The organism is Glutamicibacter sp. BW78 (assembly GCF_002332245.1).
In the GTDB taxonomy this organism is placed as follows: Bacteria; Actinomycetota; Actinomycetes; order Actinomycetales; family Micrococcaceae; genus Arthrobacter_H; species Arthrobacter_H rhombi_A.
Genome location: NZ_NRGU01000038.1, coordinates 490,113 through 544,364, shown reverse-complemented (window position 1 = coordinate 544,364; position 54,252 = coordinate 490,113). Strand labels below are relative to the sequence as shown.

Here is a 54,252-nt window from a genome sequence, read left to right as displayed (position 1 = left end):
AAGAGTTCCAGCGGTTCGGCCTCGACCTACACGGTCAAGTCGGGCGACACCCTTTCCGGGATCGCCCAGAACGCAGGCATGGGCCTGTCCAAGCTCCTGGCAGCGAACAACATGACCATGTCCACCGTCATCTACCCGGGGAAGAAGCTCAAGCTCTCCGGCGGGTCGACCTCCTCCAAATCCAGCTCGAGTTCCTCCGGATCTTCGAGCTCTTCGAAGAAGACGACCACGAGCACCTATACGGTCAAGTCAGGAGACACCCTTTCGGGTATCGCCGGCAAGGCAGGTATGGGCTTGTCCAAGCTGCTGGCCGCCAACAACATGAGCAACTCCTCGGTCATCTACCCCGGGCAGAAGCTCAAACTCTCCGGCGGATCCACGGTTTCCTCGACGTCGTCGCCCCGCAAGCAGCTGGTTCCCGATACCTTCCTGCACTATAAGTACCCGGCCAGCACGGTGAAGTCAGCGAACGACAACAAGTACACGTTGCTATCGCGCAACCTTCCCTCGCGTTCGGAAATGCAGTCAATCATCGCCAGTACGGCACGCAAGATGGGCGTCGACCCCTCGCTGGCTCTGGCACATGCTTACCAGGAGTCCGGATTCAACATGGGAGCGGTCTCCCCCGCCAACGCCATCGGTGCCATGCAGGTCATTCCGACCTCGGGTGACTGGGCCTCCCAGTTGGTCGGCCGGAAGCTGGACCTGTTGAACCCCTACGACAACGCCACTGCTGGCGTGGCGATCATTCGTTCGCTGCAGCGCACCAGCCGGAGCGTCGAAGAAGGCATCGCCTCGTACTACCAGGGGCAGGGCTCGGTGAAACGCAATGGCATGTACAGCGACACCAAGACCTATGTGAAGTCCGTCAAGGCACACCAGAAGAAGTTCAACTGATCAACGGCTGAGCCACCACAACGCAGGCCGGTCCCTTCGGGGGCCGGCCTGCGTTATGTGATCCTGTCTTCTTTGGTCCCTCAGCTACGCAGCGGAAGATCCAGAATGACATCGGTGCCGCTATGGGCTCCGGGCTCCCATTCGATGGTTCCGGCCAGTTCGCTGGTCACCAAGGTGCGCACGATCTGCAGTCCAAGCCCGTCTTTGCGGGGTTCGGAACCCAGACCACGGCCGTCGTCGGAGACCACCACGCGCAACCGTTCGCTGCCGTCGGCGATCGTTCGACGCACTGCATGGAGGCTGACCGTACCGTCTCGCTCCCCCAAACCGTGTTCGACGGCGTTGGAAACCAGTTCGTTGACGACGAGTGACAGCGGGGTTGCCAACTCGCTGGGCAGTCCGCCGAAGGATCCCGAACGTTCTGTATGAACCACCTGACCCGGTGAGGCGACTTCGGCAGCCAACCTGAACTGGCGGTCAATCAGTTCATCGAAGTCAACGTTCTGACTCAGCCCCTGGGATAGGGTCTCGTGCACCAACGCGATCGTTGCCACCCTGCGCATGGCTTGTTCTAGTCCCTGCTTTCCATCTTCACTGACCATGCGGCGTGACTGCATGCGCAAGAGGGCCGCTACGGTCTGCAAGTTGTTCTTCACCCGATGGTGAATCTCACGGATGGTGGCGTCCTTCGACACCAGTTCCATCTCCCGACGCCGTAGCTCCGTGACATCACGGCAGAGCACCAGGGCCCCGTATCTCTTCTTGCCGTCACGCAAGGGGATGGCGCGCAGGGACAAACTGACCCCGTTGGACTCGACTTCGGTACGCCACGGCATTTTGCCGGTGACCACCAATGCCAAGGATTCGTCCACGAGACGGTGGTCTCTGAGGAGCCCCGTCGTCACTTCAGCCAGTGAACGGCTCTCCAAGGAATCCACGCCACCCAGACGACGGTAAGCAGAGACCCCGTTGGGACTGGCGTATTGCACGATGCCTTCGGCATCAAGACGAATCAGCCCGTCACCGACGCGAGGAGCGCCACGCCGGGACCCTGTAGGGGTGGCAAAGTCCGGCCACAAGCCCTGCATGCCCATGCGCAACAGATCAGTTGCACACTGCTTATAGGTCTGTTCCAACCGGGAGGCCATCCGCGAATTGGACAGGTCCTGATGACTCGTGACTACTGCCAGCGTCCTACCGTTGCGCACCATCGGGAAGGCCTCGATACGCATGGCCGATTCCTGTGTCCAGTGCTCCTCGCCGGCGCGCTGGGATTCGCCACTGGTCCAGGCTTGCTGGACCAGTGGGCGCAGGTCCTTGCGGATCCGCTCACCGACGAAGTCACTATGGAAGACGGTGTGGCTGGTGGAGGGACGTACATGCGCCAAGGCCACATACGTCCCTCCTGCCGAGGGATGCCACAGAACCAAGTCAGCGAAGGCCAGGTCCGCGACCATCTGCCAATCCCCCACCAGCAGGTGGAGCCATTCCTCGTCCCCAGGCCTAAAGTCGGCTTCGGCCCGGATCGGATCGGTGAACGTCGCCAAGAGCTACCGCCGGACGATCGAACGCAGGAGACGCAGTGCCACCGACAGTGAAGCCATATCGTCGCGTTCGAGGCTATTGACCTCATCGAACATGCTCTTCGCTCGTGCCAGGTTGTCGGCATTCTGCTCTTCCCATGCAACGACTCGCGCCTCGGGGGCGAGCACCTCCGGTGCGGCTTTCAGTGCCGCCTCGGTGATATCCACCGCCGTGGAATACAAATCGTCGCGCAGCGCCGCGCGGGCCAACGCCTGCCACCGGTCTCCGCGTGGGAGCCGCGTAATGCGTTCGAGCAATCCGTCGATACCGAAGCGTTCGAAGACCACGTAGTAGACGGCGGCGACCTCTCGGGCCGGCAGTCCCTGCACGTGGGCAGCCTGGGCGATATCCAGCAAGGCAAAACCCTCGAACTGCAGAGCCCACCGGGAAGCCAATCCCTCGGGCAGTCCCCACCGGAGGCCGTTGGCCTTCCATTCGGCGACGCGCTCGGCGTCGGCTCCGCGCAGCAGGTCCCCGAGCTCGGCCTGCAAGGCGGTGACCGTCGGTTCGAAGGCGTCGATGTCCTGCTGGACGCTCGTACCGGATCCCACATGGGAGATGAACCAACGCGTCGCCCGGTCCAGCAGCCGGCGCATATCCAGCTGGATACGGCACCAATGTTCGACGGGAACGCTTGCCGGCAAATCGGTCACTGCGTCAACGAACTCATCCAGCGCATAGATTTCGCGCAGCGCCACGAACGAGCGAGCCACCGACTCCTCGGTAGCGCTGGTCTCTTCCAGAACGCGGAAGGCATAGGTGATGCCACCCATATTGACGATGTCGTTGGCCACGACAGTACTGACGATTTCCCGACGCAACGGGTGGGTCAGGACGTCCTGGGGGAACTTCTCGGATAGCTGTACCGGGAAGTACTCGCGCATGGTCTGATCGAAATATGGGTCGTCGGCGAGTTTGGTCTGCGCCAACGCGGTGGCCAGCTGAATCTTGGAATAGGCCACCAAGACAGCTAGCTCGGGAGCGGTCAGCGATTTACCTCCGGCTAGTCGTTCCTCCAGTTCTTCGGTACTGGGCAGGAACTCGAGCTCGCGGTCGAGGTCCGCGTTCTCCTCCAGCCAGTCCATGAGGCGTTCGAAGCTCGGGCTCCATTCGGAAAGGTGCTGCTTGTCGTTGACCAACAGGATGTTCTGGTCGACGTTCGTGCGCAGGACCAGCCGGGCGACCTCGTCGGTCATCGAATGCAGGAACTCTGCCCGCTCGTCCTCGGGCAGTTTTCCTGCGGTGACCATGCGGTCGATCAGGATCTTGATGTTGACCTCGTGGTCGGAGCAGTCCACTCCGGCGGAATTGTCGATGGCGTCGGTGTTGAGGATGACCCCGTTGAGCGCGGCTTCGATCCGTCCACGCTGGGTCATTCCCAGGTTTCCACCCTCGCCGACGACGCGAGCACGCAAATCGTTGCCATCGACCCGGATGGCGTCATTGGCACGATCCCCGACATCCGCGTGGGATTCCGAGGAAGACTTCACGTAGGTGCCGATGCCCCCGTTGTAGACCAGGTCCACGGGAGCCGACAGTACGGCCCGCAGCAGATCCGGAGGAGACATCGACGTCGTCCCGTCCGGCAAGCCGAGAACCTCTCTGACTTGGTCGGAGACCGGGATGGACTTGGACTGACGGGGATAGACGCCACCGCCTTCGCTGATCAGCGACGTGTCGTAGTCTCCCCAGCTGGAGCGGGGTAGTTCATACAGACGTTGGCGCTCTGCGTAGGCCGGCTTCGGATCGGGGTTCGGGTCCAGGAAGATATGCCGGTGGTCGAAGGCGGCCACCAATTTGGCGTGTTCGGAACGCTGGAGCCCGTTGCCGAAGACGTCTCCGCTCATATCCCCGATCCCGGCCACGGTGAATTCTTCGGTCTGGGTGTCGACACCCAGCTCGAAGAAGTGCCGTTTGACCGATTCCCACGCCCCGCGCGCGGTGATACCCATGGCCTTGTGGTCGTAGCCCACCGAACCACCGGAGGCGAAGGCGTCACCGAGCCAGTGACCACGGGCCAACGAGATCTCGTTGGCGGTATCGGAGAAACTGGCCGTCCCCTTATCGGCGGCAACGACCAGGTAGGTGTCGTCGTCGTCCAGACGGACCACACGATCCGGCACGACCACCTTCTCCGTGTCGCCGTCCCTCACCAGGTTGTCGGTGATGTCCAGCAAGGCCGAAATGAAGATGCGGTAAGCGGCCTTGCCTTCCTCGATCCAGGCATTGCGATCAACCGTCGGGTCCGGCAGGTTCTTGGCAAAGAACCCACCCTTGGCCCCGGTGGGGACGATCACGGCGTTCTTCACCATTTGTGCCTTGACCAGCCCCAGGACTTCGGTTCTGAAGTCCTCGCGGCGATCCGACCAGCGCAGACCACCGCGGGCGACCTTGCCGTAGCGCAGGTGCACTCCTTCGACCCGTGGCGAATAGACCCAGATTTCGTATTGCGGGCGGGGGAAGGGAGCGCTGTCGATCCGGCCCGGTTCGAGCTTGAACGAGAGGTGGATGGTGTCTTGGTAGTAGTTCGTGCGTGTGGTGGCGTCGATGACGTTGACGAAGCGGCGCAGGAGTCGGTCAGCGTCAAGGGTGGCCACATGTTCGAGGCCAGCATCCAAAGCGGCGCGGGCCGTTTCGGTGCGGACCTTCCGTTGGCCTTCGTCGAGATCCGGATCGAAGGTGCCCTCGAACAGGTCGACCAGCGCCTCGGTGACTTCCGGGTTGGCCAGCATCGTGTCGGCAATGAAGCCGTAGGAGTTCGAGGCGCCGAGCTGGCCCAGGTACTTCGCGTAGGCCCGCAGAACAGCGGTCTCCCGCCAGGAAAGTCCCTGGGTCAGGATCAGACGGTCGAAGGCATCGGACTCGGCCCGTCCGACGAAGACCGCACGGTAGGCCTCGGTCAGCAGGTCGCTGGTTTCCAGCGGATCGATGCCCTCCGGGTATTTCAGACCCAGGTCGTAGAGGTAGAACTTCTTGCCGTCACGTCGTTCGATGGCGAAAGGCTTCTCATCAACGACTTCCAGTCCCTGATGGGAAAGCACCGGAAGAATCCGGCTCAACGACAGCGGTTCGGTCAAATACAGGTTCAGCCGCGCGTCGACACCCTGCTGGTCCTCGACATTTGAGGGGACATAGACTTGCAGCACGGGGCCTTCATGTTCCGGATCATCGTAGGTGGAGAAGCGTTCGATATCCTCGAGGGCGTCCTCGACTTCGAAGTTCACCCGGTATGCCTGCGGGAACGCATCGGCCCAAAGCCGGGACAATTCAGTGGCTTCGGAGCGTTCGAAGCGGCTGCGCACCTCTTCGTCCACACCTTCGGCCCAGGATCTGACGGCCCGCACCAACCGCTGTTCCAGCTCCTCGCGGGAGACCGTGGGCGTCTGCTCGCCCAGGGGTAGCCGAACTCGGTAAAACAGGCGGACGAGGGCAGATTCGTTCATCTGCACCTCGAATTCGGTGGAATCCGAGCAGTAGGCCTTCTTCAGTTCATTCTCGATGCGCAACCGGACGGCAGTGGTGTACCGGTCGCGGGGAAGGAAGACCAGTGCCGACATAAACCGACCGTAAATATCGGGCCTGAGGAACAGACTCGTGCGACGGCGCTCCTGCAACCGGAGAATTCCGGTGACGATACGCAGGAGGTCCTCAGGTTCGATCTGGAACAGCTCATCCCGCGGGTAGCTCTCCAGGATCGTCAGCAGGTCCTTGCCTGAATGCGAGTCCGGGGCGAAACCCGAGGCCTTGAGCACGCGTTCAACGTTTTCGCGGGCCACCGGGACGGACCGGACCGGACGGGTATAGGCGCTCGTGGCGAAGAGGCCGATGAAGCGCTGTTCGCCCGTGACGTTGCCTTGGGCATCGAAGCTCTTGACCCCGATGTAGTCCAGATAGACCGCGCGGTGGACCGTGGACCGCGAGTTGGCCTTGGTGATCACCAGCGGACGTTTCTCACGGGCCTTGTCCCGCCCCAATTTGGTCAGTTCCTGCCGGAGCATGGTGGTGCCGGACCTGCGCATCAGGCCCAGCCCGCTCTCGGGGCGGACGTGCAGGACGTCCTGACCGTCTTCAACGGCCAGGTCGTATTCGCGATATCCCAGGAACGTGAAGTTGCCGTCGTCGAGCCAGCGCAATAGCTCGGCAGCGCTTTCCCTGTCGGGGATCTCGGAATTCACGTCAGCAAGTGAATCGGCGATCTCGTGGGCCTTGGCGCGCATCGGCGCCCAATCCTCCACAGCGTCACGCACATCGGAGAGGACCTGCTCCAGGCCCTCGACCAGTGCCGTGACCCGTTCCTGGTCCGGCGTCCCGGCGATTTCGATGGCGATCCAGGATTCGACGGTTGATGTCCCGACCTGATTCATGAAGCCGGCAAGATTCGGCAAGGCGGCGGTGTCCCCGGATGAGGTGGCCTCGGCGGTGTTCACCGGTTCAACGGTGGTCGCGATCCCCTGTTCGTCGCGACGGACCAGGCAAGTCGGGTGAACAACCAGAGTGATGCCTTGTTCCTGTCGGACGATCTCCGCGGTGACCGAGTCAACAAGGAAGGGCATGTCATCGGTGACGACATAGGCGACGGCACGATCTTCCTCCAGGTCGACCGCGACCTTCGCCCGGCCATGCTCGCGCTGGTGCCCGACGCCCAAATGCACCCCGATGCGGTGGCTGAGCTTCTCCGGTGGATACGTTGTCGCGTCCTCCGGTGAGAGATGCCCGTAGTAGGCCTCGGCGAACTGGGGGGTGTTGGTCTCGGCAATGAATCCTGTAGGACTGCCCGACTCCGACGACATCTATTAACGCCTCCGTAAAAGGATGAGGACCGCGCCTTTGCGGTCTCGAACACTTCAAGACTAACCCGAGGACCGGTTAGCTCCCAATGGGCCGTATCAACGGTTGAAGAACCCCGTACGACGGCGGATTTCCACCGAAACGAGGGCTGCGATCTTGCCCCGCAAAATACTGTCGGGGGCCGACTCGGCCAACACACTGCCCTGCAGCAAGGCCCGGTCCGCTGCGTCCGGGTCCCAGGGCAGCATCGCGTCGATCCCGCCCCCTGGCCCAAAGCGCTCCCAACTCTCCAGCAGCGCCCGTTCGGGCGAGGGCCCCACTGCCGAACGACGCACCCGGTTGAAGACCACGCGTGGTGTCGTCTCGGGCAGGATGTCCCGCAGTTCCTCGAGGCCTTTGATCATCCGGGGCACCCCGACGCTGTCGGCGGACCCGACGGCAATGACCTCTGCTGCGGCTTCCAAGACGGTGAGGGCGGCACCGTTGCGTTGCGGGGCAGACGTGTCGTAGGTCAGGTCTTCGTCGCGTTCAAGGAAGGAAGCGACGTCCACGACCACCACATCGGCGCGACGGCGGACGAAGTCCAGCACCCGGTTCAAGGCCCCGGCCCGTACTTCGGGCCAGCGTTGCGGCCTCGACAACCCTGTGGCCACCCGGATCGTCGTCCCACCGACGGCGACGGCGGCACAGGAACGTTCGAATCCGGACTGGTCGAGCATGCCCTGATCGGAGAGCCGACATAGTTGCGCCAGCCCCGCCGACTCGTCGAGCAGCCCCAGGTGGACGGCGACGCTGGCGCCGTAGGTGTCGGCATCGACCAGCAACACCCGCCGGCCGTCCATGGCAGCTTCGGCAGCCAGGTTCACGGCGATCAGGGTCTTCCCAGTCGAACCCACCGGACCCCAGACGGCCAGGACTGGGCAGGGTTCGGGCTGCGCGATGGGTTCTTCCCTCTCGGAGGCCTGCGCACGACGCGCACCGCGCGGTGGCGGTCGGTGGACGCCGGCAACCAACAGTTCGAGCAAGTCGGAGATCGATTGTTCTGTTGCGGTCGTGGGTTCCACGCCGAGGCCCAGCTCGGAGAGCCGAGCGGCATCCGAGGTTTCGTCGGTGATGACCACCGCAGGTACGCCGTGGAAGGACAATTCGTCGGCGAACTCCGCGTCGATGTCCATCGGCGGGCCCATCAGTAGCGCGGCATCGGCCAAACCGGATTCGGCCAAGGCAACGACTTCACTCAGTTCCTCACAGTGCCGCACGATGGTGACCATTCCGCGCAGCCGTTCAAGACGGTCCGCCAAATCTCCGCCCCAGCCCCAGACGACGACGGCGATACTCATTCGGTGGGCCCTCCAGCGGCGAAGACCACTGTCAATTGCGCTTCATTGGCCAGCGCAGAAATCATATCGGGCAGATCCTCATCGCTCACCAGAAGTTCAACCACCTGCCCTGAGGTTCCTCCGAAACCGGAATCAAGCTCATGGATGGCACTGACCTCCACGGTTTCCAGCAGCTTCTTCGGGTCCTCAAAGGTGGTGGAGTTCGCTCCCCGCTCGGCAGCCCACACATCAACTCTCGTGCCGACTGCCACTGCGACGGGCAAGTCTTTGGATAGCTCAACTGATAGAGGTTTACGTCCCTGCGGGTCGCTTCCCCCCAGGGAGGCCAAGGGCACCAGCTCACCACTGCGGATCAGCGTATTGGCCTGCAGACCTTCGGCAAGGGCCTCTTGGGCGGTGAGGTAGTGGTCTTGGACGGAATCTAGGCGTACGTCGACGATGTCCAGCCCGGTGGATTCCACCTTCTCCCCCATGCTGATGTCCTGGTTGGCTACGTAGACCGGAACCGTTTTGTTCTGCACCGACAGCAGGGTCAAGACCCCCGCCACCGCGACGACGACCAAAAGGATGCCAACAATCAGCCGCGGGTCCCTCCACCCGGGTTTGCGCAATCTGCGCGCCGGCTCACTGTGCTGCACATCGGTTGCCACGCTGCCTCAGCTTCCCGCCCACTGCGATGACACAGTCTGCGTTGGTAGGAGAAGTGCCGGTGGATGGTCCCTCCCTGAACGTCAACACTAATGACTCAACCCTTAACACCCAAGGGTCTGAGGCGATCTGTGGATATTCGGCGGTTTTCAGGCCTCATGCCGCAGGACAGCGATCGAGCCAAAGGGAAGCAAGACCACGGATTTCACGTCTGCGCTGCGGCGGTACCCGTCGGCAGGATGTCGGGCCAGACGAATATGGTCGGCTCCGGCATGGTCCAAGGTCCCGCTCCCCAGCAAAACACCATCGACGGCCCACACCGTCACCCGGGCCCGGTCGCGCACGAGCGAACGCAAGGCAGCGCCTTGGCTCACCCGGCGTCGAACGATGGCGTCCTCCACGACCGCGGCACGCTGAGCGGCCACCTCTATCGACCTGACCCCTGCGGCCAGCACCAGATATTCGGCAGTGCCCTCGAGCAGCGATAACCAATTCACCCCCACATGAACCAGTACGCCGCGCAACCGCTGACCGGAGAGCAGGTCAAGAGCTATGTGCCCTCCGGTTTGACCAGCCAGATGGTCCCAGAGCCGCAGCTGAGACCGTTCGATCCGGACCATCTCCTGGATCTCCACGGTGCGCTCCCGCGCCCGGGCAGCATTCAGTTGGGACTCCAGATCGGCGAATAAAGACTCCCAACGCATGGGCCCACCCTATTCCCATGGATAACTGAAGCCTCTGGACAGCAACGACGACAAGTGCAATGATCAACCTCAGACACCAACAAATGATATTAAATGACATCAAACAAGAGGGTGATGATCGTGAGTAGACAAGGGTTGGATGACCCTGAGCAGACGACGTCGGTCATCACCGGGGTGTTAATCGTGCTCTGTGGGATCCTGCTGGTGCTCTGTGGCGCCGTCTGGCTCCACCACGGCATTCCAGGAGGCGGGCCTTCGAGGTACTCCCCCGTCGGTTGGGACCGCAACGCGGCGCTCACCTGTGTCGTTCTGGGATTGGCGGTGATCATCGGATGGCTCTTCAGTTTCCTGGCCGCGCTCCTCAGTGAAATCCTGCGCCGCTGCGGACGGGCGGCAGCAGCCCAGCACACGGCCCGCCTTTCACCGGCCTTTATGCGCCGCTTGGCAGCAGCCCTGCTCGGCTCCCAGCTCCTGGTGGTGCCGACCGCCCACGCCCTCGCTCCCGTTCCCGCCCCAGCCATCTCGGCTGAAACTGTTCCCTTCAGCCTTCCCCGCCCCGATCTCACGGTCCCCGCACCGGAAGCGAGGGTACCTACTGCTTCCCTGGCCGAACCTCCGCTACCAACACCTCAATGGAATGCCGAGCAGCCGGCCGCGCCCATGGACCGACTGATGGGCCAACCAGGCGAAGCAGCCAGCCCGGGGAACACGGTAGTGGTCGGTACCGGAGATTCACTCTGGTTGATCGCCGCCCGGATGGCCGGGCCCGGGGCAAGTGATGCACAAATTGCCCACGACTGGCCTCGCTGGTACCAAGCCAACCGGGAAGCCATCGGCCCAGACCCGGATCTATTGCAGATCGGAACCGTCTTGACCCGGCCACGAGCCGAGCTGGACCAGAACGGAAAGTAGGAGCCATGAGCCACCCAGCACAACCCGATCCCCCGCCACCAAATAGTATTGCCGGTCCCGGGATCGGGTTTTCCGCAGGATCACCGGAGGCAATGATCCGCCCCCTGCCAGTGCGCAAATTCGCTGACCTACTCCCGGCTTCCACCTATCGGTATCCCGCCAAGACCACCGACAGGACCACGCCGGGCCGCCCGGCTTCGGGTGCGCGGCACGAAGCGGGGGAAGCAGCCCGGCGCGAAGAAGTCGCCCACGTGCAGACGATCGTGCGCCTGGTCGCCCTCGCCGCGTTCGAATCGATGTCGGGGGTCAGACCGGTCCACCAGCTGGCCCGTTGGCTTGAAGCCAGCCAGTACGAGAAACTTCGTTGCCGAGTCGCCCTGATCAATGCCACGCAACCCGACGACGGATCCCGATCCCACCGCAACACCAGCATCCGTCGCACCCGGCTCTGCCCGGTGGCGACCGGCGCTTACGAGGCCAGCCTGGTGGTCGCCGAAAACAACCGTGTCCGTGCCGCCGCTCTCCGGGTGGAGCGGCGACACGGACACTGGACCGTTGTCGACCTGCAGTTGGGTTAGCTGCGCTTGGACTTCTTGGAACGACGCTCGGCCCGGTTGGCCTTGCCCTTTGTTTTGTTTTCAGTCGAGGCGGAACGCTGCACATGGGATTCCGGATCGCCATCTTCACTGGGTGAGGTGTACTGCAACGTCGACGGACGGGCCGGCGCGTCCAGGCCAGGGGTGTTCAGTACCGGCGTCGTGGTGTTCGAACGCCCGTCGGTCACCCCGGGCAGGGATACCGGTGTCGGCGCGGCAACCTCGACCTCGAGGTTGAAGAGGAAACCGACGCTTTCCTCGCGGATGGCCTCCATCATCGTCTGGAACATCACGAAACCTTCGCGCTGGTATTCGACCAGCGGGTCACGCTGGGCCATCGCCCGCAGCCCGATGCCCTCCTTGAGGTAGTCCATCTCGTAGAGGTGTTCCTGCCATTTGCGTCCGATCACGCTCAAGACGACGCGGCGTTCGAGTTCACGCAGATTTTCCGACCCAATGGCCCGTTCGCGTTCTTCGTACTGAACGCGCGCGTCGGAGAGGATCTCCTCGTGGAGGAACTCCGGGGTGATGCGGCCGGGGCCACCACCTTCTTCCAGGACTTCGTCAATGGTCAACCCCATCGGGTACAACTGCCCCAGGTTGGTCCACAATTGCTTGAAGTCCCAGTCGTCACCGTGCCCCACGCTCGTCGTCTCGGCCACCATGGCCTTGATCGCGTCCTCCAAGAAATGCTGGACCTGCTCCTGCAGGTCGCCGCCTTCGAGGATACGACGGCGGTCGCCGTAGATGGCCTCACGCTGGCGGTTCATGACGTCGTCGTACTTCAGGACGTTCTTGCGCTGTTCGGCGTTGGTCGACTCGACCTGGCCCTGGGCGGTTTCGATGGCCCGCGAAACGATCTTCGATTCCAGTGCCATGTCCTCGGGCATCGAGGGGTTGTTCATGATCCGTTGGGCCGCGTTGGCGTTGAAGCGGCGCATCAGCTCATCGGTCATGGACAGGTAGAAACGGGACTCCCCCGGATCGCCCTGACGTCCGGAACGGCCACGGAGCTGGTTGTCGATACGGCGGGATTCGTGGCGTTCGGTACCCAGGACGTAGAGCCCGCCCAGCCCGCGGACCTCGTCGGCCTCGGCCTTCACGCTCTCCCGGGCCGCGGCGAAGACCTCATCCCAGACCCGCTCGTATTCCTCCGAATCGCGTTCGGGATCCAGCCCACGGCGTTCCATATCAGCAACCGCCAGGAACTCGGCGTTGCCGCCGAGCATGATGTCGGTACCGCGGCCAGCCATATTGGTTGCCACGGTGACAGCGCCCTTCTTGCCGGCCTGGGCGATCACGGCAGCCTCACGGGCGTGTTGCTTGGCGTTGAGCACCTCGTGGCGGACGCCCTCCTGGGCGAGCTTGCGGGAAAGGTATTCGCTCTTTTCGACGCTCGTGGTGCCGATCAAGACCGGTTGTCCGGCAGCGTGGCGTTCAACGATGTCCTGGGCAACGGCGTCGAATTTGGCGATCTCGTTCTTGTAGATCAGGTCCGACTGGTCCTTACGCACCATCGGTTTATTCGTGGGGATCTCCACGACACCGATGCTGTAGGTGCCCATGAACTCTGCTGCCTCGGTCTGCGCGGTGCCGGTCATGCCGGAAAGCTTCGCGTAGAGGCGGAAATAGTTCTGCAGGGTGACCGTGGCCATGGTCTGGTTCTCGGCCTTGATCTCGACGTTTTCCTTCGCCTCGATCGCCTGGTGCATGCCTTCGTTATAGCGGCGCCCGGCCAGGGTACGGCCGGTATGTTCGTCGACGATCATGACTTCGCCCTTGATCACGACGTAGTCCTTGTCCTTCTTGAACAATTCCTTGGCCTTGATGGCGTTGTTCAGGAAACCAATCAGCGGGGTATTGGCCTCTTCGTAGAGGTTGTGGATGCCCAGATGGTCTTCGACCTTCTCGATCCCTGCCTCCAGCACGCCCACGGTGCGCTTCTTTTCATCGACCTCATAGTCGGTGTCGATCTCCAGCCGGGTCACGAGTCGGGCGAATTCGCTGAACCAGCGGTTCACGTCGCCTTGGGCTTGACCCGAAATGATCAACGGGGTCCTGGCCTCATCGATGAGAATGGAGTCGACCTCATCGACGATGGCGAAGTTGTGGCCGCGCTGGACCAGCTCGTCCTTGCTCCAGGCCATGTTGTCGCGCAGATAGTCGAAACCGAACTCGTTATTCGTTCCGTAGGTGATATCTGCTTCGTACTGCTGGCGACGCACGGAAGGATCCTGGTTGGACAGGATGCAGCCCGTTGTCATGCCGAGGAACCGGAAGACGCGCCCCATCAGGTCCGATTGGTACTCGGCGAGGTAGTCGTTGGTCGTAATGACGTGGACGCCCTTGCCGGAGATGGCATTCAGGTAGGCGGGCCCGGTGGCGACCAGAGTCTTACCTTCACCGGTCTTCATCTCGGCAATATCACCCAAGTGCAAGGCGGCCCCGCCCATGAGCTGGACGTCGAAGTGACGCATGCCCAGGGTGCGGTCCGACGCCTCGCGTACTGCGGCAAAGGCCTCGGGTAGCAGCGAGTCCAGTGAAGCGCCTTCTTGGAAGCGCTTCTTGAAGCCCTCGGTTTCGGCCCGCAGATCCGCATCCGACATGGCCCGGAACTCGTCCTCAAGCAGGTTGATGGCCTCCGCGTATCCGCGCAGTCGCTTCAGGGTCTTCTTGTCGCCGGTCCGCAGGACGCGTTCTAGCAGTGATGCCACGTGGTAGCTCCAAATCTCAGGCACAGGAATTCTGGCTTGACCAGTCTACGGGAGACACGATCGACAGCCCGTTCAAGTTCCCGTGCTTCGCGTCCCCACCGTAGCGGCCAGTTCTAGGGAAAGGCTACCCTCCAGTTGGACCTGCACCGATTCCAAACCGAGCCATTCAGCCATCAGGAAAAGCTCTGACGCGAGTTCAGCGGCAGTTTCGGTGGGCGCTGCGGGTTCTGGGTGGCTGGATCTGACGATGAGCGCGCCTCGGGCACGATCGGCCTTGAGGTCGACCCGGGCCACGATCTGCTCACCCAGCAGGAACGGGAGCACGTAGTAGCCATAACGTCGTTTGGCTGCTGGGGTATAGATCTCGAGCCGGTAGTGGAACCCAAAGAGTTGCTCGAGCCGTCGGCGTTCGAAGACCAACGAATCGAAGGGGCTCAGCAGTGCTCGCGCCCGCGCCGTGCGGGGTTTGAGCGCGCTGTTGTGGAGGAATTGGCGTCCGGGCCACCCCAGGACGTCAACCGGCTCAAGTACCCCTTCCTCGACAAGCCGCTCCACGGCAACTGCCGCGACGCGAACAGGCAACCTGAAGTAATCGGCTAAGCAGCGCACCGTGCCGATGCCATGGGCCCTGGCTGCCGCTTCAACCAGTCGATGGGCCGAGGATTCACGTTCGGCCCCCGAACCTAACGGGACCGGCGCGAGGGGGCCCGCGTCCCGCGCGTGCGGGGGAAGAACCTGGGAGATCAGGGCATAGCGGCGTTCAAACTGGGCGTTTCGACTGGCAACGCCGACCTCTCCGACGGCGAAGAGCGCCTCCAACGCCTCCTTGACCGTGGACCGGTTCCATCCCCAGCCGGAGCGGTCGATCTTCTCGTGATGCCCCAACCGGGCGGCCACTTCACGGGCAGTCAGGGGGCGCGAGGAAGCCAGCAACTCCACAATCCGGTCGGCCAGTTCACGCAGCCACGGACGATCAGAGCTGAAGCTGCCCATCCAGGTCCGCCGTTGCCAGAGCAACAGGTCGGCATGGTGTTCGGGGCGAATAAAGCTGGCTTCATGAGCCCAGTACTCCACCATGCGGCGCGGTGACCGTGAGGACATCCGGTCCACCAGGGCCGGAGCGTAGGGCCCCAAACGAGCAAAAAGCGGAAGGTAGTGCGCCCGGGTCAGAACATTGACCGAATCAATCTGGAGCAGTTGCAGGCGTTCGAAGGTGCGGCCCACCTGCCGGGCGGTTGCCGGGCCGGTGGGCCGTTCCTGATGAAGTCCCTGGGCTGCCAGCGCAATGCGCCGGGCTTGGGCCAAGGTCATCGATCGGGTCATCGAGCCCTACCGGGCTCAGGCACCGTCATCAGACGGCGGCACCCTGTGAACCACGGTACTTCCGCGTTTCCACGGTCTCCTCGTCGGAGTGGTTGTCATCGAGGGTGATGACCCCGTAGTTCCATTGCCGCCGGCGGTATACCACCGAGCTGACACCGGTTTCGGCATCCACGAAGAGGTAGAACGGGTGACCGACGAGTTCCATGCGGTCCACGGCATCGTCCACGCTCATGGTCTCGGAAGGGAAGACCTTGCGGCGGATTTCGACGGGGCTTTCCGCGGCAGCTTCGGCTGCTTCTCGCTCCTGGTCTTGTTCCTGGCGGGTTTGTTCATGCAGGGGCATGGTGCTGCTGACCGGTTCCAGTGTCGACGTCGCCTGGAATACGGCCTTCGGTGTCTGGCGACCGTGGTGAACTTTCCTCCGATCGCGAGCCCGACGCAACCGCTCGAGCAATTTGGCGAAGGCGGTATCGAAGGCCGCGAACTTATCGGCGGCCTTGGCCTCGGCACGGATGGCCGGTCCGCTGCCCACGACACTGATTTCCACTGTCAGCTGGGCTTCGGCCTGCCGGGCGTTGGGTTCCTTGGTGACTTTCACATCGAGGCGCTGGACCTTGCTGGCCAACTGCTCGATCTTGTCCGTCTTCTCGTCCGCGTACTCGCGGAATCGGTCGGATACCGTCACGTTGCGCCCGGTGATGTTCATCTCCATGGTGTCCTCCTACTGACCTCGGGTGACACGACAGCGGCTGAAAGTCTCTCCTTTCAACCGCTGAAGATGGGTTCTTCTCCTCTTGGTGAGGTGCCCATACTCAACCGTAATCCAGGGCGCTGGTTAATCAAGCCTTCCCACCCTTCATTTCGTGATCCGTGTCACGCAAGTGGTGGGAAATCATGAAATGCCGGGTCTGCGGCTCGTCCACCGGCTGGCGTGTCGGCGCCTATGGGGCCAGGTTCATCGAGGTCGGAGCCTTCGTGGTGTCGCGGTGCCGCGGTGGCCGCCACGACGACGGCACCCTCCACCCGGACCCCTGCAGCCTGGAGTTGGTGATGCGCGCGGGCCAGCGTCGCACCGGTGGTGAGGACATCGTCCACCAGAAGCACCGGGCGGTCGGGGATTCGTGGATGCGGGAGCAGGACCATTTTCGCGGCACTGCCCGCGCGGGCCCTGCGTCCCTTACTCTTCTGTGCTGCCCCCGCCCACGGCGGCCCGGGGCGGACCCGCAGGAGCCGGGCGCTGGTGGTGGACGGCGGCAGCAGGGCCCGTCGCTGGATCCAGGCCAGCAGCACATCCACCGGAGCGTATCCACGGTGGGCTCGTGCGAGGCGGGTCGAGGGGATCGGGACGAGCAGAACGCTACTATCGAAACGATCTACTGCCAGCCGGAGGGCCCCTGCCAGGGCTGGCCCCAAAACCCCTGCCAGGGACACTCGTTGACGGTTCTTGAACGCCAGAACGGCGGCTGAGACTTCGCGAGAATAGATCCCGGCGGCCATCACGGGCAAAGGCTCTCCCCCCGGGTCCAGTGGCAAGGATTCGGCTCCTTCCTGCGCTTCAAAGGGGCGCACGGTCGCTGCGCGGAACGCCCCTCGGCAGGTTCGGCACATCACGGCGTCGGGGCTGCGGCAGTAAACGCAGTCGCTGGGCGCGGCCACCGAACCGAGCTCAGCCAACGCCGTCAGCGGCCCCTGGACCGTTGCGGAGAAGACCAGCGAGTCCAGTCCGCGGGCCCAGGATTCGGGTAGCTGCGGGTATTCCATGCCGCCATGCTCCCTGCGGAGCCACCGCGGGGGAAGTCCCGGCAGGTCGGTTGTGGACGGCCTCCGTGTTATCCCGGGTAGGCGAGCTGGCTGGCCTTGCCTTCACGCTTCTTCCAGGTGGAAAACACCTGCGAGTAGACCCCGTCGGGTGTCTCGGCGTAAACCGTTCGTTGATCCCCGGGGCCCGCGGAAATATTGGTCATCCCCAACAGCGGCTCCAATTCCTTGGTGGTTCCGTCCAAGGAGATCTCCTCGGCTTGGACTGCCTTGGTTTTGCTGGGTTTCATCACGACCACGGAATTCGAGGAGTTCCATACTCCCTGTTCTGCCGGGACCGAGGCGTCGAGCTCCAGCGGGTCGGTGAACCCGCGAGGCACCCCTTCGCTGTCGCGGATGATGCCGGTGATGTAGACCCCCGTCTTCCCCTTGATTTTAGCGATCACGAGCGCTCGGGCCCCATCGGGTGAAACCCGGAGGGAGGTCACATCGGCGTTGGACATCCACCCGGCGTTGACTTGGCGGGAAGGTCCGTCCTTTTTGGTATCCGACGGCGTCGCCCGCACCCGGGTTCGTCCGTCGTTGCCGACCGTCCAGGTCCAGCCGTGCACATCGATGCTCGGACGCAGGAGATTCTGGCCGCTCGTCGCCTCGTGGGCCACCCCTGATTCATCAACAGTGAAAAGTTGGGTGCGTTTGCCGTTCAGGAAGGCGAAGCGGTTATCCGCCGGGGACATGGCGGGGTCGCGGGGCTTATAGGCGGAGATGTCTTGGACCCCTCCCACCCGCACGACCCCGTTGCCCTGGTAGAAGACCAAGGATTTATTGGCGATCGCGATCTGGGTGTTCGGGACCGAAGCATCGACGATGGCTTTCGTGAACCCCTCGGCTACGCTGCCCAGGCTGACGGCCCGCTGGGCGACGGTCATCGTGACCGTGTTGACGTTCTGGATCTGGCTCAGTGTCAGCTGGATCTGCTGTTGCATCAGTTGGCGCTGCAGCTCGGTCGCGTCGGTGAACGTCGCCTCGTTCAGGTCCACCGTGGCTCGTTTGGATTCCACCGGGACCGAGGCGCGCGCCAGTTCGCTGCCTTCGGGGAAGGCACTGCCGACGGCATTGCGCAGGTACGGGGCAGGGCCAGCGAGCAGGGCTGCCGTCACGGTGGCGGACAGGCCCTGACGTGTGGCGAACCACCGGTAGTCGGCCACGGCATACGTATTGGTGGAATCATAGAAGTACAGCGGGTACGCCGAGAACACGATCGCGAAGCTTCCCTCCTCCATCATCGTGCCGTTGGGCACCTTGGAGAGCCTCCATTGGCCGTCTTCCTTGGTCAGCTCGAAATCCACGGACTTCGTGGTCTGTTTCTCCTTGCGGGTGAGCAGGCCGTATTCGTCGATACTTGAGGTTTCGGAGACCTCTACCGTGTAGCTACCCTTTTCGACGTTCTCCACGATATTGGGTTCCGAGGCGTAGACGGTTGTCTGGTCTGCGGCCCGCCACTCCCTCGAGAGTTCAGCGGCCAGGTATTCGCGGGCCACACTGTAGTCGTCTTGTGGGGCAATGCCTGCCCGCAGGAAACCTTCGATGATCTGCTGTGGGGAAGCATCCTCCGTTGGTCCTGGAGGGTCGAAGGCGTAGTCGAAGTCGGACTGTCCGGCAGCTTCGGGCGCGCTCGTTCCGACGGGCCCGGACGTAGGAATCGAGGCACATCCGGTGAGCACCAGCAGGACGGCGACGAGGGCGCCTAGCACCATCGAGGCCCGGGCCCGCCCGTCGTATCTGGTCCCGTGCCTACGCATGGGGTCCTCCCGGTCTTCCTGTGTCTGGTTCATCATCGGCAAGATCGTCCGAATCATCGTCCTCACGGCCCGCAGAAGAAACCCGGCCATCGGCCCGGGCGGCTTCCGGGGCAGGGGGTTCGTGTGTGGCCCGTTCGGAGGGCGGGACGGCCCGAAGGATGGAGCCGGGCAACGCAAGATTCCCCGTGGGAAGGGTGGGCAAGGACGCCGTATAGGGGGCTGACTCCCCCGTGCCCAGCGATTGGCCCAGCGCTAGTTGGGTATGGGGCATCAGTGGCAGCGGGGAGGATCCGAGCAGGTCACCCAGATGCCGGGGCAGGGTCAGCCGGAAGCAGGCTCCTTCACCCTTTTCGCCCCAGGCCTGCAACCAACCGCCGTGCAGTCGGGTGTCTTCGGTGGCGATGGATAGTCCCAGCCCGCTGCCTCCCGTGGTTCGGGCCCGGGCCGGATCACCCCGCCAGAACCTGTCGAACACCCGCGAGGCTTCCTCGGGGTCCATGCCGATGCCATGGTCGCGCACGGTGACGGCGACCGCGTATTCGTCCTGGCCTACCGTGATGTCGATGGGATTTCCTTCGCCGTGTTCGACGGCGTTCATCACCAGGTTGCGGATGATCCTTTCGATGCGGCGTGGGTCCATTTCCACGGCGCATCCCTCCTCGGGGAGGTGGACCCGTAATTCGGATCCGAGGTTCTCGGCATGCAGGCTCGCGGTATCCACGACCCGGCGAACCACCGGTACCAGGTCAAGGACCTCCGCATCCAGCAGTGCGGCACCGGCATCGAACCGGGAAATTTCCAAGAGATCGTTGAGCAGGGTCTGGAAGCGCTCGACTTGGTTGTACAGCAGTTCGGCGGAGCGCCGGTTGATCGGGTCGAAGTCCTCGCGGGCGTCGTGAAGTACTTCGGCGGCCATGCGGACCGTCGTCAGTGGGGTCCGCAATTCGTGGGAGACGTCCGAGACGAAGCGCTGTTGCATCTGCGACAGCGTGGCCAACTGGGTGATCTGGTCCTGCAGGTTGGTAGCCATCCGGTTGAAGGAGGTCCCCAGCCGGGCGATTTCATCTTCACCGTGGACCTCTAGACGTTCCTGCAGCTGACCGGCAGCCAGTTTCTCCGAAGCCAAGGCTGCTGTGGAGACCGGGCGAACGACCAGACGCGTGGTGTACCAGGCGATCCCGCCGGTGACGAAGAGCAGCAGAACCCCGCCGATGGCCAGCACCCGGTGGATGAAGTCCAGGGTCTGCTGGACCGAATCGAGGTCGTACACCAGATACAGGGCGTAGTCGCGTCCCGGCGGCAACTGGACCGTCGTCCCGAACGCCAGACCAGGGGTGTCGTAGCTGGCGTGCGGGAAACTAATCGATTCCCAATAAACCCCGGGGCTGTCCTTGACCGTCGAGGCCAGGGTGTCGGGAATGACGGCAGTGGTCAGTCCGCCACTGGCCGTATTGGTGACATAGATGTTTTCCGAACTGGGTAGCGGGGTCAGGATGAAGTCACGTTGGACGCTGGCACCATCACCTTCGACCAGTTTCAACGTGTCGTTGACGAAGGCGACGGTGCTGGACCGGTCGGTGGTGGCTGCGGATTCAAAATTGGATTTGACCTGGTTCAGGCCACGGACCGATTCTTCCTGGACCTGGTTGAAGCGTTCCTGGAACAGGCCGTCGGCGATCTGGTTCGACAGGAAAATGCCGGCCCCGAGCATGGCCAGGGCAGAGAGCAGCACGGTGGTGGCCACGGCCCGCAACTGCAGCGAACGTCGCCACGCGGTGACCATGCGTTTCCACCGGGAGCCTTCAAGGGTGGCCCGCGGGCGCCGGAAAAAAGCCTGGGAGACCGGCGGTTCCCCGTCGCCGGGTTCCGCCGCCGGGGTGTCCGCGGCGGAAGTGTCCATGCTCAGCCCTGTCCGGCCTTATATCCGACCCCGCGCACGGTCAGGACGACTTCCGGGTTCTCCGGATCGGTTTCGACCTTGGAACGCAAACGCTGTACATGGACATTGACCAACCGGGTATCGGCGGCATGCCGGTAGCCCCAGACCTGCTCGAGGAGCAGTTCACGGGTGAAGACCTGCCACGGCTTCCTCGCCAACGCCACCAGCAAATCAAATTCCAGCGGCGTCAAGGAGATCGGTTCCCCGGCCCGGGTCACCGAGTGGCCGGCCACGTCGATGACCAAGTCCGCGATTTTCAGTGTCTCCGGGGCGTGCTTCTCCCCCGGGCGCATCCGTGCCCGCACCCGGGCAATGAGCTCTGCCGGTTTGAAGGGTTTCGGGACGTAGTCGTCAGCCCCCGATTCCAGTCCACGGACAACGTCGGCCGTATCGGATTTCGCGGTCAGCATGACGATCGGGACATCGGCTTCGGCACGGATCAACCGGCAGACCTCGATGCCATCCATCCCGGGCAACATCAGATCCAGCAGGACCAGGTCCGGTTTGACCTCTCTGAACGTGTCCAATGCTTGCGCCCCGTCATAACAGAAGACCGGGTCGAAGTCGTCGTTGCGCAGCACAATACCGATCATCTCGGCCAGCGCCTCGTCATCGTCGACCACTAAAACTCGGGCCTTCATGGCACCCCTTTTCCGTCTGAACGTCTCACTGGTGTCTCTTTGAACCTGCCCCCCCACTATAGGGGTCAGCGGTGCGCCCCCTGCAGCGGCGCACCGCATCCCGTTAGGCTGGTCCCGACACTGACGCGATGCTAGGGGCACCAACGCCATGACTGAAAACCCACCCAATCCCGACGAGCGCCCCGGTTCCGAGACCGGTCGCGACGCGGGAGAACCGGATGCTGCCGCCCATCCCGCGGCCCCCGGGGGTTTCGAACCGCCGGTGGCTCCCAGCTGGCAGAACCCGCCACGACAGGGTTGGGGTGCCCCTCCAGGCCAGGGGTGGGGCGGATCGGCTGCCGGTTCCTGGGGAGGCCAAGCGGCCCCCGGTCCGGGGATGCCCCCGCCCGGACAAGGAATGCCTCCGGCGGGCCCGTACGGTTATGTCCCCCCGCCGAAACCGGGGGTCGTCCCGCTACGCCCGCTCGGCTTTGGGGACATGCTCGACGGCGCTTTCCAGGCCATCCGCCGTAATGCAGGATCCACCTTGGGCTTATCGGTGATCGTTCAACTCTTCGTCGGGACCATCAGCGCACTCGTGGCCATTCCGCTGTTCTCCGCCATCGCCGACCCCTCCTTCGTGGAAAGTGCCGAACCCGATTTCACCGCACTGACGGGGTCATTGGTCACCATGGTCGGCGGCAGTTTGGCGGCTGGACTCCTCTCGGTTTTCCTCGTGCTCATTGTCCAAGGTGCGATCACCATTCCCGTGCTGCGCGCAACGCTGAACCGCAAGACCCGGTTTGGTCAGGCCCTCAGGATCTTGCGCCCCTCCATCGGCAGGATCCTGCTCGTCGCCCTGCTGTTCCTGATCGCCGGAATCGCTGCCCTGGCCCTCTGCGCCGGCATCGTCGCCGTGGTGGCTTTCAATGCCAGCACGGCAGCCACCTTCACCACCGCCGCCATCGTTCTGGTCGTGGCCATCCCCACGGCGATCTGGGTGTCGATCAAGCTGACGTTCACCGTCCATGCCCTCGTGGCGGAGGATCTGCGGCCCCTGGCGGCCATGGCCAGATCCTTCAGCCTCGTGAAGTCCTCCTGGTGGAGGTGCTTGGGGATCCTGCTGCTGACCGGCATCATCGTGGGGATCATCGCCAGCCTCATCACCTCCCCGCTGAGCATGATCGCCGGGATGCTGGGAGGATTCCTGGCCCCCGACGATCCTGCGGCGGCTGTCGGCCTATTGGTGAAGATCAGCTTCGTCACCACGATTCTCACGGCCATCGCCACGGGGCTGGGCTTCGCCTACGAATGTTCGGTCACCACGCTGCTCTACACCGATCTGCGGATCCGTCGTCACGGCTTCGATATGACCTTGCTGCGGGAATTCGATAGCGGCGTCGATGCCCCGATCCCCGGGCTGCCGAGCGTCGCCACAACCGGATATAACCCCGGATACCCGGCGGGCAACTGAACCGATGTCCCCGCTACTCCCCAGCCACCTGCAGGCCCTGACCTATTTTCCTGATCGGGACGAAGCCACCGGCGACCTGGTCCAGGAGCTGGCCCGGCAGGAGTATGCCCGGGCGTTGCCGAACCCCATCGTGGTCTTCCTGAAACAGGTGTGGGGCGACTTCCTCCAATGGGTGGAGTCGTTGAATGCGCTGACCCCGAATCTGGGGTGGCTGGTGGTCCTGCTCGCCCTGGCGATCGTCATCACGCTGATCATCCTCTTCGCCCGTCCCCGCCTGCAACGCCGGGCCCGTCGGGCGCAAACGGCAGGTGCAGCCGTGGACCTGGATGCTTCGCTCAGCGCCCAGGACTACCGGCGTCGGGCAGATCGTGCCTTCCTCGCTGCCGACTATGCCACCGCCGTACTCGAACGCTTCCGCGCCCTGCTGGCCCGGGCCGAGGAGCGCACCCTGCTGGACCCCCAACCCGGACGCACCGCCAGCGAGGTCTCCACGTCACTCGGGCTGGCCTTCGGCGAGATGGCATCGGCGCTGCACGCGGCAGCGACGCTCTTCAACACGGTGCATTACGGCCATCATGAGCCCACCGCCGAAGACGTCCGCTGGCTGGCCGAACTCGAGGAGCAGCTCTCCACCGCCACCCCCGGTGCCGCCCCGACAACGCCGGGGTTGGTGGTGCCACGATGACGCGAATGAACGACGGCGAACGCCTCCTGACGGCCCCGCGCCCGGAGTCCGCCCGTTCGGTGTGGCTGGGCCGCTGGCGGACCTGGCGACTCTGGATCGTCATTGCCCTCCTCGCCGTGCTCGCGGCCATCTACTATGCCGTGGCCAATGGACCGAACGACACCCGTGTCCTGAGTCCGCAAAATGCAGCACCCGACGGCGGGAAGGCCGTGGCACGAGTCCTGGCGGACCATGACATCACCGTGGAACAACCCGAAGGATTCGATGACGCCCTGGCAGCCTTACGGGCAGGGGACGGGGCTTCCACGTTGTTACTCCACGACGCGGGCGGGTTCCTGAATCAGGAGCAGCTCACCGAACTGGATGAGGCCGCCGGGAAGGCGGTGCTGGTGGAACCGGGTTTCGCGGAAGTTCGTGTCTTTGCCCCGTCGGTCCGGCCCGCAGGGGTCGTCCCGACCGATACCGACTCTCCGGTGGCCGCGCACTGTGCCGTGCCGGCCGCCGCCGAAACCCGTGAGGCCGCCGCCGGCGGGAAAATGTACCGGGCCGCCCACGGGTGCTTCTCCTACGGGACCTCCGGCCAGGATGCTTATGGTTACGTCGTGGAGGGTACGACGACGGTTCTGGGGAATCCCGCTGTTCTGGACAACGGCCATGTGCTGGACTTCGGCCATGCCCCGCTGGCTTTGCGCACCCTGGGTGCCGAGCCGAACCTGATCTGGTATCAGCCCACAGCTGCCGATCAGGTGTTCACCGGTCCGGCAGCAAACCCCTTCGAACTACTGCCCGGTTGGGTCACCCCTGCCACCGGATGGCTGATGCTCGTGGGAGTCATCGCGATCCTCTGGAGGGCCCGCCGCGACGGGCCACTGGTGACCGAGCCGCTTCCCGTCGTCGTCCCTGCTTCGGAGACCGCCGAGGGCAGGGCGCGCCTCTACCGGGACGGGCAGGCCATCGACGCTGCCGTCGCCGCCCTGCGTTCCGCCTCCTTGGACCGTCTGGCCGGGTATCTACGGCTTGGACACGTCTCCAGCGCCGATGACATCGTCGCCACGGCCGCCAAGGAATCGGGGATCCCCGGCTCCCGCCTGCGCCGCCTCTACTTCCCCGATCGGATCACCGGCGACGCCGGCCTGGTCGAATGGGCCCAAGAATTGCATACCGTCGAAAAGGAGATCGGGATCCCGTGAGCGAACAAGTCAAAGAGGCAGATACGGTCCGCCAAGCACTATTGGACGTACGTCACGAGGTGTCCAAGGCCGTCGTGGGACAAGATGCCACGGTCACCGGGCTCCTCATCGCCCTGCTGGCCCAGGGCCATGTGCTCCTGGAAGGGGTTCCCGGCGTCGCGAAGACCCTGATGGTGCGCACCCTCTCGGCAGCACTTGACCTGGATACCAAACGGGTGCAGTTCACACCCGATTTGATGCCTGGCGATGTCACCGGTTCGCTGGTCTACGACGCGAACACCGCCGATTTCAGCTTCCGCGAAGGCCCGGTGTTCACCAACATCATGCTCGCGGACGAGATCAACAGGACCCCACCCAAGACGCAGGCCTCGTTGCTGGAGGCCATGGAAGAGCGTCAAGTCAGCGTGGACGGGATCAGCCGCCTGTTGCCCGAGCCGTTTATTGTGGCGGCGACGCAGAACCCCGTCGAATACGAGGGCACCTACCCGCTTCCCGAGGCCCAGTTGGACCGGTTCCTGCTCAAACTGACCATGGATCTTCCCGAACGCGAGGACGAAATTGAGATCATCCGCCGTCACGGCGCCGGTTTCGACCCCCGTGATCTGGCGGCAGCCGGGGTCCGTGCGGTGGCCAGTGCCGATGATCTGGCGGCAGCCCGCCGGGCCGTGGCGCAGGTGACGGTGTCACCGGAGGTCATCGGCTATATCGTCGATATCGCCCGGGCTACCCGCAATGCCCCCAGCTTCCAGCTGGGCGTCTCCCCGCGTGGGGCGACCGCCCTGTTGAACACCTCGCGGGCCTGGGCCTGGCTCTCCGGCCGTGATTTCGTGGCCCCCGACGACGTCAAGGTCCTCACCCTTCCCTGCCTGCGTCACCGGGTCTCCCTGCGGCCCGAGGCCCAGATGGACGGTGTCGGAGCGGATGATGTCCTGCAGTCCATCCTGGCCACCGTGCCGGTCCCCCGCTAGGGCACGGCATGGCCCTATACCGCCGTTTCGTGTGGCTGGCCCTGGCGGGGTTGGTGCCCATCGTCCTCTGGCCCGGAGTCCTGACGATCGTGGTGACCCTGTGCGTGCTGGTGGCACTGGCCGGACTCGATATCTCGCTGGCCGCCTCACCCCGGTCGGTGATCATTGAGCGGGCCATCCCGCGCAGTGTGCGCCTGGGTGAGCCGGCCACCGCCCAGCTCTTTCTGCGCAATGCCGGAGCACGCCGCTTGCGGGGTTCCGTCCGCGACGGCTGGCAGCCCTCCGCCGGGGCCAGGAACACCCGGCGTGTTGTTGATTTGCCGGCCGGCGAGCGCCGGGCCTTCGCGATCGGCCTGCAACCGGTACGCCGCGGCGATCTGTCGGTGCACCACACCACCGTCAGGTCCTCGGGGCCGATGGGTCTGGCGGCCCGTCAGCTCACCCATTCCAGCGAAGGCACCCTGCGGGTGTTGCCTCCCTTCCACGCCAAACGCCATTTGCCCTCCAAACTCCAGCGCCTGCGCGAATTGGATGGGCGAGCGGCCATCCAGGTCAGGGGTGCCGGCACCGAATTCGATTCGCTTCGCGACTACGTCCGCGGCGACGACGTGCGCTCCATCGACTGGCGGGCCACTGCGCGCCGGCAGAACGTCGTGGTGCGGACGTGGCGTCCCGAACGGGACCGTCGGGTGGTCATCGTTCTGGATACCTCCCGCACCTCGGCGGCCCGGGTGGCCGACGAGCCACGTCTGGACACCGGAATCGAGGCTTCCCTCCTGTTGGCAGTGCTGGCCGAACGCGGTGGGGACCGGGTCGACTTCCTGGCCTATGACCGCAGGCCACGGGCCAGGGTCGAATCGGCCTCCAAGGCCGTCATGCTCAACCAGTTGGTCGAGGCGATGGCCCCCTTGGAGCCAGAACTCATCGAAGCCGATTTTTCTGGTCTGCCGGCACAAGTTCGGGCCATCTCCACGCACCGCTCGCTGCTGGTGTTGCTGACCGCGTTGGACTCCGGGGCCGTGGAGGAGGGACTGCTGCCCGTTTTGCCGGCGCTCACCTCCCAACATGTGGTGGTGATCGCCGCCGTGCGCGACCCGGTGCTGGACGAACGTTCCGCCGATGTCTCGGATGCTGGTGCCGTCTACCGGGCGGCCGCCGCGGCCAGGACCCTGCAGCAGCGGGAGGCGTTGAAAACCCAGCTGCGTGCCGTGGGCGCCGAAATCGTTGACGCCACCCCGTGGGAACTCCCTCCCCTGCTGGCCGACACCTACATCCGGCTCAAGGCCACCGGGCGACTTTGAACCACCCGGCCGGTATCGGGTGGGCCGGTGGGGCCACAACAGCCTCCGGGGTCAGTGGGAGCCAAGGAACTGCAAGACCCGGGCCAGCAGCGTATCCGTCGCCCCGGCGTCGTACTCGGCGGTGGAGGAGTCGGTGAACAGGTGGCCACCTCCCGGGTAGAGAAACATCTCGGCTACCGGAGCGTGGGCGAGCAGGTCGCGGGCTGCTTCGAGATCGCCGCCGTCGATGAAATACGGGTCCTCTTCTGCGGCATGGATTTGTACCGGGACCGCTGCGGGCCAGCTGGGCGAGAACTCGGTGACGGGTACGCAGGAGGAGAAGAAGAGAGCCCCGGCCGCCCCGGGACGCGTCTGCGCTAGTTTCTGGGCCGGGAGGACACCCCAGGAGAATCCCGCGTAGACCAGTTCGGGTCCGAGCTCCTCCGCCGCCCGGGTACCGCGGCCCACCAGTTCCCCGAAGCCGATCTTCGAAGCGTGGGCCACTCCCTCGTCGATGGTGTCAAAGCTGTGTCCGTCAAAGAGGTCCGGGGTGTGTACTGTATGTCCCCCGGCCCGCAGGAGTTCGGCGAACCCCTCGATGCCGGGGGTCAGCCCCAGTGCGTGGTGGAATAGAACGACGTCGGCCATGGTGGTGCCTCCCGAAGCGGTATACGGTGTGGCGGCGGGCCCGTGGACCCGATCCCAGAATGGTGGAATGGATGCGCAATGACAAGGTTTCCGCCCCGGCAGCGGGGCTGGATTACACCTCTACGGCCCGCCGTCCCGGCTGGCTGGACCTTCCCGCTCCCGTCAGGGACTTGCTGAGCGACTGGGTCGGTGGACGCATCGATGCCGTTGAAATCGCTGGCGGTGGTTTCACCCACGGGTTTGCCGCCGTACTGCGTGGCCCGCGTCCGCTCTTCGCGAAGGCCATCCCGGTGGATGATCCGCACATCGCCCCGGCCTATGCCCGCGAGGTCGAGGTGCTGGCGGCACTCCCCCCGGGGGCCCCGATCCCGCAGCTCGTCGAAGATGATGTCCTGGCCGGGTGGCGGGTTTTCGCCACCACGGCTCTGGACGGGTGGATGCCCGGCGCACCGTGGACCCTCTCCGATGCCCGGGCCATCCATGACAGTTGTCTGCTCACCAACCGGCTGCTGGAGAACGCTGCCGGAGCGTTGCCCGCCCTTGAACTCCTCGAAGAGCAATGGGCCGCCGGAATCTCCGAACTAGACGGGGGTCATCTGGTCCTGGATATCGGCAGGCGCCCCGACTATCTGCCCTCCTGGTTCACTGGGCCCTCCGGTGACGAACTGGCCAGGTCCATCCTGCAGGCCGCCTCCCGCATCGAGACCGCACTGCACGGTCCCGTCCCGCTGAACAACGACCTGCGCGCCGATAACGTGCTCATCTCCAGTGCGCCGTCCTGCGGTTTCCCCGCGGGCACCGCGTGGATTTGTGATTGGAACTTCCTGGCCAGCGGCCCGGGCTGGGCCGATTGGGTGGTCCTCTGGCCCCAGATGCACGACGGCGGTATGGACCTTCAGGAGATCGCCTCCTGGGAGCTGACGTCCACAGCCGACGCCGCTGACCTCGACACGTGGTTATCCGCTCTGTTCATCTACTACGCGGCCGCGGGCACCCGTGAGCCACTGCCCACCAGCCCGAACCTGCGCAGCCACCAACAGCTCTGTGCCCTCCAGACGCTGGAACTGCTGGCCCTGAGGTTCGGCAGCCACGATCAGGCCTAGGACAGTCGGTATTTGAAACCGATATGCGAACCGACGAATCCCAACCGTTCATAGAACCGGTGGGCTTCGGCCCGGGAGGCGTCTGAGGTCAATTGGACCAGGGAGGCACCCAGGGCGGGAGCGGCCGTCTCGATGACCCAGTGCATCATCGCGGAACCGATACCCGCGGACCGATGCCCGCTGTCCACCCGCACCGCCTCCACGAGCAGCCGGGTGCTGCCGCGGCGGGCCAGGCCCGGGGTCCGGGTGAGCTGCATGGTTGCCACGGCACTGCCCTCCGGATCCTCGGCGAGGATGACGTCGTTGCCGGGGTCCTCCATGATGGCCTGCAACGCCACCCTGTAGGGCGTCGGGTCGTGGCCGCGGCCCCCATCACCCCGGGAGGCGCTGAGCCCGTCATCGGCCAGGAGTTCCATGAGAGCCGGTACATCTTCCATCTGCGCGCGGCGTAGGGTCCAGACGCCTCCGGGGGCCCGAAGAGTGCTCGGAAGGCTGAGGCTCGCTAGCATCCGGTGTCCACGCTTTCCTTCACCTGTGGGGCTCAACCGCCCAGCCGGACCTGGTCCAGGGCCTCGGCCGTCTGCGTGATCCGGCGCAGCACCCGCCGGGTGGTCTCGGGAGTGGTCGTTTCCAAGCCGGGCGCCGGCATGAGGGTCACCGCGCCGAGCAGGGCATCCGGCAGTCCCAGCATGCGGAAGCGTCGGTGGACCGCCTGCACTGCTGCCTTCACTCCCAGCAGTTCCTGCTCAGGGTTCAGGGTTTCGAGCCAGAGCTGGCCGCCCTGGTCCACGAGTTCCGCGCAGCGTTCCCAGGCGGCCAGCTCGGCGCGTTGCCCGTCGAGGCAGACGGTGTCAAAACCCGCGGCGAGGGAGTCGGTGATCAGTTCGGGCCAGGAGGGGCCTCCCGCGGGGAATCCGGTCCCCGGGGCCAGGACCACGGTTTCCGCCCCGGCCTCGCGCAGTCCTTGGACGAGGCCCTTCCAGTGTTTGGCTGCTTCCTGCCGGTCCACGGCCCGCAGGTTCCTATACCCGCTGGCGGTGGGGACCGCACCGCCGAGGACCGCGGCGGCTTCCGGCTCTTCCACGACCACGGTCAGCGGGGTGGCACCGGTGACCCGCTGGACGTCATGGACATGTTTTGCTGCCCCGTCGGCCAAGGAATCGGCCAGGTCTCGTCGGGCGCCGACGTCGGAAAGGATTTTTTCCCCGTGGTGCAAAGAGATTCCCACGGAGAGGGAGAGGGGACCCCGCAGCTGGACCTTCAGGGCGCCCGGAGCGTTTCCTGCGGTTCCAATGACATCGCCCAATACGCCCAGATCGGTGCTCAGGGCCGATACGGCGCGACGGTAGTCCCGGCCGGGCCGGTCGGTTAGACGCCAACCATGGGGTTGGACGTCGACGTACAGCTCGGTCAAAAGGCTGGCGGTGCGGCCCAGGGCATCTGATCCGACCCCCCGATCGGGCAACTGGATCAGATGCGGAAGATGGGGTGCGCCGAGCTCACCACGGATGATGCGGGTGGATTCGAGCGGGTCGGTCCCGGGCAACGGCCCCTGACCGGTAGCGCGGACACTGCTCAGCTCTCTTCGCCTCCCTCGGGGGCCCGCGAGGCCGAAATGGCCTGGTGATGGCGGATAACCTCGTCGATCACGAAATTCAGGAACTTTTCGGCAAAGGCAGGGTCCAGATGTGCTTCGGACGCCAACCTGCGTAACCGGGCGATCTGGGCGACCTCGCGGTTCGGATCCGCAGGAGGCAGCTGGTGCTCCGCCTTGAGATGACCGACCTTTTGCGTGGCCTTGAAACGCTCGGCCAGCAAATAGATCAAGGTGGCGTCGATATTGTCGATGCTTCCGCGCACGGACAATAATTCCTCCATGACTTCGGGGTCCACGCTCCCGGCCAGGGAGGAGGCGGTGGGGTCGTAGTCCTCACCCGTGGCGGGCTGGGCGTGCGGCTCATTGCTCATGGTTCCCATCCTAGTTGGGAGCGGGCCCGATACCCGGTGGTATTACGCGGTGCGCTGCCGCTTCACCGGCAGTTTCCACAGCAGCAGGCCGGCCAGGATCAGCGGGAGGATCCATCCGGTCCAGCCCAGCGGTGCAATGACGAGCATGTCAAGATCCGAGGTGGATGCGAAAACCAAAAACAGCCCGGCAGCAGCGTTGAGGGAACCATGGGCCAGGGCTGCCGGCCAGACGCTTCGGGATGCCAGGCGCAACCAGGCGAATACGGCACCGAAGCTGATCGTCATCCCGCACATGGCCAGCAAGCTCAACCAGCCAGGAACACCCGGATAGTTGTAGCCCAGCAGGATCAACGGGGCATGCCAGAGCCCCCAGATGATGCCGGAGATGAGCACGGTCGCCGTTTTTCCGCACGGTTCCAGCCGGGAAACCAGCCAGCCACGCCAACCGATCTCTTCGCCCAGTGCCGGAACCAGATTGATGATCGAACCGAGCAGGACGTTGAACAGCTGCGAGGCAATGAGCAGCGCGGCTGGCATGGACATGATCTGCTCGGCCGCTTGCGGGGCCTGCTGGGCCATCAGCCCCCGCAGCACCGGCAACTGGGCGAAATCTGCCGGGTAGAGGCCCAGAACGGCCCCCAGCAGCAGCCCTCCCATGACCAAGAGCATCGGCAGCAGCCATCCGGCGGCCACAAAGGCGAGCAATGGCCCCACGGGTTTGAGCGGCCACAGACCCAGGCTCCGGGCGATTCCGGGGCCACCGGGGCGCTGGTCCGTCGGTTCGGCGAAGCGGGTGACCACGAGGGCCGCCACGGTCGGGGTGAGCATCATGACCAAGGCGTAGAGCGTGAAAAGCGGGTCCCCCAGCCCCTGGCCCCCGAACCAGAGCGGCAGTGCCACGAGCCACGCCAACGCATAGGCGATCACGACATAGTAGACGATGGGTTTCAGTCTGATCGATCGCATGGGCGAGCACCTCGGAGGTCGATGGGAAGGCCGGTTCCACCCTAATGCCAGCGCGGGAGTCCGGGCGCCGATGGCCTAGAGTGGAAGGGCCATGATGACTAGACGAGACGCCGCGATTGCCCTGGACATCCCCCTCGAGATGGCCACCCGACATGGGATCCCCAGCCGGCTCGAAGAATCCCAGCTCGCCGCGCTGCAGGACGACCCGCCGCAATGGCTCATCCAGTCACGGCAGAACCGGCAGGGCAAGCGCCCCGTCTGGGTTCATCTGGTCTGCACGGTCTGCGGGCGTGCCGAGGCGGCCCGCCCGAAGAAGTGGTGGCCCGACTTTGATTTCGTGTTCTGTGACACCCATTCCCCCAGCGAACTGCCCGCGGTCCCTGCCGGACGCGTGCGCTGTGAGTACGAGCAGGTCGCTGGCCGGCTGACCGGGGTCGTCGACGAGGCCGCCAGCTAATTCCCTGCCGCACCCCGCCAGGATCTTCTACGAGGAAATGCTGGCAGGGTCCCAGGACAGGCTGCGTGCCGTGTCGATGGTCGCCTGACCGAGCACGCGTGTGCCCTGGTAGATCACCATGGTCTGTCCCGGTGAGACTCCCTGGAGCGGGTCGCTGACATCGACGACGAGTTCGCGAACCGATTCGCCGTCCTCCCCCGTTGCTTCCTCAAGCCAACCAATGGCTTCGACGGGGTCGGCGTGGGCACGCACCTGGACCATGCAGTCGAAGCGTTCCCCGGCCATCGCTTCCTTCAGCGGCAGGCCCGCCCAACTGACTTTGATTCCCCGCAGTCGATCGACCGAGAGCAGCTCCTTGGGGCCGACCACGACCTGGTTGTCCTTGGGGCGGATCTCCAACACGAAGCGCGGTTTCCCGTCGGAAGCGGGACGGCCGATCTTCAGCCCCTTGCGCTGGCCGACGGTGAAGGCGTTGGCTCCAGGATGGCTGCCCACGGAGTTGCCTTCATGATCCAGGATCTCCCCCTCCTTGAGTTCGATGCGTTCCTCGAGCCAGCCACGGGTGTCACCATCGGGGATGAAGCAAATGTCGTGGCTGTCCGGCTTTTTCGCGACCGATAGGCCACGCTGCTCGGCTTCGGCGCGCACCTCGGCCTTGGAGGGTGTGTCAGCCAACGGAAACAGTGAGTGGCCGAGCTGCTCATGGGTCAACACCCCGAGCACGTAGGACTGGTCCTTGGCCCAATCGGCTGCGCGGTGTAGTTCCGGGTTTCCCTCGGCATCGGTGATGACCTTGGCGTAATGGCCGGTGCACACGGCGTCGAAGCCCAGGGCGAGCGCCTTCTCGAGCAGGGCTGCGAACTTGATGCGTTCGTTGCAGCGCATGCACGGGTTGGGGGTGCGTCCTGCCGCGTATTCGGCGATGAAATCGTCGACGACGTCTTCCTTGAAGCGCTCAGAGAAGTCCCAGACATAGTAGGGGATGTCCAGCTTGTCACAAGCCCGCCAGGCGTCATTGGAATCCTCCACGGTGCAGCAGCCCCGGCTGCCGGTGCGCAGGGTTCCCGGCATACGGGACAGCGCCAGGTGCACGCCCACGACGTCGTGGCCGGCGTCCACGGCACGCGCCGCCGCCACTGCGGAGTCGACCCCGCCGCTCATTGCTGCCAATACCTTCATACTTTTAATCCTGTTCCTGCTGTTTGGATCCTGCTTTTCTTGGCAGCCATTCCTGCCTGTTTCGCCCGCTGATGCGCTTCGGGCAGGGCCGCGACCAGGGCTTGGACGTCGGCGACCGTGGTGGTGTGCCCGATCGTGAACCGTTGGGCCCCACGGGCCGCCTCCTCCGTGCGCCCCATGGCCAGCAACACGTGGCTGGGCCGTGGTACCCCTGCCGTGCAGGCAGAGCCGGTGGAGGATTGCACGCCGAGCATGTCCAGCACGAAGAGCAACGAGTCCCCTTCGCAGCCGGGAAAGGTGAAATGGGCGTTGCCCGGCAACCGGTCCCCGGTGGCGCCTTCAACGGCTGGCCCGGAGAGTTCGGCATCGGGTACCGCCTGGCGGACGCCGGCAATCAGGGAGTCCCGCAGTCCCGCCAGCCGTTGGGATTCGGCCGCGAGATGGCCGACTGCCTCGCTGGCTGCCGCGGCAAAGGAGGCCGCTGCGGCAGTGTTCAAGGTCCCCGAGCGCAAGGCTCTTTCGTGGCCGCCGCCGTGTTGTACTGCGGTGAGGACGACATCGCGACGGACCAGCAATGCCCCGATGCCGACGGGGCCGCCGATCTTATGGGCGCTGATGGCCATCGTGGCCAGGCCGGAGGCCCGGAAATTCACCTCGAGGGAAGTAAACGCCTGGACGGCGTCGGAGTGCAGCGGAATGCCGTAGGCCGCCGCGATGGAGGCCGCTTCGGCGACCGGCTGGACGGTACCGACTTCGTTGTTCGCCCACATCAGGGTCGCCAGCGCCACCGTGCCGGGGTCGCGGGCAATTTCGGCCTCGAATTCATCGAGCCGGATCCGCCCTGTCTCATCGACGCCGATCCAACGTATTTCTGCCCCTTCATGGGCGGCCAGCCATTCCACGGTGTCCAGCACGGCATGGTGTTCCACGGTGCTACACAGGATTCTCCGGCGTGCCGGTTCTGCCGCGGTACGGGCCCAGTAGAGCCCCTTGACCGCCAGGTTGTCCGATTCCGTACCACCGGAGGTAAAGATGACCTCCGAGGAATGTGCCCCGGCGGCCGCGGCAAGGCTCTCGCGGGCTTCCTCGACAACGGTATGGGCACGACGACCTGCACCGTGCAGGGAGGATGGGTTCCCTGTACGGCTCAATTCGTGGGTCAGCACGGCGAGCGCGGACGCCGTCATGGGCGTGGTCGCCGCGTGATCGAAATACACGGGCTGGGTGGCGGACACCGCTCGATTCTACCGCCGGAGCGGCGGATGTCAGTACCCGTCATGCTCCGGAGCAGGGTTGATCCGGTCACCATTGATCCCCAAATCGGTGTCGAGGGTGATGGCGCGGGCTTCGAGACGCTGGTCGTGGCAGAGCTCGTGGATGAGATCCGCTGGGCCACCGACGATGGTCGAGTCCTCGTAGAGCTCGGTGGAGAACATCCAGGAGCGGTCGGTCCCCCACGCCAGGTTTGGTGCCTGCCGTTCGGCAAAGCCCTGCCCCGCTTTCCACAGCGGGGAGGCCACATCCTCGAGGCTGCCGAAGAAGAGGTAATAGGAGCGGTAGCCCTCGGGCCCGATCTCGAGTTTCCCGCCCTCAAGCACGTCGGCGGAGAAGGCCGGGCGTTTGAGCTGTTCACGGAGCAGTGCCTCGCGCTGGGCTATGTCGGGGTCCGTCGGCGGCTCGTCGGTGCCGAGCACCTCGACAGCGTCCCCACCACGGATGAAGGCATAGCCGTCCCACAACCCCAGATAAGCCTCGGGGCCCGCATGACGGGAAATGAGCTCGGCCACCGCGGTCAGGTCGGCGACCGGCAGGCCGTCACCGGTGGGCGCTTCACCGTCCCAAGCGTCTTCGGTCCAGGCCATCCCGGTGTCGTCGATGCCGGAGACCGCGGAGAACTGGGCGCCCGCATGCAGAACGGTTCCGCGTTGGAGGGCGATATCGGACCAGCGCACAGGGTTTCCGTCCTCATCGGCAGCCGGGTGGAAGATCCGGGCATAGGCGTCGAATCCTGCGGGGATCTGCGCGGCTACCGTTGTCGCCGGCGGTCGGGTCGAGAGGACCTTTTGGAGTGCGTGGGCGATCCACTGTCCGGGCTCTGCCCCGGCGAACGTCATGGCCATGCCTCCACCCTACAAGTCCGGGGGCTGGTAGAACTGAGGGGACCCGTCCCGAGGAGCCTGACCCCCGTGAGCATGTATCTACCCCATCTCGTTCATCCAGTCCACGACTTCGCGCATCGTCGAATCGACTTTTCGCAGCAGGTCGCGGTGATGGCGATCATTAACCGGACCCCCGATAGTTTCTACGAGGGCGGGGCGACCTTTGCCCTCGACGCCGCTGTCGATGCGTCGCTGGCTGCCGTTCACACTGGAGCGCAGTGGCTGGATATCGGCGGGGTGCCGTTTGCTCCGGGGCCGGAACTTCACTGGCAGGAAGAGGCCGAACGGGTGGTCCCGGTCATCAGGTCCATCCGCGAGCGAACCGATGCGATCATCTCCGCCGACACTTTCCAACCGCGGGTCGCCGAGGCGGCCATTGCCGCCGGCGCCGACGTTATCAACGACACCACCGGGATCTCCAACCCGGATCTGGCCCGGGTGGTCGCCAACGCCGGGGTGCATCTGGTCATCACGCATTCACTGGCCAAACCGCGCACTGTCTACCCGCGCCCGCATTATGAGGACGTGGTCGGCGATATCACCGGTTTTTTGCAGCGCAAGGTCGAGTTGGCCCGGAGTTTGGGCGTCCCCGGGGAAAAGATCATCATCGATCCCGGACACGATCTGAATAAGAACACCCGACACACTTTGGAAGTGACCCGCAGGCTGGATGAGGTGGCGGCATTGGGCTATCCACTGCTGGCAGCGGTATCGAATAAGGACTTCATTGGTGAGACCTTGGACCAGCCCAAATCCGAACGACTGGCCGGATCCCTGAGCGCGGCAGTGATCTGCCTGATGAACGGCGCCCGGGTCCTGCGCATGCACAACATTCCCGAGGCCGTCTCGGCGGCCCGACTCTTCGAAGCCACTGCCGGTTGGCGCGAACCGGCCTATTTGCGACACAACATGGCAGACGTCAACGAGCCAGCACACCTGCCGGGACGATAGATTGGTCCCATGGTCCAGCAACTGATTCCTCCGCACCCCGGTGACGGCGCCTCCGATCTGACCGATGAGCAGCTTCTGGGGCTCTATGCGCCGGCAGCCGATGCCGTGGTGCGTTTCAACTTCGTAGCTTCCGCCGACGGGGCGGCCACCACCGCAGGCACCTCGGGCGGGCTGGGCACAGCCGCCGATCAGCGCATCTTCGCCCTACAACGTCGCCACGCCGACGTCGTCTTGGTCGGTGCAGGAACCATCCGCGCCGAGGGCTACGCCGGTGAACTCATTGACGCAGACGCCCAGTCCTGGCGTCGCGAGCGCGGCATGACGACCCATCCGGTTATCGCCGTCGTCTCGGGGTCCTTGAATTTGGACCCACAATCCGATTTCTTCACCACGGCCCCGGTGCCGGTTTTGGTGTTCACGACCAGCTCCGCGGATCCGGCCCGGCGGCAGGCTCTCGCCGCGGTGGCCGAGGTCATCAACGCGGGCCAGGACGACGCCGAACCCCGGCGGATCCTGTCGGAATTACGCGAGCGTGGTCACCAGATGGTGCATGCCGAGGGTGGCCCCACCCTCTTTGCTTCCTTCCAACGGGCCGACGCGGTCGACAGTCTCTGCCTGACCGTCTCTCCGGTGTTGGCCGGCGGCGAAGGCCAACGCATCGCCACCGGTCCCACCTCCGGAAACCAGCCGGTCGAACTGGCCCTTCTGCTGGAGGAAGCCGGAGCGTTGTTCACCGAATACCGGAGGGTTCCCGCTCACGGCAACGAGTGACCCGGCTGGTTCGTCCGGAACCAGCTCCAGCTGCCGTTCGTTCGGCACAACAGATACACCCATCAGGCAGCCAGTCGGCGCCCACGGAAAGGTCAGGCGTGTCCCCGGCAAGAACCCACTATGAGGTCCTGGGCATCAACCGCGATGCTTCATTGGCCGAGGTGAAGACCGCCTATCGTCGGGCGGCCCGCACGACGCACCCCGATCAGGGAGGAGACGCGGCATCCTTCCGGGTCGTCTCACTGGCCTACCAGACCCTACGTGACCCCGTCGCGCGTGCCGCCTACGATCGCAGCTACGGCACGACCTCGGCGTACCAGCCCTCCACCGCCGATGACCGGGCCGCCGGGCGAACCGCGACCAGAGCGGAACCTGCTGGTGGTCGCCGGCCGACCCCCACCGATCCCTTACGTTACGTTCCGCCGTTCTCAGCAACCTCCAACCCGGTCCTCACCGAGACCGTGGCCTCTCGGCAAATCCAGGGGGCACCACGTAAACGCGGTTTGTTCACCCCGCAATCACGGCTGGCCCGCGAAGCAGCGACCGTCAGATTGATCTCGAGCAAGATCCTGCCTCACCTTCCGGCGGCCCGGCTGGTCAACGGCCTGCATTCTCCGGCGGACCGAGGGTTCATCGACCACGTGGTGCTCTCCGGCTACCGATTAGCGCTCATCAATTCCATGGTGCTGCCACGCGGTGTCTACCGATGGGACGGCACGGCATTGCGCCATGCTGGGAAGGCGATCGACCCACCACGGATGGAACACCTGGTCCGTGGAATGCAGGAGGCCTTCCCGGAGCTGAACGTCACCGGCTGGACGGTGGTCCATTCCCCCGACGACAACCTCCACGAACCGGTCATCGACTACGCCCGCGGCACCGACCCTGCCTCCGCCTCGCTGACGCATATCGTCAATGCCGCGAACCTGGTCAGAGAACTCAAGATGTTCCTGGGCACTGGCCCCAGTCCGAATGTCGTCGATGTTCCGTTACTGGCCCGACTCATCGGCGGAATGTACTGACCTGTACTTCTCCACCCTCGACCGGGCATAGGATCTAACGGTGTTTCGCATACTCTTCGTCACCCCAGAAATCCCCGGCAATACCGGCAACGCCATCCGCCTGGCCGCCGTCACCGGCGCCGAGCTCCACCTGGTCGAACCCCTCGGTTTCGATCTTTCGGATGCAAAGCTTCGCCGGGCGGGCCTCGATTACCACGACCTCGCCGACGTCCATATCCACCCCGATCTCGACTCGGCGTGGGAGGCCTTGGCACCCGATCGGGTTTTCGCCTTCACGGCGGAAGGCGAGGTGACCTACACCGACCTTGAATTCCGTCCCTCAGACGTCCTGATGTTTGGTCGCGAATCCGTGGGGCTGCCCGCCGAGGTCAAGACCGACCCCCATGTCACGGCCCGGGTCCGGCTGCCCATGTTGGCGTCCCGACGCTCACTGAACCTCGCCAATTCGGCGTCAATCGTCCTGTATGAGGCGTGGCGCCAACAGGGCTTCGCAGGCTCCTGACGCGCCCTGCCAGCGTTGCCATCCCGGAGCCCGGCAAATACCTGCCCTAAGCTGGGAGGGGAGAAAACGTCAGACCATCCAGGGATGAGGATCATGCAGCACGAAGAGCCCGAGGATTTCCGTTATGGGAAGCCCGAAGACGCCACGGATGATCTTGGCCTGGGACTGGTCGACGACGCCTCGCAGGAGACGGTGCGTCCTCGGACGGCGCCGGTCAAGAAGTGGATGCTCGTCGTCGGAGCCGCCCTCGTGGTCATCATCGGCATCACCGCCCTGGTGATCGCCTTGATGCCCCGTAATGTTGCCGGCGAGGTCGCCGATGCCCCGGATGTCACCGAAAAAACGGTTGACGTCGACGGAGGCGGTCAGGCGGTCCTTCGCCTTTCGACGTCCCTGGATGCGGGTTCACTGGAGCTCAGTGATCTGCCCGGAGCGCCCGCCCAGCAGACCTACCAGGTCTGGGTGGAGTCCATCGGTGGCGAATCGGTGAGTTCCTTGGAGGTCTTGGACTCCGAAAAAACCAAGGCAACCGTCGGTTTCAAGTCCCTGGACGACATCGAATCCGTTCTGGTCACCACCGAACCCGTCGATGGTTCCAGCGAACCCAGTGATGCCAAGGTCCTCGAGATCGACCTGCCGCACTGATCTGACGAGCTGGTGGCCCGATGCGGGGCAGCAGGGTCAGAATCCGGCGATGGTATCTGCAGCGTTGACCTCCACCACGTGGAATCCCTCAGCGATCCGGCCTTCGCCGAGCCCGTGGCGTTCGGCTAACAACTCTCCGTTGGCCCGGACGAACCGCTCCATCTTCGACACGTCCGGATGCTGGCTCAGGTGGGCCCTCAGCGCCTGAAGTTTCGTTTCGAAGGTCTCGGTGATATCCACGGCATGATTTTCGCGGGCTTCGGGGCCCCCATAGAGCCACAGCCAGCGTAGCTTGAACGCTTCCAGCCCTGCTGCCTGTAATTCCGGGAAGGCATAGGGGTTCTCCACCGCCGGGTACATGGCACGGGTGACCGCTTCACCACAGGCCAGGTGATCGGGATGGGAGCGCTGTAGGCGCGTGAAATCCCGTTCGGGGTGTTGGGCCAGCACGACGTCCGGGCGGACGGTGCGCGTGATCTCGACGATCTTGCGTTGCACTGCGAAAGAGGGCTCGAGAAATCCGTCGGCTTCACCTAAAAAGTGCACGTCGTGGACGCCGACGCTGCGGGCAGCCTCTTGCTGTTCGGCATGACGCATGGCCACGATCTCCTCGCGGTGGGCCGGGTCGAAGCCTCCGGCATCGCCGTCGGTCATGATGCAGTAATGGACCTCGACGCCGGAGTTCGTCCAGGCCGCGACGGATCCGGACGCCCCGAAGTCGAGGTCGTCCGGATGCGCGCCGAAGCACAGGACTCGGCGGACGGTCTCACGTCCGGAGTCGAACATGGTGGTCTCAGCCCTTCCGACGCTGGATCTCGGCGGCAGCCTGTGGCAGGACGGTCGTTGCGTCGCCGACGATGCCGAAGTCGGCGATCTCGAAGATCGGCGCATCTTCGTCGCTGTTGATCGCGACAATGACCTGGGAGGTCTGCATCCCCGCCTTGTGCTGGATGGCTCCGGAGATGCCGGCACAGATGTAGAGCTGCGGGGAAATCGTCTTACCGGTCTGGCCGACCTGGTAGGAGTGCTCGATCCAGCCGGCGTCGGTGGCAGCACGGGAAGCACCTACCGCGGCTCCGAGGGCATCGGCCAGCTGTTCCACCGGGGTGAAGTCACCGTCGAGTCCGCGTCCTCCGGAGACCACGATGCGTGCATCTTGGAGCTCGGGCCGTGCCGAGACTGCTTTCTCGACGGTGTTCGTGACCCTGGCGGCAGGACCGGCGTCGGTTACCTCGAGGGTCGTGACTTCCGGGCTCGTCGGGATCGCTTCGGTGGGCTCGACGCTATTGGGTTTGACGGTGATGACCGGGGTGCCTTGGTTGGCGCGGGCAGTCACGGTGTAGCCGCCGGCCAGTACCGACTTGGTCACGGTCAGGTCGGCGGTGACGTCCACCGCGTCGGTGATAACGCCGGCGGAGAGCTTGATACCCACCCGAGCGGCGATTTCTTTGCCATCTGCCGAGTTGGGAAGCAGGACCGCAGCTGCCGAGCAGGCTTGGGATGCCTCAGCCACGAAAGCCGCTTCACCGGCGATGAGGGTGCCATCCAGTGCACCTGCTGGGGCGTAGACGGCCGTTGCTCCCAGGTGTGCGTACGCGGCGACGGTTTCGTCGCTGGCCGGTGCGCCGAGGGCAACCACCGGCTCACCGAGCCGATGGCCCAAGGTGAGCAGTTCGCGCTGGGCCTTGCCCGGCTGCGCTGTGGGTGTATCGATGAAAACGAGAATATTAGTCATCTGTTCGCCTCTGCTCCTAAAGAAGTTTCTTGTCTGCCAGGAAGTCGACCAGTTCAACGCCGGCGTTGCCGGAGTCGGTGATCATCGTTCCAGCTTCCCGCGGCGGACGCGGGCTGGCGTCGTCGACCTTCGTCCAGGACCCGGTGAAACCGACCTGTGAGGCTTCGAGCCCGAGATCGGAGAGGGACAGGGACACCGTCTTTTTCTTTTTGGCGCCCATAATCCCCTTGAAGTTCGGGTAGCGCGCTTCCTCGCCCTGGTCGGTCACCGAGACCAGTGCCGGGGCCGCGGCCTGCAGGGTCTTGGAAGTCGTGTCAGAATCTCGACGAGCGGTCAGCACGCCGTCTTCCCCCAGTTCCAACGAGGAGACCATCGTCAGTTGTGGCAGTCCGAGGCGTTCGGCCACCTGTGCCGGGACGATGGAGGTTTCACCGTCGGTGGAGGCCATGCCGGTGATGATGACGTCGAAGCCACCCAGATGGTTCACCGCTGAGGCCAGGACCAGTGAGGTGACAGCAGCATCGGAACCGGCCAGTGCCGGATCGTTGATGTGCACGCCGTCGGTGGCGCCCATCTGCAGGGATTTCTTCACGGCGCCCGACGCTCGCTCCGGCCCCATGGTCAGCGCCGTCACGGTGTGACCGGCCTTGACGCCTCCCCGGGCCTCCACCAACTGCAATGCTGATTCGATGGCGTATTCGTCCAGCTCGGACAGGATGCTCTCAGACCGGTCAATGACATGGTCGGAACCGGTCAGGTGGCGGTCGAACTGCGCGTCCGGGACGTGCTTGACCAGGACGAGCACCTTCAGTGGTGCCCCGCTTGTCACGCTCATGATTGCCTTTCGCTTGACTCGTCCGGCCGAAGGCGGCCGGTACCGTCGATTTCACGGGAACAACCCGCGAATTCCAGTTAATGGGTATTAACAAAGAGTATCGTCACAGGGGCCGTGCCGCCAGCAGGTGACGACTCGGCCCGGCTACCAGCGTAACCCTGCCCTCAACGACCAGTGCCGCCTCCGGCCCTTGTGAGAGGACCGCAGGCGGCAGTGACCGTTTTGGCTGCGATTATTCGGCGGGTAGTGCGCCGACGTTGGCGTCTACAGTTTTTTCGCTGTCGCCGCGGGAGAAGGAGATCTTCGCCGTGGTCCCCTTGGCGTATTCGCGGATGGCTGCTGTCAGGGATTGGCTATCGGAAATCTGGCGTTCGCCAACCCGGGTGATGACATCACCAGATTTCAGCCCGGCCTTTTCAGCGGGCGACCCGGAGGTGACCTCCTGGACTTCGGCTCCGACACTGAATTGGGTTCCCGAATCGGCTTGCTTGGCTTTGACGGTGACACCTAGCAGACCATGGGTGGCGCTGCCGTTGTCGATGATGTCGTTGGCGATCCGGTGGGCGTAGTCCATCGGGATGGCGAATCCGACACCGATCGACCCACTATCGTCACTTCCTGTGGTTCCCGAACCACCAGCCGAGGCGATCGCGACGTTCACGCCGACGATTTCTCCCTTGGTGTTCACCAGGGCGCCACCAGAGTTGCCATGGTTGATGGCCGCATCCGTTTGGATGACGTTGACGTAGATCGATCCGCTCCCCGAGCTCTGCTGCTGCTTTTCCCCGGGGAATTCGAAGTTGAACTGGTTCCCCTCATCGGAGGAGTCCTTCTGCTCGGAGTTATCGGGCACTGCCGACGACGCCACACTGATGGTCCGATTGAGTGTGGAGATGATGCCATCGGTGACCGTGCCACTCAAGCCCAGCGGGGCGCCGATGGCGATCGCCGAATCACCGACATTCAATTTCGAGGACTCGCCGAGCTTCGCCGGCTGCAGACCTTTGGCCTCGACCTTGATCACCGCAAGATCCGACATGGGATCGGTGCCAACCACGGTGGCCCGATGGACCTGACCGTCGCTGGTCCGGACAGTAATCTTAGGATCCGAAACGGTTCCGCCGAGCGTGACCACGTGGGTGTTGGTCAGGATATGCCCTTTGGTGTCCAAGATGATGCCCGATCCCGAGCCTCCCTGCTTCTGTCCATCTACCTCGATGGTGACGACGCTGGGTGAAGCCTTGGCCGCCGCGGCGCTGACGGCGGTGACGTTCTCCGGGTTGTTGATGACCACGGCGTCGCTCTTCTGCGAGGAGGAGGCCGCCGGTTGCTCCGAACCGTTGATGAGGTAGTTGGCGCCCACGGCGCTACCACCTCCGATGAGTGCGGCAATGACCATCCCGGAAATCAGGGTTGCGGTTCCGAAACGTTTTGGTTGCCGACGCGGCGCGGGGGAAAAGGCGGATCCCGGGGGGTAGTAGCCACCACCGGTGGGTGGAGGCGCAGCCCCGTTGGTTCCGGCTGCCGGGAACGTCGCGGTCCGGGGACCACCGTCCACTGGGCGGTGCTGCTCGGTGCTGGGCTCCCCCGCCACCTGAGGCGGGGTCTGCGGGCGAGGTGGGACAACTGGGTTGCCGCTGGACACTCCGGTTCCGTCCTCGGGCTCGCCTGCCGATCCTTGGGAGAAGGTGTTCCGTTCCTCGCTCATGACGTGGGGTCCTTTCTGGGGGTTCCTTGACTCCAACTATGACAACGTGCGCTGTGTCCAGGTGAAGCTTTACCTGAGCGGTACCTGTGAGAACACGGACGGGTTCCCGTGAGCCTTCCATCGCCGCCGCGTCCCTGTGGACGGTCCCAAATCATACCAATAGACTCAAAGGCGACGGTCGAAGGTCATCGTTCACCGGGAGCAACCTTCCGGCACGCCCCAAGGTACTGGCCGGCCGTCACCGACGTCGAAGGGTGATCCATGCGATCCATTTCCAGACGCGTTCCGGCGGCCGCCGGATTTGCGCTGTTGTCCATCCTGTTTTTAGCAGGCCCAGCGTCCGCCGAACCACCGGTGACGATCCCGCCGGGCCAATACGTGGTGGACGAAGCAGGAGTGCTGGGCTCGGAAGCTGGCCGTGTGGACGAAGCAGTCACCCAGCTGCAGGACAGCGAGGGACTGAACCTTTATGTCATCTATGTCGACAAGTTCACCGACCCCTCCGATATGGACGGCTGGGTCCAAGCTGTGGCCGAGAAGAAGGGCATGGGCACCACGGACAGCGTCCTGGCCATTGCCACCGGCGACAGGCAGCTGCGTTTGAAATCCAATGACAGCGGCAAGATCGCGGCTCACGATGCCGATATCGTGACCGACTACATCACCCCTGAGTTGCGCTCAAGTACTCTCACCGCCGATGACTGGGCATCTGCTGCCGAAAACGCCGTCACCGGCATTGAAGCCGCGGCCTCAGGTGAACTCGGCAACACGTCAGGGAGCGGGCAGCCCGCCTCATCCGGCAGCTCGGCCGCGCCATGGATCATCGGTGGAGTCATCGTGATCGGCGGCGGAACCCTCTGGATCCTGGGACGACGGAAGAAGTCCGGTCCACCATCCAACAGGCCTCTCCCCCGTCCGGCCGGAGCGGGCCCCGAGGACCCCTTGGCCTCACTGAGCGTCGAAGAGCTCCGGCAGCAGGCTGGCCCACTGCTCATCGCCGCTGATGACGCGATCCGTTCCAGTGAGCAGGAATTGAATTTCGCGATGGCAGAATTCGGTGAGGAAGCCATCAAGCCGTTCTCCGCGGATCTAGCCAAGGCCAAAGAGCATTTGGGTGAGTCCTTTAAGCTGCAGCAGCAACTCGACGATTCAATCCCCGATTCCGAAGCCGATCAGCGCAAGTGGTTGGGACAAATTATCCGTCGGTGTCAGGCAGTCAACGATTCCCTCGAGGAACACCGTGAGGACTTCGCCTCCCTGCGGGAGCTCGAACGCAATCTCCCGAAGGCGTCGGCTGCCTTGCAGAGTCAGCTGGCAGGATTGCGGATGGAGCTCGAAACAGCGAAGTCCTCGTTGACTGGCCTAGCGGAGCGGTACGAGGATTCGGCGTTGGTCCAGGTCAGGGACAATGTCGAACAAGCCGACGAACGTATTGATTTCATCGAGGACTCCCTGAAGACCGCTGCCGATGCCTCCGGGGACTCCTCGGACGCCGAAGCAGCCGTGGCAATCCGTGCCGGGGAGGAAGCCGTGGACCAGACCCGTGTCCTCATCGCAGCCATCGGCAAGACGGCCACCGTACTGGGCCAGACCAGCGCTGACGTAGATTCACAACTGGCCGAAGCACACCAGGACCTGACTCAGGCCGAATCGCTCGCTGCCGCAGGGCAGCACCCTGAGCTGGCTGCCCCCACCGCCGTTTTGCACGATGCGGTCGGTCGGATTGAGCAGGCTCGCCAAAACAGCCGGGTCGATCCTGGCGCTTTGCTCTCTCAGCTGGCCCGAGCCCGTGAAGGACTGGACGCCCCGCTGGGCGCTATACGGGACCGTCGGCAACAAGCCCAACGGGCGCTGGCCTCGTTGCAGTCGGCACTGCAGACAGCACGCGGAAAGATCGACGGCACCGACGATTTCATCCGTGCCCGCCGGGGAGGCGTCGGCTCCACGGCCAGGACCCGGCTGGCAGAGGCCCAGCGCTATCTCGATGAGGCCCTCCAGTTGGCCGAGCAGGATCCCGTCAAGGCGCTACAAAGCGCCCAGCAAGCCTCCTCGCTTGCAGATCAGGCGGCTCGCCAGGCAGAGTCCGACGTCGATGGTTTCGGCGGCGGTTTCGGTGGCGGGCGCGGTGGTTACGGTCGCGGCAACGGCATGGGCGGGGCCATTCTCGGTGGCATCCTCATCGATTCGATCCTCCGCGGCGGAGGCGGTGGCCGCGGTGGCGGCGGCGGCATGTTCGGAGGCGGCGGATTCGGCGGCTTCGGCGGCGGAGGCGGTGGGGGCGGTTTCGGAGGAGGCGGCTTCGGCGGCGGAGGCGGCGGAGGTAACTTCTGAGCCGACGCGAGAATATCCGACAGGATTCCGGCGGTTCGACCGCCGGTTGTAGGACCAGACCAGTTAAACCCCAGTGGAAGGTGACATCGTGATCAAGCAGTCAATCTTTGGGCGCATGGCCCAACTGGCCAAGGCCAATATCAATTCCATGATCGATTCGGCCGAGGACCCGCAGAAGATGCTGGACCAGATGGTGCGTGACTACACCAACAACATTGCCGAGGCGGAGACGGCTGTGGCCCAGACCATCGGCAACCTCCGTATGCTCCAGCAAGATCATCAGGAGGACCAGGAGAATGCCCGCGACTGGGGCAATAAGGCTCTGGCTGCCTCGCGGAAGGCCGATGAGTTCCGGGCTGCCGGCAAGGACGAGAATGCGAAGAAGTTCGACAATTTGGCCAAGGTCGCGATCCAGCGTCAGATGCAGTCCGAGGACGAAGCAAAATCTGTCGAGCCGACCATCGCTTCGCAGGAAGAGATCGTCGAGAAGCTCAAAAGTGGCCTGAATGCGATGAATACCAAACGTCAGGAATTGGTTGCCAAACGCGATTCGCTCGTCGCCCGGGCGAAGTCCACGCAGGCCCAATCGCAGGTCCAGGATGCCCTGAAGAGCATCGACATCATGGACCCCAACAGCGAGGTCTCGCGCTTCGAGGAAAAGGTCAGGCGCGAGGAAGCCCGCGTCCAGGGGGCCGCCGAGCTTTCCGCTTCCAGCCTCGACGCACAGTTCGAATCCCTGGAGGATCTCGGCGAGCAGACCGAGGTGGAGGCACGGTTGGCTGCCTTGAAGGCCGGTGGCAGCTCCTCGCCCGAGTTGAACTAGGCGCGAGAGGAGGTCAGCAGTAACTGCCGACCCAGGTGGTGGTCCGTGGCCGGTCGGTCACGGACCACCACCAACAAGAAAAGAACCCCGATCCAGTGTGTTGCTGGATCGGGGTTCTTCTTTTTGTTGCGGGGGCAAGATTTGAACTTGCGACCTCCGGGTTATGAGCCCGGCGAGCTACCGAACTGCTCCACCCCGCGCTGCGAGATATGACTCTACACGAAAATGGAGACCACCCAAAATCGGGTGCCGGAGGACCTATTTTTCCGCGATCATCCGACCGATAATCAGACGCATTATCTCGTTGCTCCCCTCAAGGATCTGATGAACGCGCAAGTCACGAGCGATTTTCTCCAGGCCGTATTCACTCAGGTAGCCGTATCCACCATGGAGTTGAATGGCGGCGTTCGCAGTTTCGAAACCGGCATCCGTGGCAACACGCTTGGCCATCGCACAGAGTTTCAGCGCATCGTCGGCGCCAGCGTCCAATGCCGCGGCTGCACGCCACAGCAAGGTCCTGGCGGTGAAGATCTTCGTTTCCATATCGGCCAGCTCAAACAGCAGTGCTTGCTGTTTGATCAGCGGTCCGCCGAACGCCTGCCGTTCCTTCAGGTATGCGGCCGACTTCTCCAGCGCCGCCTGTCCCCCGCCCAGAGAGCACGCACCGATATTGAGCCGGCCTCCGTTGAGGCCCTTCATCGCGATGCCGAACCCGTCGCCTTCCTCTCCCAGCCTGTTGCCCACCGGAACCCTGACATTATTAAAAATGACTTGGCGAGTCGGTTGAGCATTCCAGCCCATCTTCTTCTCCAGCGCGCCGAACCCCAGCCCCTCGGTTTCGGCGGGAACAACGATCGCTGAGATCCCCCGGCTCCCGGTATCAGCGGTGCGGGCCATCACCAGATAGTACGTCGCAGCCCCGGCGCCGGAGATGAACTGCTTGACCCCGTTGAGGACATATTCATCCCCGTCGCGGACGGCGCTGGTCCGCAAGGCAGCGGCGTCCGATCCTGCGCCGGGTTCGGTCAAGCAGTAGCTGCCGAGTTCTTCCATCGTCGCCATGCCGGGGATCCACGCGGCCCGTTGTTCGGCAGTTCCGAACTGATCGATCATCCACGCCACCATATTGTGAATGGAGATGTAGGCGGAGATGGTCGGGCAGGCGCGGGCCAGTTCTTCGAAGATCAGTACGGCATCGCTACGGGTGAGCCCCGATCCGCCGTACTCCTCATCGGCATAGATGGCGCCCATGCCCAGGTCCCCAGCTTGTCGCAGGACGTCGACGGGAAAGTGGTGTTCCTGGTCCCAGGTATCGGCGTACGGTGCGATCTGTTCGGTCGCGAAGTCGCGCACCATTTCGACCATTGCCTGCTGCTCATCATTGAGCTCGAACATGATTATCCTTTCGGCCAGTAGGCCAGATGGAGTCGTCCGGCGCTACCGGCGCCGGTCGGGTGGTCAGCGGCTTACCTTGCCCATCAGTGAGGCAATCGGGCCGATGAAGATCGGTCGCGCCAGTAGCGCTGCGCCGATCATAACGACAAGTGAAATGGCGAAGAAAATGAATCCGAGCCAGCCTCCGTCGTCACGTGCAGCGAACATATGGTTCAGGTTGCGCAGTGCCCCGGTGCTCAACACCAGGGTCACGTGCACGACGACGAACAGCACGAAGTAGAGCATGACCGGGAAGTGCAGCGCCCGGGCCGCTTCGATCGGATAGAGGCGATTGAGTTTCTTCGCCTGCGTCGGCCAGATGGACGACATCCGCAGACCGGTGATGATGGCCAACGGAGCAGCGACGAAGACCGTCAGGAAGTAGGTCAACAGTTGCAGGCTGTTGTAGTTCACCCACCCGTCGTCCAACGGCCAGTTCAGTGAAACGTATTGCAGGCCGGCCGAGAGGGCATTGGGGATGATATCCCAGCTCGTGGGGACGATGCGCCTCCACTGGCCGGTCGCAAAGAGCAACACGATGAAGATGATGCCATTGAGGATCCACAACACGTCCAGGCTCAGGTGCATCCAGAGGTCCAGACTGATGCGCTTGGGAGCCTTCTTGGTCTTGATCAGCCCCTTGTTATTCCGCACCCAATGGGCTGCGGGCCGTTGAGTGGTCCGAACCCTCCATCCGGTCAAGACCAACAAGACGATGAAGAAGGCGTTGAGGAAATGCTGCCACCCCAGCCAGGCCGGCAGCCCCACGGGTGCCACAGCCGGCAGCGGAACCTGCCCCGGGTAGTCGGTCATGAAGTCAGAAACCGGTCCGGTGCCGGTCAACCACCTGGCCCCCAAGACGATCAGCGCCAAGACAACGACGGCCCCCCCGGCATAGATACCGATGCGCCCCCATCGGTTTCGGGTCACGGCAGAAGGTGTGCGGGCTTCCTGATTCACCAATTAATCCTCTCGGCGCGGTTTGCTGGACTCGATGATACTAGGTCTTGCAACTATTTAGTAGGAGGTCAAAGCATTTTGGTGGGTTTTAGGACACACAAAAAAGGTCCCGGTCGATGTTTCCATCGACCGGGACCTTTAGTCCGTTGCGGGGGCAAGATTTGAACTTGCGACCTCCGGGTTATGAGCCCGGCGAGCTACCGAACTGCTCCACCCCGCGGCGTGCTTTAAGCATCCCATCTTCGGCCCCTAAACCTCAAATCGAAAGGCGGTGGTGTCACGTAGATCACTACGCGACACCACCGCCTTCGGTGAGGTCGGCTATCAGTGGCCGAACTTTCGGTTCAGCAATACCCGGCTAAACCGACTAGCCTTTCGACTCGTCAGCCGGTGCCGACTCATCCTGGCCCGGAATCGGGTTGTCCGAGGACTTATCCTTTTCGGACTTGACCGGCTCGCCCGAGATCTTGCCTTCGAGTTCAAGGGCCTTGTCCAGGGCATCGTTGAGCTTCTTCTGCTCATTGCCGTACTTGGCGAAGTCGCCGTCGCCCAGGGCGTTCTGACCGGCCTTGATGGCCGCGCTGGCGTCCGCCAACGCTTCCTTCAGCTGCTGCTGCTCGCTGGCCGGTGCCGATTCGCCGCCCTTTCCGTCTTCATCGTCCGGCGACTTGCTGCCGTCACCCTCACTTGTCTCGGCCCCTGAGGAGCCATCGAAGAGCTGGTCAAGAGCCTCAGACAAGGTATCGGCGTAGCCGACCTTATCGCCGAAGGAAACGAGCACCTTACGTAGCGTCGGGTATGAGGTCTCACCGGTGGACTGGACGTAGACCGGCTGCACGTACAGCACGCCACCACCGACAGGCAGCGAGAGCAGGTTGCCGTTGATGACCTTCGAGGCACCGGAGCGCAGCAGGTTCAGCTGGGTCGAGACCGTGGTGTTGGAGTCGAAGTTCTGCTGTGCCTGGCCCGGGCCGGGAACAACGGTGGAACGCGGCAACTCCAGCAGCCGCAGTGTCCCGTAGCCATCGGATTTCTTCCCTGCCTTGCTCCCGGCATCTGCCTCGGCCGCGAGGAACCCGTACAGTACGTTGCGCTGTTGGCCGCCTTCGCTGGTCTTGGGGATGAACGTGCCCGTCAGGGAGAAGGTCTCCTTCTTCTGATCCGGCATGCGCAGCGACAGGTAGTACGGCGGCTGCGGAACCGGGGTATCCGGACTGGTCGGGTCGTTGGGGACCGACCAGGCATCGTTGGATTCGTAGAAGTCATCCGGGTCGGTCACGTGGTAATTGCCCAGGAGCGTCCGCTGCACCTTGAACAGGTCCTCCGGGTACCTCACATGGCTCATCAGGTCACCGGAGATCTCCGAAATCGGCTTCACCGTAGACGGGAAGACCTTCTGCCAGGCCTTCAGCAGCGGCTCGTCGGGATCCCAGGCATACAGGTCGACCGTGCCGTCGTAAGCATCAACGGTGGCCTTGACCGAGTTACGGATGTAGTTCACCTTCCCGGACAGCGCGGCAGTGCGGTTTTCGCCGGTCAGCGAATCCCGGACGGCCGTGTCGAGCTGCTGTTCGGTGGAGTAAGGGAACGAACTATTGGTGGTGTAGGCGTCAACGATCCATTTCACGCGACCATCCACGATGGCCGGGTACGCGTTGGAGTCAGTGGTCAGGTACGGAGCGACCTTCTGCACGCGATCCTTCGGAGCACGGTCGTAGAGGATCTGTGACTCTTCGTTGATGGCATCCGAGAGCAACAGGTCGGTTGAACTGAACTTCAACGAGTAGACGAGACGGTTGAAGAAGTTACCGACGATGGGACCGCCATCACCTTCAAACGTGGTCTTGGCATCTCCCTCTCCTGACTTATCCGAGGGGTGGTCCAGTTCGCGGGGATCCCAGTCCTCGGGCCCCCCGACCACCGAGTACTCCGGGGAGTACTCGCCGAAGTAGATCCGTGGCTCATACGTGGAGTCATTGCCAAGCACCCCTGAAGTGGGGATGCCTTCGAGCATGAAGTCGGGACGTCCACCGGCGGCGACCTTGGCACCGTAGGCCGCCACGGCACCGTAGCCGTGGGTATACGTCACGTGCTGGTTGACCCAGCTATCGCTGGGATCCACATCAAGCTCGCGGACAGCGATGACGGTGTCTTCCGTCTTTCCGTCCACTTGGTAGCGGTCGACATTCAAGGTGGGCGCAAATTTGTAGTACGTACGGAACTGTTGGAGCTGAGCAAAGGAATCGGAGACCAGGTCCGGGTCCAACAAACGAATGTTGGTGGTGGTGGCCTTGTCCTTTGACAGCGCATTCTTGGCCGTGTCGATGGTCGCCTTATAGGGCGTCGCTTGGACAGCGTCCAGGCCGTAGGCCTTGCGGGTCATCTCGATGTTCTTCTTGATGTAAGGCTGTTCGAGGGTCTTCTCGGAGGGAACGACCTGGAATTGCTGAACCAGCATCGGGTACACACCACCGGCAACCAATGCGGTCACCACGAGCATCGCCGTACCAATCAACGGCAGCTTCCACCGCCCCATGATGGCCCCGACCACGAACAGCACGGCCACCAGGACAGCGGCGACGACGAGAATCGTCTTGGTCGGAATGACGGCATGCACATCGGTGTAGAGGGCACCGGCGACGCGTCCACCCTGATTCTCCAAGGTGGCGTACCGGTCAAGCCAGAAGTTGGCTCCTTGGAGCAAGAGGAACAAGGCCGCGGCGATACTCACATGCAGCCGAGCCGGACGGGAGATGGTCACCCCGCCGCGCTCCTGGATGCGAATGCCGCCGTAGAGGTAGTGGGTCAGCAAGCCGGCAATTCCGGCGATCAGCACAACACTGATCAAGAAGCCGACCAGTAGCCCGTAGAAGGGCAGCGAGTTCATGTAGAACGAGAGGTCCCGGTTGAACTGCGGGTCCACCTCCCCGTACGGGACCTGGTTGATATATAGGAGCACGGTCTGCCACTGCGAGGCGAGCGCCGTCGCTGCAAAGGCACCGATGACCAGCGGGATCCCCCACATCAGGAGTCGGCGGATCGGTTCCAGCTGCGCCTGATAGCGCGAGATATTGTCTTGCATCTGCATATCCGGGGCGTAGACCGGACGCGTCTTGAAAGCGACCTGCAGGCTGGCCCTGATGGCTGCGGCCATGATCAGGAAGGCGACGATGAAAATGGCCACCTTCGTGAGCAGTTCGGTCCAGAAGACCTGCCCATATCCTGTCTGGTTATACCAGAGGACATCCGCATAAATATTCGCGAAGAAGATGAATGCGGCCACCAAAATCCCGATGGCCACGATGGTGGGCACCAGCGGGGATGGCTTTTTATTGGTGGGCGCGGGGCGCTGTTGGCCACCGCCTTCGTCATCGCCGGAACCCTGGGGTCGTCGGCCGAACGGGTTGTCAGGACCAAAACTCACTTATTGAACCTCATCGTTGGTACGAGCTACCGCGCACCCACAGTAGGCAGGAGCACACTCTGCCATTCTGCCTTGAGTCAGGTGAAGTCGCTAACCCCCGTGCGGTGTTGCGTGGGTTTCACAGCAGAATCATTCATGATCCACAGCCAGCTAGAGTTTTCGGGTCCGTCCCCGAGGCCACCTGTTCAACAGCCTGGCGGGCCTGTTCAAGGGTCGCGACCTTGATCACGGTCAGTCCCTCGGGGACGCGCCCGACTACATCGTCACAGTTATCCGCCGGGGCCAGAAAATAGTCGGCGCCTCCACGCCGGGCGCCCACGAGCTTCTGGGCGATACCGCCGATGGGACCAACTTTCCCGTCGGCGTCGATGGTTCCTGTTCCTGCAATGTTTTTACCTCCGGTGAGGTCCCCGGGGGTCAGCGTGTCGATGATTCCCAGAGCAAACATCATGCCGGCACTCGGACCACCGACATCTGACAGCGTGAACTTCACGTCGAACGGAAAGGTATACCGGGTTCCGAGATAGACGCCGAGCTGATGCTTACCTTCTTTGGAGAGCGTGGTTTTTGCGGTGATCTGCTTTTCCTGACCCGCGCGTTCGAGTTTCATCCGCGGTTTCCCGTCGGTGCTCTCCTGCAGTGCAGACCGGAGCATCTCCACATCGCTAATGGGTTTCCCGTCGATCTGCCGCAGAACGTCGTCGGTCTGCAGCAGACCTTTATTCGTGTCGTTCGCCAGCCCGGCGACGGTGAGTTCCTGCTGGTAGTCGATACCCAGGTCTCCCAAAGCCGCAGCGACTGAACTTTGCTGAGAATCGTCCATTTCGGCGGCGTTCGTATCACTGATCTGCTCGCTCGTGGCGGTGCGCGGATACATGGCCTCTTCCGGGTAGACGTCCTCATGCGGGTCCGCCCACGCCTGAAGCACCCTAAAGAACGAGATCTTGCCCTGGGCCCCTCCCAAGACGAAGACGGTCGTCATGTCCAGGGAGCCCCGGGTTGGGTAGGTCTTATGGCCGGTCACTTCGATGAGTTGTTTTCCGCTGTCCTTGCCCAACGTGTTGATGGCAGGACCTGGCGCCTCCACCACATACGGCGTGGGCAGAGCCAGCGCGACAAACGCGAGCACGACGGCGATACACGTCGCCGTGATCAGCCTCCGCTGGGTCCGGCGCGGGCGAAGGGACGACGATTCGTTGTCAGAGGCCGGCTCGTGGGCGGGGCGCTCCTGGGGGTCCTGCGGCTGGGTCACCGTGGTTGTCTTTCCTTCCGGCTTTTCGCCGACCCGCAGGCCGGTGCGCATTAGATCTCCCCTAGGGTACAAGCTGAGTCCTTGTTTCCGCTGTGCCGACAGCGAACCTCCCGTTTCATCCCTCGTGGCCTTCCCCGGTGCGGGGGTACCGTGGATG

At 63.8% G+C, this 54,252-nt stretch carries 45 protein-coding genes and 2 tRNA genes; 17 read left to right on the top strand and 30 right to left on the bottom strand.

The window, feature by feature from the left end; all coding sequences use genetic code 11:
- Window positions 1–897 (top strand): LysM peptidoglycan-binding domain-containing protein (locus CIK75_RS12805; RefSeq protein ID WP_143413349.1); only part of this gene is annotated, 897 nt, incomplete at its 5' end.
- An 80-nt stretch (window positions 898–977) separates the two neighbouring features.
- Here CIK75_RS12805 and CIK75_RS12800 read toward each other — a convergent pair.
- From CIK75_RS12800 to CIK75_RS12780, 5 genes are all read right to left on the bottom strand, one after another.
- A complete protein-coding gene (locus CIK75_RS12800) occupies window positions 978–2,444 on the bottom strand; it encodes a PAS domain-containing sensor histidine kinase (protein WP_086999762.1) in 1,467 nt (488 codons plus the stop codon).
- A 3-nt stretch (window positions 2,445–2,447) separates the two neighbouring features.
- A complete protein-coding gene (locus CIK75_RS12795) occupies window positions 2,448–7,271 on the bottom strand; it encodes an NAD-glutamate dehydrogenase (protein WP_086999760.1) in 4,824 nt (1,607 codons plus the stop codon).
- A 96-nt stretch (window positions 7,272–7,367) separates the two neighbouring features.
- Window positions 7,368–8,609, bottom strand: a complete 1,242-nt coding sequence (locus CIK75_RS12790; RefSeq protein ID WP_086999758.1) for a hypothetical protein — start codon at window positions 8,607–8,609, stop codon at window positions 7,368–7,370.
- Window positions 8,606–9,259 (bottom strand): hypothetical protein, encoded by a 654-nt coding sequence (locus CIK75_RS12785; protein WP_143269285.1) that lies wholly within the window; start codon window positions 9,257–9,259, stop codon window positions 8,606–8,608. Before CIK75_RS12785 ends, CIK75_RS12790 begins: the two co-directional genes overlap by 4 nt.
- Window positions 9,260–9,406: 147 nt before the next feature.
- The gene (locus CIK75_RS12780) at window positions 9,407–9,961 is read right to left on the bottom strand and encodes a hypothetical protein (protein ID WP_086999754.1); all 555 of its coding nucleotides are present in this window, start codon (window positions 9,959–9,961) and stop codon (window positions 9,407–9,409) included.
- 120 nt (window positions 9,962–10,081) lie between these two features.
- Between CIK75_RS12780 and CIK75_RS12775 the strand changes: the two genes are divergently transcribed.
- A complete protein-coding gene (locus CIK75_RS12775) occupies window positions 10,082–10,873 on the top strand; it encodes a LysM domain-containing protein (RefSeq protein WP_143269284.1) in 792 nt (263 codons plus the stop codon).
- A 5-nt stretch (window positions 10,874–10,878) separates the two neighbouring features.
- Window positions 10,879–11,451 carry an Rv3235 family protein gene (locus CIK75_RS12770; RefSeq protein ID WP_143269283.1) on the top strand — a complete coding sequence of 191 codons (573 nt, stop codon included), beginning with the start codon at window positions 10,879–10,881 and terminating at the stop codon, window positions 11,449–11,451.
- Here CIK75_RS12770 and secA read toward each other — a convergent pair.
- The 7 genes from secA to mtrA form a co-directional block, all read right to left on the bottom strand.
- Window positions 11,448–14,183, bottom strand: a complete 2,736-nt coding sequence (gene secA / locus CIK75_RS12765; RefSeq protein ID WP_096224413.1) for a preprotein translocase subunit SecA — start codon at window positions 14,181–14,183, stop codon at window positions 11,448–11,450. The two genes, CIK75_RS12770 and secA, sit on opposite strands and share 4 nt — an antisense overlap.
- Before the next feature lie 72 nt (window positions 14,184–14,255).
- Window positions 14,256–15,506, bottom strand: a complete 1,251-nt coding sequence (locus CIK75_RS12760) for a crosslink repair DNA glycosylase YcaQ family protein (protein WP_143269282.1) — start codon at window positions 15,504–15,506, stop codon at window positions 14,256–14,258.
- A gap of 28 nt (window positions 15,507–15,534) precedes the next feature.
- Window positions 15,535–16,218: a ribosome-associated translation inhibitor RaiA gene (gene raiA, locus CIK75_RS12755; RefSeq protein WP_086999747.1), complete on the bottom strand. Its 684-nt coding sequence runs from the start codon at window positions 16,216–16,218 to the stop codon at window positions 15,535–15,537.
- A gap of 161 nt (window positions 16,219–16,379) precedes the next feature.
- On the bottom strand, window positions 16,380–17,267 hold the full coding sequence (locus CIK75_RS12750) for a phosphoribosyltransferase family protein (protein WP_096224412.1): 888 nt from the start codon (window positions 17,265–17,267) through the stop codon (window positions 16,380–16,382).
- A gap of 68 nt (window positions 17,268–17,335) precedes the next feature.
- Entirely contained in the window at window positions 17,336–19,102 is a 1,767-nt protein-coding gene (locus tag CIK75_RS12745; RefSeq protein ID WP_158225970.1) for an LpqB family beta-propeller domain-containing protein, read from the bottom strand.
- The gene (gene mtrB, locus CIK75_RS12740) at window positions 19,059–20,849 is read right to left on the bottom strand and encodes an MtrAB system histidine kinase MtrB (RefSeq protein WP_241895447.1); all 1,791 of its coding nucleotides are present in this window, start codon (window positions 20,847–20,849) and stop codon (window positions 19,059–19,061) included. Before mtrB ends, CIK75_RS12745 begins: the two co-directional genes overlap by 44 nt.
- A gap of 119 nt (window positions 20,850–20,968) precedes the next feature.
- Window positions 20,969–21,646: an MtrAB system response regulator MtrA gene (mtrA, locus tag CIK75_RS12735; RefSeq protein WP_086999738.1), complete on the bottom strand. Its 678-nt coding sequence runs from the start codon at window positions 21,644–21,646 to the stop codon at window positions 20,969–20,971.
- Window positions 21,647–21,794: 148 nt separating this feature from the next.
- Here mtrA and CIK75_RS12730 point away from each other — a divergent pair, with 148 nt between their 5' ends.
- The 5 genes from CIK75_RS12730 to CIK75_RS12710 are packed head-to-tail and all read left to right on the top strand — an operon-like array spanning window position 21,795 to window position 27,243.
- Window positions 21,795–23,099, top strand: a complete 1,305-nt coding sequence (locus tag CIK75_RS12730) for a glycerophosphoryl diester phosphodiesterase membrane domain-containing protein (RefSeq protein ID WP_143413348.1) — start codon at window positions 21,795–21,797, stop codon at window positions 23,097–23,099.
- Between the two features lie 4 nt (window positions 23,100–23,103).
- Complete coding sequence (locus CIK75_RS12725) at window positions 23,104–23,784, top strand: DUF4129 domain-containing protein (protein WP_158225969.1); 681 nt, start codon at window positions 23,104–23,106, stop codon at window positions 23,782–23,784.
- Window positions 23,781–24,974 carry a DUF4350 domain-containing protein gene (locus tag CIK75_RS12720; RefSeq protein WP_096224408.1) on the top strand — a complete coding sequence of 398 codons (1,194 nt, stop codon included), beginning with the start codon at window positions 23,781–23,783 and terminating at the stop codon, window positions 24,972–24,974. Before CIK75_RS12725 ends, CIK75_RS12720 begins: the two co-directional genes overlap by 4 nt.
- Window positions 24,971–25,942, top strand: coding sequence for a MoxR family ATPase (locus tag CIK75_RS12715; protein WP_241895433.1), 972 nt, complete (start codon window positions 24,971–24,973; stop codon window positions 25,940–25,942). Before CIK75_RS12720 ends, CIK75_RS12715 begins: the two co-directional genes overlap by 4 nt.
- Before the next feature lie 8 nt (window positions 25,943–25,950).
- Complete coding sequence (locus tag CIK75_RS12710) at window positions 25,951–27,243, top strand: DUF58 domain-containing protein (protein ID WP_096224407.1); 1,293 nt, start codon at window positions 25,951–25,953, stop codon at window positions 27,241–27,243.
- Window positions 27,244–27,294: 51 nt separating this feature from the next.
- Here the strand turns inward: CIK75_RS12710 and CIK75_RS12705 are convergent, their stop codons facing one another.
- A complete protein-coding gene (locus CIK75_RS12705) occupies window positions 27,295–27,870 on the bottom strand; it encodes a dienelactone hydrolase family protein (RefSeq protein ID WP_086999727.1) in 576 nt (191 codons plus the stop codon).
- Between the two features lie 71 nt (window positions 27,871–27,941).
- Between CIK75_RS12705 and CIK75_RS12700 the strand changes: the two genes are divergently transcribed.
- Window positions 27,942–28,973 carry a hypothetical protein gene (locus tag CIK75_RS12700; RefSeq protein ID WP_143413347.1) on the top strand — a complete coding sequence of 344 codons (1,032 nt, stop codon included), beginning with the start codon at window positions 27,942–27,944 and terminating at the stop codon, window positions 28,971–28,973.
- On the opposite strand, the gene CIK75_RS12695 is transcribed toward CIK75_RS12700, so the two are convergent.
- The 4 genes from CIK75_RS12695 to CIK75_RS12680 form a co-directional block, all read right to left on the bottom strand.
- Entirely contained in the window at window positions 28,970–29,410 is a 441-nt protein-coding gene (locus CIK75_RS12695) for a GNAT family N-acetyltransferase (protein WP_342744388.1), read from the bottom strand. The genes CIK75_RS12700 and CIK75_RS12695 overlap by 4 nt on opposite strands.
- 104 nt (window positions 29,411–29,514) lie before the next feature.
- Window positions 29,515–30,519, bottom strand: a complete 1,005-nt coding sequence (locus CIK75_RS12690) for a hypothetical protein (RefSeq protein WP_241895432.1) — start codon at window positions 30,517–30,519, stop codon at window positions 29,515–29,517.
- Between the two features lie 29 nt (window positions 30,520–30,548).
- Window positions 30,549–30,941 (bottom strand): chorismate mutase, encoded by a 393-nt coding sequence (locus CIK75_RS12685; protein ID WP_086999719.1) that lies wholly within the window; start codon window positions 30,939–30,941, stop codon window positions 30,549–30,551.
- Window positions 30,942–30,983: 42 nt separating this feature from the next.
- Complete coding sequence (locus tag CIK75_RS12680; RefSeq protein ID WP_096224403.1) at window positions 30,984–31,907, bottom strand: CPBP family intramembrane glutamic endopeptidase; 924 nt, start codon at window positions 31,905–31,907, stop codon at window positions 30,984–30,986.
- A 91-nt stretch (window positions 31,908–31,998) separates the two neighbouring features.
- On the opposite strand from CIK75_RS12680, the gene CIK75_RS12675 reads away from it, so the two are divergent.
- Entirely contained in the window at window positions 31,999–32,364 is a 366-nt protein-coding gene (locus CIK75_RS12675; RefSeq protein ID WP_096224402.1) for a hypothetical protein, read from the top strand.
- 27 nt (window positions 32,365–32,391) lie between these two features.
- Here the strand turns inward: CIK75_RS12675 and mnmA are convergent, their stop codons facing one another.
- Genes mnmA through CIK75_RS12660 form a run of 3 tightly spaced genes read right to left on the bottom strand, consistent with a single transcriptional unit; the run spans window position 32,392 to window position 35,663 of the window.
- Window positions 32,392–33,543 (bottom strand): tRNA 2-thiouridine(34) synthase MnmA, encoded by a 1,152-nt coding sequence (gene mnmA, locus CIK75_RS12670; protein ID WP_086999713.1) that lies wholly within the window; start codon window positions 33,541–33,543, stop codon window positions 32,392–32,394.
- Window positions 33,540–34,778, bottom strand: coding sequence for a cysteine desulfurase family protein (locus tag CIK75_RS12665; RefSeq protein WP_256382358.1), 1,239 nt, complete (start codon window positions 34,776–34,778; stop codon window positions 33,540–33,542). Before CIK75_RS12665 ends, mnmA begins: the two co-directional genes overlap by 4 nt.
- Window positions 34,779–34,808: 30 nt before the next feature.
- The gene (locus tag CIK75_RS12660) at window positions 34,809–35,663 is read right to left on the bottom strand and encodes a hypothetical protein (RefSeq protein ID WP_096224401.1); all 855 of its coding nucleotides are present in this window, start codon (window positions 35,661–35,663) and stop codon (window positions 34,809–34,811) included.
- A 150-nt stretch (window positions 35,664–35,813) separates the two neighbouring features.
- Between CIK75_RS12660 and folP the strand changes: the two genes are divergently transcribed.
- The 5 genes from folP (at window position 35,814) to CIK75_RS12635 (ending at window position 39,593) form a co-directional block, all read left to right on the top strand.
- The gene (folP, locus tag CIK75_RS12655) at window positions 35,814–36,653 is read left to right on the top strand and encodes a dihydropteroate synthase (protein WP_343251902.1); all 840 of its coding nucleotides are present in this window, start codon (window positions 35,814–35,816) and stop codon (window positions 36,651–36,653) included.
- Window positions 36,654–36,662: 9 nt separating this feature from the next.
- The gene (locus CIK75_RS12650; protein WP_086999707.1) at window positions 36,663–37,424 is read left to right on the top strand and encodes a pyrimidine reductase family protein; all 762 of its coding nucleotides are present in this window, start codon (window positions 36,663–36,665) and stop codon (window positions 37,422–37,424) included.
- Between the two features lie 98 nt (window positions 37,425–37,522).
- Entirely contained in the window at window positions 37,523–38,446 is a 924-nt protein-coding gene (locus CIK75_RS12645; protein WP_086999705.1) for a J domain-containing protein, read from the top strand.
- Between the two features lie 40 nt (window positions 38,447–38,486).
- Window positions 38,487–38,948 (top strand): tRNA (cytidine(34)-2'-O)-methyltransferase, encoded by a 462-nt coding sequence (locus CIK75_RS12640; protein WP_086999703.1) that lies wholly within the window; start codon window positions 38,487–38,489, stop codon window positions 38,946–38,948.
- 93 nt (window positions 38,949–39,041) lie between these two features.
- On the top strand, window positions 39,042–39,593 hold the full coding sequence (locus CIK75_RS12635) for an anti-sigma factor (RefSeq protein WP_158225968.1): 552 nt from the start codon (window positions 39,042–39,044) through the stop codon (window positions 39,591–39,593).
- Between the two features lie 36 nt (window positions 39,594–39,629).
- Here CIK75_RS12635 and CIK75_RS12630 read toward each other — a convergent pair whose 3' ends face one another.
- The 4 genes from CIK75_RS12630 to CIK75_RS12615 form a co-directional block, all read right to left on the bottom strand.
- Window positions 39,630–40,379, bottom strand: a complete 750-nt coding sequence (locus tag CIK75_RS12630; protein ID WP_086999699.1) for a PIG-L deacetylase family protein — start codon at window positions 40,377–40,379, stop codon at window positions 39,630–39,632.
- A gap of 7 nt (window positions 40,380–40,386) precedes the next feature.
- Window positions 40,387–41,328 carry an electron transfer flavoprotein subunit alpha/FixB family protein gene (locus CIK75_RS12625; RefSeq protein ID WP_096224398.1) on the bottom strand — a complete coding sequence of 314 codons (942 nt, stop codon included), beginning with the start codon at window positions 41,326–41,328 and terminating at the stop codon, window positions 40,387–40,389.
- A 16-nt stretch (window positions 41,329–41,344) separates the two neighbouring features.
- On the bottom strand, window positions 41,345–42,163 hold the full coding sequence (locus CIK75_RS12620; RefSeq protein WP_198962441.1) for an electron transfer flavoprotein subunit beta/FixA family protein: 819 nt from the start codon (window positions 42,161–42,163) through the stop codon (window positions 41,345–41,347).
- 232 nt (window positions 42,164–42,395) lie between these two features.
- A complete protein-coding gene (locus tag CIK75_RS12615; RefSeq protein WP_096224397.1) occupies window positions 42,396–43,871 on the bottom strand; it encodes a trypsin-like peptidase domain-containing protein in 1,476 nt (491 codons plus the stop codon).
- Between the two features lie 261 nt (window positions 43,872–44,132).
- Here CIK75_RS12615 and CIK75_RS16630 point away from each other — a divergent pair, with 261 nt between their 5' ends.
- Window positions 44,133–46,202: a TPM domain-containing protein gene (locus tag CIK75_RS16630; RefSeq protein ID WP_096224396.1), complete on the top strand. Its 2,070-nt coding sequence runs from the start codon at window positions 44,133–44,135 to the stop codon at window positions 46,200–46,202.
- 88 nt (window positions 46,203–46,290) lie between these two features.
- Window positions 46,291–47,025: a PspA/IM30 family protein gene (locus CIK75_RS12605; RefSeq protein WP_096224445.1), complete on the top strand. Its 735-nt coding sequence runs from the start codon at window positions 46,291–46,293 to the stop codon at window positions 47,023–47,025.
- A gap of 126 nt (window positions 47,026–47,151) precedes the next feature.
- Here the strand turns inward: CIK75_RS12605 and CIK75_RS12600 are convergent.
- The 6 genes from CIK75_RS12600 to CIK75_RS12575 form a co-directional block, all read right to left on the bottom strand.
- Window positions 47,152–47,225 (bottom strand) — tRNA-Met (locus tag CIK75_RS12600).
- A 58-nt stretch (window positions 47,226–47,283) separates the two neighbouring features.
- Window positions 47,284–48,420: an acyl-CoA dehydrogenase family protein gene (locus tag CIK75_RS12595; RefSeq protein WP_086999691.1), complete on the bottom strand. Its 1,137-nt coding sequence runs from the start codon at window positions 48,418–48,420 to the stop codon at window positions 47,284–47,286.
- A 63-nt stretch (window positions 48,421–48,483) separates the two neighbouring features.
- Complete coding sequence (locus CIK75_RS12590; RefSeq protein WP_241895446.1) at window positions 48,484–49,365, bottom strand: cytochrome b/b6 domain-containing protein; 882 nt, start codon at window positions 49,363–49,365, stop codon at window positions 48,484–48,486.
- A 200-nt stretch (window positions 49,366–49,565) separates the two neighbouring features.
- Window positions 49,566–49,639, bottom strand: a tRNA-Met gene (locus tag CIK75_RS12585).
- Between the two features lie 147 nt (window positions 49,640–49,786).
- Window positions 49,787–52,735, bottom strand: coding sequence for a UPF0182 family protein (locus CIK75_RS12580; RefSeq protein WP_241895445.1), 2,949 nt, complete (start codon window positions 52,733–52,735; stop codon window positions 49,787–49,789).
- A gap of 241 nt (window positions 52,736–52,976) precedes the next feature.
- Window positions 52,977–54,095, bottom strand: coding sequence for a S16 family serine protease (locus tag CIK75_RS12575; protein ID WP_241895431.1), 1,119 nt, complete (start codon window positions 54,093–54,095; stop codon window positions 52,977–52,979).
- Window positions 54,096–54,252: the final 157 nt, after the last annotated feature.

Excerpts from the sequence above, each read along its gene's own strand:
- CIK75_RS12795 (WP_086999760.1), bottom strand. The coding sequence starts at position 7,271 with ATGTCGTCGGAGTCGGGCAGTCCTACAGGATTCATTGCCGAGACCAAC.
- CIK75_RS12790 (WP_086999758.1), bottom strand. The coding sequence starts at position 8,609 with ATGAGTATCGCCGTCGTCGTCTGGGGCTGGGGCGGAGATTTGGCGGAC.
- CIK75_RS12780 (WP_086999754.1), bottom strand. The coding sequence starts at position 9,961 with ATGCGTTGGGAGTCTTTATTCGCCGATCTGGAGTCCCAACTGAATGCT.
- CIK75_RS12770 (WP_143269283.1), top strand. The coding sequence starts at position 10,879 with ATGAGCCACCCAGCACAACCCGATCCCCCGCCACCAAATAGTATTGCC.
- CIK75_RS12760 (WP_143269282.1), bottom strand. The coding sequence starts at position 15,506 with ATGACCCGATCGATGACCTTGGCCCAAGCCCGGCGCATTGCGCTGGCA.
- raiA (WP_086999747.1), bottom strand. The coding sequence starts at position 16,218 with ATGGAGATGAACATCACCGGGCGCAACGTGACGGTATCCGACCGATTC.
- CIK75_RS12750 (WP_096224412.1), bottom strand. The coding sequence starts at position 17,267 with ATGGAATACCCGCAGCTACCCGAATCCTGGGCCCGCGGACTGGACTCG.
- CIK75_RS12745 (WP_158225970.1), bottom strand. The coding sequence starts at position 19,102 with ATGATGAACCAGACACAGGAAGACCGGGAGGACCCCATGCGTAGGCAC.
- mtrB (WP_241895447.1), bottom strand. The coding sequence starts at position 20,849 with ATGGTCACCGCGTGGCGACGTTCGCTGCAGTTGCGGGCCGTGGCCACC.
- mtrA (WP_086999738.1), bottom strand. The coding sequence starts at position 21,646 with ATGAAGGCCCGAGTTTTAGTGGTCGACGATGACGAGGCGCTGGCCGAG.
- CIK75_RS12730 (WP_143413348.1), top strand. The coding sequence starts at position 21,795 with ATGACTGAAAACCCACCCAATCCCGACGAGCGCCCCGGTTCCGAGACC.
- CIK75_RS12725 (WP_158225969.1), top strand. The coding sequence starts at position 23,104 with ATGTCCCCGCTACTCCCCAGCCACCTGCAGGCCCTGACCTATTTTCCT.
- CIK75_RS12720 (WP_096224408.1), top strand. The coding sequence starts at position 23,781 with ATGACGCGAATGAACGACGGCGAACGCCTCCTGACGGCCCCGCGCCCG.
- CIK75_RS12710 (WP_096224407.1), top strand. The coding sequence starts at position 25,951 with ATGGCCCTATACCGCCGTTTCGTGTGGCTGGCCCTGGCGGGGTTGGTG.
- CIK75_RS12705 (WP_086999727.1), bottom strand. The coding sequence starts at position 27,870 with ATGGCCGACGTCGTTCTATTCCACCACGCACTGGGGCTGACCCCCGGC.
- CIK75_RS12700 (WP_143413347.1), top strand. The coding sequence starts at position 27,942 with ATGCGCAATGACAAGGTTTCCGCCCCGGCAGCGGGGCTGGATTACACC.
- CIK75_RS12695 (WP_342744388.1), bottom strand. The coding sequence starts at position 29,410 with ATGGAAGATGTACCGGCTCTCATGGAACTCCTGGCCGATGACGGGCTC.
- CIK75_RS12685 (WP_086999719.1), bottom strand. The coding sequence starts at position 30,941 with ATGAGCAATGAGCCGCACGCCCAGCCCGCCACGGGTGAGGACTACGAC.
- CIK75_RS12680 (WP_096224403.1), bottom strand. The coding sequence starts at position 31,907 with ATGCGATCGATCAGACTGAAACCCATCGTCTACTATGTCGTGATCGCC.
- CIK75_RS12675 (WP_096224402.1), top strand. The coding sequence starts at position 31,999 with ATGATGACTAGACGAGACGCCGCGATTGCCCTGGACATCCCCCTCGAG.
- mnmA (WP_086999713.1), bottom strand. The coding sequence starts at position 33,543 with ATGAAGGTATTGGCAGCAATGAGCGGCGGGGTCGACTCCGCAGTGGCG.
- CIK75_RS12660 (WP_096224401.1), bottom strand. The coding sequence starts at position 35,663 with ATGGCCATGACGTTCGCCGGGGCAGAGCCCGGACAGTGGATCGCCCAC.
- folP (WP_343251902.1), top strand. The coding sequence starts at position 35,814 with ATGGCGATCATTAACCGGACCCCCGATAGTTTCTACGAGGGCGGGGCG.
- CIK75_RS12650 (WP_086999707.1), top strand. The coding sequence starts at position 36,663 with ATGGTCCAGCAACTGATTCCTCCGCACCCCGGTGACGGCGCCTCCGAT.
- CIK75_RS12635 (WP_158225968.1), top strand. The coding sequence starts at position 39,042 with ATGCAGCACGAAGAGCCCGAGGATTTCCGTTATGGGAAGCCCGAAGAC.
- CIK75_RS12630 (WP_086999699.1), bottom strand. The coding sequence starts at position 40,379 with ATGTTCGACTCCGGACGTGAGACCGTCCGCCGAGTCCTGTGCTTCGGC.
- CIK75_RS12625 (WP_096224398.1), bottom strand. The coding sequence starts at position 41,328 with ATGACTAATATTCTCGTTTTCATCGATACACCCACAGCGCAGCCGGGC.
- CIK75_RS12620 (WP_198962441.1), bottom strand. The coding sequence starts at position 42,163 with ATGAGCGTGACAAGCGGGGCACCACTGAAGGTGCTCGTCCTGGTCAAG.
- CIK75_RS12615 (WP_096224397.1), bottom strand. The coding sequence starts at position 43,871 with ATGAGCGAGGAACGGAACACCTTCTCCCAAGGATCGGCAGGCGAGCCC.
- CIK75_RS16630 (WP_096224396.1), top strand. The coding sequence starts at position 44,133 with ATGCGATCCATTTCCAGACGCGTTCCGGCGGCCGCCGGATTTGCGCTG.
- CIK75_RS12595 (WP_086999691.1), bottom strand. The coding sequence starts at position 48,420 with ATGTTCGAGCTCAATGATGAGCAGCAGGCAATGGTCGAAATGGTGCGC.